This window comes from Streptomyces sp. PA03-5A, from assembly GCF_033792725.1.
Lineage (GTDB): Bacteria > Actinomycetota > Actinomycetes > Streptomycetales > Streptomycetaceae > Actinacidiphila.
On record NZ_JARAVL010000020.1, the window covers coordinates 57,672 to 103,150 of the forward strand.

Below are 45,479 nucleotides of genomic sequence, written 5' to 3' on the forward strand. Positions count from 1 at the left end.
AGTGTCCCCGCCCTGGCAATGACGTGACTCGGTACTGATGACAGCAGTGATCACCGAGCCCGGCGCAGCGTGGATGCCGGGTCGGCCTTCGTGGTCTGCTTGGGGGGCTCCTGCGGGCCGCAGCCGCCAGCGTGCACCGGCTTTCCCTTCGCCCCGCGTTGGCTGCGCGAGACGCGTCCTTCGATCGGGTAGCCGCAGAACGCGCAGATCAGCGGGCCCCGGTGGCGTGATGGCGCGCCGGCTGCCTTCGGGGCCCGGGCCGCAACGGTGTCGGTGGTGCCGTCATTCCGATTCACGGTGACGTCGAAGGCTGGCGCGACGTCGTACATCCGCAGCGTCGGCGTTGCGCGGTGGCTCTCTCCCCGGCGACCGCCGCGGCGAGGGATGCCTGACTTCTAGGCCATGGCTGGCACCTTAGCGATCGGCGGTGGGAGCTGGAGCCGGCGTGTGGCCAGGCGTCACCGGCGCTGACGGTCGCGGGAGCGAGCAGCCGCTCGGGCAGGTCTCTTCGTCCTGGTCGAGGACGTACAAGCAGTCCGAGCACACGCTCACGAACGTGTCGTGACAGCCCTCGGGGCAGTCCCAGTCGGTGCATGTCTCCCACCCGGGACAGGTCGACGGCTCCGGGCCGGTGGTGGGTTCGACATAGTGGTGGCGGAGGCGGCGCGGCAGCTGCGTGAACCAGGCGCGGTAGTCGTCGCGTTCGGTGGTCGGGCAGGCTTCCGGGCATTCACCCCAGGGACCGTGGCCCGGCACCTCTCCCGCGAGTGTGCAGATGGGCCGCAGCAGCATCTGTCGGTCACGGCTGAGGGCGTTCGCGGCCTCGGTGAAAGACTCTCCGGTCTCCGCCTGACGGCGCCGGACGGCAGCTTTGCGGGAGTGGTGGGAAGGCACGGCAACTCCAAGGGCATTCAGCACAGAAATCTGAATGCGCGGTGCCCGGCACCTTCGACAGCGCGGGGGCAGGCCCCTCACGCGGGCCTGCGCAGCGGCCCGATCCGTTGATCGCGACGAGCGTAGCAGCCCATCGGCTGTGAGGCAGGTTGCGTGCCCATCTCTTGCCGGTGCGGGGGTTGATCGCCGTCGGCGGCCAGTCGACGCTGTCTCTGTGCGGGGAGCGCCGTATCGCAACCCCGCACGCCACGGCAGGCCGTGACCCATTCCTTCCTGGTGCCGCCGCGCCTTTGGTCATCATTGAGTGGTGGCCCCACCGCAACGCTTGTTATTAGCCCGAATTTCCGGTCGGCGCCCGCATCGCCGTCGGCGTCCCAGGCCCGCCCAGGCCTAACCGCTTCCCGCCCCCTGCCAGTGCGACAAGGCCGGGAGGGCCGGAGGAACGTGTCGACCGGATGGGTCTCACGGGCAAGGCCGGTCTTGCGGATGAGGGCGTTCACCCCCCTGCTTCCTCAATCTGCCTACTCGTCTGCAGCCACAGCTTGCGCCACCCCTGCGACGGATCCGCACCGCATGCCTTAACGAAGGCTTCGGTGGATTCCCAGCTCGGGAATCGTCGACCGTTCAAGATCGCCGCGACCGTGCTGCGCCCGTACCCCATCCTGCGGGCAAGCGCCTCCTCGGTTGGCGCCTTCCGGGGGGTCCGTTGGAGTTTACGCAGCTCGGCTGCGAAGGCCATTCGAGGATCCGGCGCAGGCGAGGCCTGCACAGGTGGGGACTGCTCGCTGGCGGTCGTCGCAGGCGGTGCTACCGGGGGTGGTGATGTCTCGACCGACTCCGAGTGCCCTGCTTCGAGGCCGGGCTCGTGCACTTCATCCCAGAGTGCCTTGAATCGATCAATTTCGGCTTCGGGGTCGAGCCTCGGGCGGGCTCGCTTCGCCAGCTGTTCCACCACTAGTTCGACCACTCCCCAGGTGGGAAGTGTGGCCCTGGTGAAGGCGTGGTGGATCTTTGTGTGGCTGACCGCCTGGTCAACTGCCAGGTGGAGTTCACGAGCCGAGGGGTAGCCGGCCTTTCTGTGCAGGGCATGGAGCTCGCAGTTGAGAGCTCGCAGCGGCCCGTGCGGTAGGTCGGGCATCCGCCATCGCGCCATCAGGCAAGCCCCCAGCTGTAAAGAAACGTCAGAATATGTAAAACAGGGTCCCACCAGACGTCCGGGATTGTCAGCAACCGTGGAACTTAGTAAGTGACCGTCTGTGGCCGTCAGTGCCCTCAAATCGGCATCGACGCTGGTCAGGAACCTTTTATCCGACGATAGAGAGGAATCCTGATGGACCAGATCAGCGTCCGCACGGTGGTGCTGCTACTCGTAGGAGGACTCACGGCATTCGCTGTCTTTTGCCACCCGGGGCTAGGGACAGCGATCGCTGTCGCCGCTACCGTGGTTGTGCTCCTTCATGAGCTCATGGGTCGGGAGTGAAGCGGCACACTTTGGGATGCAATCCTTGAAGTGCTACGCCGAGATGAGCCCATGAGCCGCCACATCCTGAAGGAGCTGTTCAGCGCGGGTTGTACCGACTGGGCGGGGAGTCCACGCGCCCCCCCCAGCGCAAGGCCTGCCGAGAGTAGAGGGCCGTCACCAAGCGGGGTCGAGCAGCAGAAGTCGCGACCCGTTGGCCTCGCGGTTCCAGACGTGTGCCAGCTGTCGGGGACCACGCTGGTCTCGGCCTTGAGCTGGTCCAGCGCGCTGGGGTCAGTTGGCCCTTGTCGTAAAGCGGGTCGGCCCGGTTGCCAAGCAGAGCCATGCGGCGAGTCCTCACGGCGTGGAACCGGGCGATCGCCGCCAGGCTGATGAACGACAGCGCCGAGGCGAAGGACCACTCCACCCCAGACAGCAGGGTGCTCTCCACGGCGATGCCGGCGCCTGTCAGCCCTCGGGATCGAAAGCGTCCAGAAGATCAGGCCCTCTGCTCCGAACGCTGTTGACCGCCAAGAACACGGGTCGGACCGACAGCTGACGGTCGCCGGGCGCGGTCAGTAACGCGCTCAGTTCGCCGGGGTCCTGGTGCTGGGGGTCGAGCCAGGCGTCGTAGTCGGCGGCCGCGATGGTCAGCGGCATCCGGGGGTGGACGCGGCCGGCGGCGTCGGTGGCCTCGGTGGTGATGATCGTGCACGTGGCCAGCCAGGCGCCCGGGTCGTCGTCACCGGCGACCTCCCTTGTTCCGCCACCACTCGTACAGGCCCGCGAAGGCCAACCAGTGCCGCGATGACCTCACCGGCTTCCTCGCCAACCTTGGTCACCCTGCCCCATAGCAGTGCCTCCGGATCGCGGTCCCGGTTGTCGGGGTGGGCGTCGATCCACCGCGACACCGCGACGCCGGCGTTGATCCGGCCTGGATGTTCGGCCGCCCCGGTGGCTGTCACCGGATGTCCACGCTGATGTGCGGCGACACCATGGGAGCGGCGACGGCCAGAACGTGTTCGGAGGTGCCGAGGACGCTGGGCTGGTCCTCCAGACGCCGCAGAGCGTCGAGGACCTGGGCACGGCGGCCCGGGTTCTGCAGGCGCTCGGCGAGATCAGGCAGCAGCTTGGGCGGGACCTACGGCCCCAACCGGGGCCTACGCGGCCCCGGACCCCACGCCAGCGCCTAGGGCGCGCTGGACCGCCCTTTCCTGCCGCCTGCCCTGCGCTCCGCGCACCCCTCGGGCGCTGGGCGCCCTCGGTGGGCAGTTGCCCTTGGTAGGCCGCCCCCCTCCGCTGCAAGCGAGGCCGGCAGACGGTCGAGCGCAATGGTTTCGCCACAAGGGGGCTTACGGCGGGGCAAAGGAGCCGGGGTACTTCCGGAAGCGACCTGCAGACATTTGGCACAGCGAATCCGCGCGTTCCGTCGACCGCCAGGCACCGGACCCGAACCCTGGTCGGGTCCCACTAACCAGACAGGGCTCGGGCGCTAGCCCTGCACCAACCTTCATGGTCACTTCCGGGCCGTAGTTCCGCAGTACCCAAAAGGTTATCCCCGTAGTCACAACATCCTCCGCCCAGTTGCAGCACCACAGGCCAGAGCGACACGGAGCCGGGTATCAAGCGCCCCTGCAGCACACCACACCAGGTCAGACGGCAGACCAGAGCTACATATATGTAACTCAGATACCCAAGGTCAGCGCATCGGGCATGTCGTAACTAGAGAGAAAGTCGACACCTGCGCCACCACACCCCGGGCAGCCTGGCCCGGCACGCCGACTACCTCCATCAGCGCACCGGCGGAGTCATGGGAAGCCTGTCCCACCTCATCCGTGAAGCGGCCCTGACCGCGCTTCTCGACGGCAGCGAGAAGATCACCAAACGGCTCCTGGCCGGCATCCAGCTCGACATCCGCGCAGAACAGCAGTCCCGCCCGCCCCGCAGACGCACCCCGCGCACCCGCAGCGCCGTGTCCTGAGGGCGGCGCAGGTGAAGGGGAGGGAGGCGGGCGTGGTGGTGGAGGCGAGGGTGAAAAAGACCGTGCGGACTCAGGGAGCGCATACGGCCGGGGATGAGCGCACGTGGCCGCCGACACGGGACCGGTCCCGGTGCTCGCCTCGCGGTCTGCCGTTGGGCGCGGTGCGGGTAGCGCCCTTGAGCGGCGAGGTAACGCTGTCATTCGTCGGCCGCGTCGCCTCCCGCTACCGGCTCACCGCCAAAGAGCTCGTCGGCGCGCTCATCGACGCCAAGCGCCGCCCCAACCTGTACACAGTGCGACCCGACAGCGAAGTGATCTTCAACACCGAGGCCCGAGCAGTACTCGCCGCGTTCTGCCGCGTGCCCGAAGAACACCTACGCCACGCCCTGCCGACCTGGGACACCGATCTGCCCACAGGCAAGCCCGGGAGTGGGCCGGCCGCCTGGATCCGCACCGCCGACACGATCGCGCCGACCGGCCCCGGATGCCCGACCTGCACCGCGACCGCCACAAAAGGAGCAGGGACAGCGCGCCGCTACCTCCTCCCGCACGGCCGGGTCTGCACCACGCACCGATGCTGGATGTTGGAAACACCCGTCGTTGACGAAGCGACAGCGGTGCCCGGGCAGCTGGACCTGCGGAATGTGCCGCAGATCGTGGCAGCTCAGCGACGTCACGTGCGGCTGCTGCGCCGCTACCCGCACACCGCCGAGGCCTTCACCACGGCGCAAGCGGTCCTGGCGTCGTGGTGGGACAAGCCCTGGCCTGAGGAAACCGCCTGGCCCGAGCGGCTGCGGCAGATAACCCACGGCGACGCCGCATGGCGCGGTGCGGCGCGGGACGCGGTGACCTACCCCGAAGCCGTCACCCTGACCGCACTCCTGGCCGACCCGGGCGTGCAGGCGCATCTGCTCGCTGACGCCGGAACTCACCAGCCGCACGCGCTGGCCGACGTCCCCGGCTTCCCCAGTGAACTGGCCCAGCGCCTTCAGCGGCCATGGCTCGCCGATCGCCTCGGTGCCCTCACCACAGGCCCGCTCAACGCCTGGGTACGCGCCTGTATCCGTACCCAGGCCGGACAAAAGCCGAAGACACGCAGCATGTGGCACGTCTCCACGCCCCACCGGCCCGCACCGGTCTCCCGGCTCCTGACCGAAAGCCGGCCCGGGAACCAACCGACGCCGAAGCCGCAACCACTGTCGGCAGCGGATACCGAGGCTGCCGCCGAAGGGTTCGCGCGCGGCCTGCGCCACGCCCGCACCTACGCCGCCGAGCACGGCCACCTCTGCGTCCCCTCCAAGCACGAAAAGGACGGGTTCCTCCTTGGCCTGTGGCTGGGCAACCAGCGCGCCGCGGGCCCCCAGCTCTCCCCCGAACGCAGCCAGGCTCTGTCCGACCTCGACCCGTGGTGGAACCCGCCGTGGAGCACCCTGTGGCAGCGCATCTACCTGCGCGCACGACAGCTGCTGGGCTCAGGGACCACCCTCCGACCCGAGCAGGGCTTCCCCGGCACCAGCGAGAATCTCGGCACCTGGCTGTACCGGCAGTGCCAGGCCTACGACAGCCTCCACCCCCAGCAGCGCAAGCTGCTGGCCCAGATCGGCCTCACCACCGAAACCGCCCGCCACGCACGGCCGCGCCACCGCAACCTCGCCGAAGCCCGTGACCAGGGCCTCGACCACGCACGCGCCTACTGGAAGCAGCAAGGGCACCTGTGCGCCAGCGCTGCCGATACACACACCGGCTTCCCGATCGGCCAATGGCTGGCCAACCTCCGCGTACGGGCCAGACGCGGCATTCTTGACCTCGCTGTCGCGCAGCAACTCGAGGCGATGGACCCGTGGTGGGCACCACCCTGGCCCTCCGACTGGCAACGGGCCTGCTACAGGGTCCGCGGCCTCGTCCGATCTGGTCACACCCTCGACCCCGAAAACGCCTTCACCTCCTTCGACGACGAACTCGGTCAATGGCTCTACACCCAATGTGTCGGCTACCGGGGCCTGGCCGTGGAACAGCGCAAACAGCTCGCGGCCCTCGGTCTGACCTTGCAGACCGCCGCTACCGCACGCCCCAACCCCGCCGCCCAGAAGCCGTCCCTGGAAACCGGGCTCCACTACGCCCGCTCCTATGCCGCCCAGCACGGCGACCTCAACGCATCACCCTCCGACCGGCAGGACGGTTTCCCCGTCGGAGGCTGGCTGGCCCGCCAGCGGCACCAGGCCAACCTCCACGCCGACAAGTTCACCGCGCCCTACCCGGCCGACCCGCTCCTGGCTGCCATCGACCCCTGGTGGAACCCACCGTGGAACGGGGACTGGCAGATCAACCACCGCGCCGCCCGCACACTCGCCGAAAACGGCCTCACCCTCCTCCCCGAGCAAGGATTCCCCGGCACCCCCGACTGGACCGGGCAATGGCTCTACATCCAGTGCACCGCCTACCAACGCCTCCACCCCGGACAGCAGCACAGGCTCACGCAACTCGGCATCACCGCCGAAACCGCCCGCACCGCACGACCCCGCCGCGTCACCCAGCAAGCGCAATTCGACACCGGCCTGGATCACGCCCGCTCCTACGCCGCCCAGCACGGACACCTCGCCGTACCCAAGACCGAGAGCCACCACGGCTACCGGCTGGGGACATGGCTCGCCGACAAACGCCAACGAGCCGCTAACGGCACACTCCCCCACAGCCGTGCCGAAGCACTCAACGCCCTCGACCCCTGCTGGAACCCTCCCTGGGGTCTGCCATGGCAGACCACCTACCACGCCGTCAGAACCGAGACGCGCGGGCACGCTCTGAACGCGCAATCAGGCTTCCCCGGACTCCCCCCAGACGCCACCCGGTGGCTGCTCACCCAGTGCATCAACTACGACGACCTCCACCCGGGCCAGCGTGAGCTCCTCACCGGCCTCGGTATCACCGCCCAGGACGCCCGCGCCGCCCGCCCGCAGCAGGAAACACGCACCCGCCCCCGGGCCGGCGCCAGCCGCCCACGCCCCACCACCGTCTCGTCATCCATCGACGGCGGCCTGCCCTACGCCCGCGACTACGCACAAACGCATGACGGCCTCGGCACCGCCCACTACGACACCGAACACGACGGGTTCCCCCTGGGCTGGTGGCTGTACGAACAACGCAAACGCGCCAACGCCCACACCCGCCGCACCGGCCGCCCCTGGCCCCACGCACACGCACTCGCAGCACTCGACCCCTGGTGGAACCCACCCTGGAGAATCAGCTGGCAGCACATGTACACCGGGCTCCTTTCCACCCTCGCCGAACACCAGCGCCCGTCAGCAAGTCAACGCCACTGGCTGACCACCCAGCACACAAACTGGCCCATGCTCCACCCCGACCAACGCACACTCCTGACCACCAGCGGCCTCAACCCCACGAACAAGCACCTACCAGCGACCCAGCCAAGATGAGCAACAACCAAAAAACCTGAACGGCCATCACACACAACAAAAAAACACCACGTCAGAACCCCCGGCACCCGTCTACAACCACAAGCGGCCACCGATGACAGACCCACCAGCACCAACCAGCTATCTGATCAACCCAGCTCAGACGCCCACCACATGCGCATGATCACTGGGCGGGGACAGGAGATGGAGTAGCCGAGCAGCAGGTGGAGGAAGTCCGCGGTGCGCCGGCCTTCGGTGTCGGTGCCAAAGGTGTCGTCGAGGAACCTTTGCCAGCGGGGAGTGGGCATCGCCCGTGGGGCGACCGTGGTGGAGCGAGAGTGGTGCTGGGTAGCTGGGTCCGGCGGGGTCAGCGCGCCGCTCCTCAAGTCGACAACACCTTCGGGGGTGCACAGCGCGTACGGATCAGCGTCAAGGAGGCTGGCGTTCATGACCATGCCAGGGGACGCTTTGGCCTGCATCAGCAGGGCGTTCATGCCGGAGGTGGACAGAGCGCGGCGGCGGTGTCGGCGCAGGTCGGTGCTGGTGTAGGTACCGGTGGGGTCGTTGGTGGCGATGGCTTCGGCCATCTCTCCGACTGCCCAGAGCACGGTGTCTTCTTCGTCGAGCTGCCAGCGGTGTCCGGCCCAGCGGTACCAGCCCAGGCCCGGGACGTGCCGGTAGTCGCGGCCGTACAGGTGCACGAAGAGTTTGGCGTTGCCGCGGTCACTGAGGGAGTCCGGTAGCAGGCCGTGAGCGGTGGCTGGTTGCGGTGTGGTGGGCGCGGGTGTGGCCTGTGCTGGGAAGCCGGGAATGGCCAGTGCTTCCTGGACGGGGCCGGCGAGGATCTGCTGGGCCGCGGCCGCCGCATCGAATCCGCCTGTCCCTGGCTCGGTCGGCGTCATGAGGGTCGTCCTTCGATGTGGAGCGGTCGCCGGGCGCCGGCATCGAGTCCACTGCGGATGATCTGGGAGCAGCGTCGTTCCTGGCCGGGGCGGGCGTACAACGCGGCGTCCATGAGTATCCGCTCGGCGTCGGGGGCGTGGATGTAGCCGCTGGCTGCCAGTCCTCCGGCGGTGAAGGCGGCGCGGTTGAGCTTGTCGGAGAACCCTGCGCCTTCGGCGACCTGGGCGCAGGCCGTTACATCGGCAAGGACGGTCTCGAGGACCTGGCTGGCGCGGCCGCGGCCGCCGCCGGCTGCGATGACAGCCTGGCGGGCCCGCTGGGGGACGCCCTGGGGCGTCTGGGGGCGGCGAGGGACCGGGATGTCGAGGTGTCCCGTGCGGGCCAACTCGGTGGCTAGCCATTCGGGGAGTCCCGCCGGGGCTCGAGTTGGGCCGATGGGCGTGTAGGTGCCGGCAGCTGTGGTGGTGCCGGGGGCGACGATGTAACCGCCGGTGGAGCGAACGTCGACCTGCCAGGCAAGGGCCCGCCCCGCGCTGGATCCGGTAGAGCACAGGAAGCGGCGTGCGTTGGTGGTGCGGTACCAGATGTGGAGGCCCCCGGAGGGGGTCCTGACGCGCAGGGTGGTTTCGTCGGTGGCAGGGTCGGGCTGGCCTCGCAGGGCGGCGAGCAGCGCCAGAGTGTGGAAACCGTGCGCCAGGCCAGTCAGGTCGACCTGGTCGTGGATGGGGATGCCAGGCAGGAGGCGGTCTCGGTCCGGGACGGGCTGGGGGTGGGCGTCGATGTCGAGCACCACGAGGTTGGCGGGCCCGCAGGCGACTGCCACACCGAATCGCGGATTGGTGGACCACCAGGCGTGGATGCGGTCCGTGTTCGTGGTCGCGGCGTGAAAGCCGTGGCACCAGCGGCCGGCGGCGATACAGGGGCAGTCGGCGGAGCTGTGCTGGCGGGCCTGGCAGGGGGCGCAGTTAGCTGGCGGGGTCTTGCGGCCGGGAGCCAGGGGGAGCACTGGCCAGCCTTGGTTAGCGCACCAGAGGGCGTGGGTCAGCGGGCCCGAGCGCTGCTCGTGGCGGCTGTCCTCAGCCAGGCTTGGTGGCACAACGTCCTTCCAGTTCTTCGGTCGCTTGCGGCGGGCTCGCTGTCCAGCCCACCGGAGAAGGAAAGCTCCTGGTCAGCTGGCTCGTGTGAGGTTCGGAGCGACCGAAGCGACTCAACATCCAAACAGGGTCAACATAGATTAGCGAAGGACGGATTTGCGATGTGCCACACCGGTTCAGGTCGCAGGTTGTCCGCCGTCTAATCCGGGGCAGAGCGACTGACGGTCGCTTCAGTCGCTGGGTCCACGTCCCGAGAAAAAGCCAGCTCAGTGGACGTGCTGGGGTTCGCAAGCGACCGAAGCGACCGATGCCCCGGTATATGACGCGCACACGCACACGCAGGAACGTCGCCATAATCCCAACCTTGAGTCGCTTCAGTCGCTGAAGCGCGTCCCGAGGCCACCCTGACCAGCGACTTCTTCAGCGACCGAACAGCAGCGACCAAGCAGCGACTTAACCCCGGGCTCATCCCAAGAAGGGTCAAGCGACTGACGCGACTCGTGCGCCGCGTGCCTCTTCAGTCGCTGCTGCAGGCGCTTATCTGCAGGTGGGACGGCCTGCGCCGAACAACCCAGGCGCCCCAAGCGACCGAAGCGACCCAAGACAGGGAACACGCTAACTCTTTGCTTGCAGGTCGGAAGCCACCCGATGGTTCAGTCGCTTTGGTCGCTGCGCCCGCGCCTCCGTCGAGATTCTGAGGACGAAGCACAGCACCTTCGAAGACCGGTCACGTCGCTCGAATGGGCAGTGTGCTGGTCCCCAGCCGACGCTCTCAGATACCCTCCAATGACGAATGGTCTTTCCACTCGGAGGACAGCATGAGCGCCCAGCCCGCGGACACCGGCCCTGCCCCCCAGGCCGCGCCCACAATCCGCAGCGTGCGCGCAGCCCTCCCCCCGGAACACCGGTCTGGCTTCAACGAGCAGATCGACAACACTGAGCTTCACATGATCGGCAAGGTCCTGGCCGACTGGGATGCTCGTGCTCGGGCCCTCGCGAGCCCGGCCATGCTCGCCATGGCGCGACGTATCGCCGACGAACGGGCCGGCCGGGCCGAAGCTTCCACCACGGCGTCCGATGCCGAAGTTCGGGCCATCGCCCCGTCCCTACGCCCGTAGTCTGGCTCCGTGCCGTACGAGATCGACCTCAGCTCCGAGGTCGTCGCCGACTTCCAGCTTCTCCAGCGCTGGGCCCGCCGTTCCCTCGAGGCGGCCCTCCTGGTGGCCTCTGGCGACCCGCATCGGCTTCCTGCCATCCCTCAGCAGTCTGAGCACGCCCGTATCTTGAGCTTCGCCGACGGCCGCGGGCTGTGCATGGTGGAGATCGACGACGAAGGTAAGCGCTTGGTTGTCCGGCTTATCGAACCGCCCCGCTGACCGGCAACGGTCTCGACAGCAAGGGGAGAGCTCATGGCACCGTCGCCGGACGGCTTCACCGACTGGAAGTGGAAGCTGGCCACACTGCTGCGCCCCCGGCGCAGCGAGTTCTGGCTCTACTACCGGTGCGATGCCGATGCCGGACACCAGATGGTGAAGGTCTGCGAGCGCTCTGGCTACGACTTCGCTGTGCTGCACTTCAGGATCTGCCACGAGTGCCGGCACGGCCTCGTGGCGAAGATCCGCGTCACCGAGGAATGGACCCGTCAGGGGTACGCCACGCGGATGGTGCAGCGGGCGATACGCGGGTGCGAGACCTACTCCTGGTCGACCACCAACCGGTCTGAGGACGGCGAGCTGTTCTTCCCGACCCTTCAGGCAGCGCTCGGAACTGCCTTCACCCGTCGCGAGCGGGTGTGCGAGCACATCAAGGATTGCCGCCGCGGGCATGCCCGACCCCGCATGGAACGTCCGCCGACCAGCCCCCAGCGCGCCATGGAGCGCCGATCTGCCGCCTAGCTAGAGCTGGGTAGTCCGGCGCTGGTCGTAGAGCGTCCACGCGCGCCCGGTGATGAGGACGACCCAGAGCTCGCCATCACCCAGGTAGTGATTGCAGCAGCGAGCGGTTCACCGGCCGGAGGGGCTGCGCCAACGGCCGGTGACGTCCATGGTGCGCCAGTCGCCGACCTGGTCGATCCACACCCACCAGGTGCGACGCACGGCCTCGACCTCGTCGGCGGGTGGCGCCTGGGGCAGCAGTTCGGGGACGGCCATCACTCGACAGCTGCACCTTGGCCATCCGGATGGCCTGCTCGGATCGGTTGTTGTCGAAGGGGACCCGCCAGTCGAAGGCGAACCTGAGCACTTGGTCGCGCTCGGTGTCGAGGCGGTCGAGGAGATTCGCGGCCTTCGACCGCCTGCGGCGCGGCTCGCCCGGTGCGCGGGCCGGATGCAGCGCCCGACCGGCGGCGACGATCTCCTCGTAGCGCGCCGCGATGCACTCGAGCGCGTCCACGGTGAAGCCGGTCGCGTGCTCGTGCACGGCCCGGATGGCCTTGATCTGGTCCCAGACCTCGACCAGCAGGACAGCGAGATCCTCGGCCCACCCCTGCGGCGCATCGGCGGGTGCGTTCTCGGCCACGCCCGCGAGTTCGCGCAGGTGGTGGGCGTTGCACAGGGCGTGGACGGCGCCGGTGTAGGTCTTGTACGGCTTCCAGCCGTCGTGGACCGCTATCCCGCCGAATTGCGGCAGGACGCCCATCGCCTTGAACGCCTCCACCCCGCGCTTGGTGTGGACCTGGTAGAACGTGAGGGTGCGGGTGTGGAGTGCGGGGTCGACTCACGCCGACACCGCGCATGTCCGTTTCGGGTCGAAATGACCAAGTCCCGTGATGCATGATGATTTCGGTTGACCCGCCGTCGCCCCAGGACGTAGAGGAGATACCCGATGTCTTCGACTGCAATGTCCAGCCGGTCGACCGCGCGTCGGTGTCGATCCCGCAGTTGGACGGGCCCGGCCCGGACGCGTGCGTCAGCGACGGCGACCCGAGCAGCGCGCCGTGCTGGTGCGCGATTGTCCTCGACCGCGCGGACGACGAGGACGACGATGACGGGGTCTTGGACATGACCGTCACCGTGTCCGCCGAGCCACCCGGGCAGCTGTAGGTGACCGGGGACCGCTGCGACGCGGGCCTATTGCGCGAGCTGGAGAGCTGGCGGCACGACGGGAAGCCAGAGCGGAGCGTCGACGTCTTCGTGACGTTCGCGGGGGATCCGGCCGTGCTCACCGCCGCCGGGCTGGAGGTCGGCCACCACGACGGCGAGGTGGCGACCGGCACCGTGCGGCTCGCCAACGTGGCCGCGCTGGAGGCGGTGCCGGGCGTGCGGTGGCTGGCCGCCTCGGCGCGTACGCATCTGCTGATCGACCGCAGCATGCCGGAGATCAAGGCCACCGCCGTGCGCCCCCAGGCCCCGCCGTACTCGGTCGGCGGGACGCCCGGGGTGACCGGCAAGGGCGTGCTGGTCGGCATCCTCGACAACCGGCTCACGGTCACGCATCCGACGTTCACGGTGCCCGGGGTCGTGCCGCCGAAGAGCCGCGTGATCGGCTACTGGGACCAGGTATCCCCCGCGGTCGGCCAGGGGCCGCCCGGCTTCCCGTACGGGGTCTGGTGGGACCAGGCCGCCGTCGCCGACGTGGTCGCGAACAACCTGATGAACGCGATCTGGACCAGTTCGCAGTCCGACCACGGCTCGCACGTGGCAGGCATCGCCGCGGGCAGCGGCGCGGGTGGGGACGCGGGGCTGCCGCCGTTCCGGCTCGTCGGCGTCGCGCCGGAGGCCGACATCGTCTTCGCGAACTCGGCGATGGTGCTGTCCGCCAGGGCCGCCTCCGACGGGCTGCAGTTCGTGTTCGAGCTCGCGGCGCAGCGCGGCCAGCCGTGCGTGGTGAACATGAGCTTCGGCACGCACGAGGGCGCCCGGGACGGCAGCTCGGCGCTGGAGCTCGCGATCGACCGCCTGCTGCACGACGGCGCCGGCAACCCGCTGCCCGGCCGGGCGGTCGTGGTCGCGGCCGGCAACGAGGCCGACATTCGGCGGCACGGCCGTAAGGACATTCCCGCCTTCGGTACCGCCACGTTCCGTCTCGACGTCGAGCCGATCGTGTTCCCGAACGGCTTCGCGCTGCCGGCCGACAACGCAGACGACAACCTCTACCTCTGGTACGACGGCGCCGCGAAGCTGGAGGCGCGAATCTCGCCGCCGCGGTTCAACCCGAGCGCGTGGAACCCGCCGGGCATGACCAGCACGGTGTCGATCGCCGGCACGAAGGTCGCGGTCATCGCCGCGAACGCGGGGCCCGAGCCGAACGGCAAGCGGAAGATCGACTTCTCGCTGCCGGGACCCGTACGGCAGGGGCAGTGGGTGCTGGAACTGCGCGAGACCGCGGGCCACGCGGCGACCGTCGACCTCTGGGTCGAGCGCAGCGACATCGACGGCTATCCGCAGCTGGCGTACGGCGACAGCGTCAAGGAGAACACGATAACCTGCCCGAACTCGGCGCGCGGGGTGATCTCGGTCGGCAACTACACGGCCGAGCCGGGCGACCCGCGGCTCGGCGAGCACTACGGCGAGATCTACTGCTCGTCGAGCTGGGGCATCGACGGCACCTGGGGCGCGACGCCGGACCAGGTCCGCCCGCACGTGGTCGCTCCGGGCCGCAGGATCGTCTCGGCCAGCGTCGGCGCCCCGGTGCACGAGGACTATGTCCGCGGCCGGTTCGCCGGGATCACGCTGCGCCGGCACGTCGTCGAGACCGGCACCAGCCAGGCGGCGCCGCACGTCACCGGCGCGGTGGCGCTGATGTTCCAGAAGAACCCGACGCTGACCTACCGCCAGGTGCGCGACATCCTCGCCGCCACCGCGCGCAAAGACCAGATTCCACCCGAGCTCGTGCTGCCCAACGCGGTGTGGGGCGCCGGCAAGCTGGACGTGGCGGCCGCTCTCGCGGCGACGCCGGCCCCGTGACCGGCCCGGGCTCGCTGGAGCGGGTCGCGTCGCTGCTCGGCAACGCGCTCGGCGCGCTGGGCGGCGCGTTGGCCGACCCCGGCGCCGTGCTGTCCCGGCTCGGCGTCGCGCTCGACGACGAGGTGCTCGCGCCGGCCGGCCCGGCCGCGGCGTCCGTGGTCGCCGCCGCCGTGGACCTCGTCGACGCGGTCGCGGCGCTGGACGTGTCAATCGGCGGCGACGACACGTTCGGCATCACCACCAACGGCGCCGTCGTCGTCGACCGGATCGCCACCGTCCTGTCCGGACTGTCCACCTGGGAGGCCGCGGTCACCGGCGCGCTCGGCTCGCTGGACCCGGCTCGGCGGGCACGCGCCGGCGGCCTACTGTCCGGGCTGCCCGGCCGGGTTCTGTCGCTGGTCGTCGTCGACGGCCTGCGTGCCCGGATGCCGACGCTCTCGGCGGTCCTCACGCTCACCGGCCTGATCGAGGCGCGAGACGTGCCCGGCGACCCGGCGGATCCGGCCTTCCCCTCGTTCGTCTCGTGGACCGTCCACTGGGGACGGATTGGTCGGCTGCTCACCGACCCGCTGTCGCTGCCGCGCGACGCGTACGGGTTCGGGGCGGCCAGCTTCGACGGGACGGTGCTGCTCGGGATGCTCGCCCGGCTCGTCGACGACGGCGACGAGCGCAGCGCCCGGCCGTACGTGACCACCGGCACCGGCGGGATCGGCGCCGTGCTGCAGGCGCCAGGGTTCGTCGTCGCGGTCGAGGGCTCAGACCTGCTGTTCCCGCAGCGGTTCGGGATCCAGGCCGCCTCGACCCGGGACGAGCAGCTCGGCGAGCGGGTCACCGCGACGCTCGGCGTGGCCGGAACGGTGCCTGCCGACGCGATGCTGCGGCTCTCGCCGGACCTCACCGTGTCCGTCACGCCGGCCTCGACGCTGACCGCGAGCGTCACGGTCACCGCCGGCAAGGCGGGCGAGCGCGTGACCGTGCTCGGGCTGACCGGTGTCGCCGGCCTCTCGGTGGAGACCGTGGCCGTCACGATCTCGGTCACCGCGGGCAAGGGCGTCACGGTCGGCGTCACGGCCGCCAGCGCGCGCCTCGACCTCGACCTCGGCGGCGCGGGCGGGCTGCTCAAGGCCCTGCTGCCGAAAGACCTGGCCGCCGGGTTCGACCTGGGCCTCGACCTGTCCGGCGGCGCCGTGCGGGTGCGCGGCGGTGCCGGCCTCGCCGCCTCGTTCCCAGTCCGGCTCTCGCTCGGGGCGGTCGAGGTGACCGCGGTGACCGTTGGCCTCGCGGCGGGCGGCTCCGGCGTACCGGTCGAGCTGTCCGCGAGCCTGCGCACGAGCCTCGGCCCGCTGACGATTCTCGTCGAGCGGATCGGCGTGATCGCGACCCTGGACGCCCCCGCCGGCGGCGGCAACCTCGGTCCGCTGCAGATCGAGGCCGGCTTCCGGCCGCCGAACGGGCTCGGGATCGCGATGGACGCCGGGCCGATCAGCGGCGGCGGGTTCCTCGCGGTCGACGGCAACCGGTACGCCGGGGTGCTGCAGGTCAAGCTGAGCTTCCTGGCGATCACGGCGTACGGGCTGTACGAGCAGACGAACGACGGCTCGCCGTCGTTCGTGGCGGTACTCGGGATCCGGTTCTGGCCGGGGATCCAGCTCGGGTTCGGGTTCGCTATCACCGGCGTCGGCGGCCTCGTCGGCCTGAACCGGCGTGCGGACGTGGACCTGCTCCGGCAGCGGCTCGCGTCCGGCGCCGCGGGCAACGTGCTGTTCTGCGACGACCCGGTCAAGAACGCGCCCACGCTGCTGGGCGACCTCGCCGCGTTCTTCCCCGCGCAGCGCGGGTCGTTCGTGGTCGGGCCGACCTTCCAGCTCAGCTGGGTCGCGCCGATCGTGCGGGTCGACGTGGCGATCCTCATCGAGCTGCCCGGGCCGTCCCGGATCGTGATCCTCGGCTCGGTCAAGGTCATGATCGGGATCGACGAGACGTTCGCGCTGCTCTACCTGCGAATGGACTTCCTCGGCGTCCTGGACTTCGAGCAGAAGTTGATCTCGCTCGACGCGTACCTGGTGAACTCCCACGCGCTCGGTGTCTTCCGGCTCACCGGCGGGATGGCGTTCCGGCTCTCGTACGGCGCGAACCCGTATATTTTGCTGTCCGTCGGGGGCTTCCACCCGCGCTTCGACCCGGGACCGCTGAACCTGCCGGTCATCGCGCGTGTCGGCGCCGTGCTGGACGTGAACGTGGTGGCGCGGATCTACCTGCGCCTGGAGATGTACGTCGCGTTCACCTCGAACACCCTGCAGCTCGGCGCGAAGGTCGAGGCCGGGCTGGAGCTCGGGCCGATCAGCGCGCACGGCTACCTGTCGTTCGACGCGCTGATCCAGTTCCGCCCGTTCGCGTTCGACTTCGCGTTCGCGGCGGGCTTCTCGATCGAGGTCTTCGATGTCTCGCTGTGCAGCGTGGACGTCTCCGGCCGGCTGACCGGTCCCGGGCCGCTGGTCGTGCACGCCGAGGCGAGCGTGCGGCTGCTGTTCGTCAAGGTGTCCGGCAGCGCGACGGTCTCGCTCGGCGGCAACGACGCCGACCGGCCGGCGCCGGTCCCGAGCATCGTGCAGGCGCTGAAGCCCGAGCTGTCCCGGCGGGAGAACCTGCGGGCCGAGGGGGAGGACGTCGACGTCGTACTCAAGCCGGGGATCGCCGTCGACGGCGTGCTGGTCTCGCCGGTGGGCGCGCTGATCTGGGAGCAGAAGCGGGCGCCGCTGGAGACGCTCGTCGACCGCTTCGAGGGCGCGCCGCTGACCGGGAAGGCGCAACTCGCGCTGACCGGGCCGGCCGGCTGGGCGGTCACCGACGAGAGCGACTGGTTCAGCCCCGGCACGTTCACCTCGCTCGACCTCGCGGCCGCGCAGACGATGAACAACGCGACGTTCCAGGTGCTGCGCTCGGGCATCCGGATCGCGAGTGGCGGCGACGCGAAGGCGCCGACGGCCGTGCCGTACTCGCCGAAGATCTCGCTCGTGAAGCGGCCGTCGCCGACCCGGTTCGCGGCGACCGTCGGCTCCTATCTGACGCCGGCGCTGGCGGCGGCACTGTCCGAACGTGACACGACGCCGCGGGTCGAGGCCGGGCTGCCGAAGGTGGCGGTCGTGGCGGAGACGTACGACGTGCACTCCGCCGGCGGCACGACGGTCGCCAGTGGAGAGACGCCGTTCCAGGCGTTCCAGCTGTCCCGGCTGGGACCGGGGCTGGTCGCGACGCCGAGCGCCGACGTGGTGGTGACGCTGTGACCGACCTGACGTTCACCAGCTGGCAGCGCTCGTCGCTCTTCGACCTGGTGCCCGATCCCGCGCCGCACGACGGCCGGCTGGTCGGCTCGCTCGACCTCCGGCTGGACGACCGGCAGCAGCCGGACACCGCGGGCGGCGCGGTGCCGTTCGCGCTCGTCGCGCCGCGGGACGTCGCCGCGCTGAAGCCCGGGGTCGTCGCACGGACCGCGCCCCGGGCGGACGCGCCGGACGCGGAGACCACGAAGCTCGTGCACGTCGACTTCGCCGACCCGGACCTGCCGTGGCGGTACACGCCGCGCAAGGCCGCCGGCGACGTGCTGCCGCCGTGGCTGGTCGTGCTCGTCGGCACGACCGAGGAGCTGCGGGTGGATTCCGGCACGGTCGCGATCCTGCGGCGGTCGGTGCTGGAGAAGCACGATCTGGCCACGTCCGCGTTGTGGGCGCACGTGCAGGACGACGGGCGTACGCGAGCCTCCCGGCTCCTCTCGCCGCGCAGGCTGGACCCGCAGACCGAGTACCGGGCGGTCGTCGTCCCCGCGTTCGACGACGCGGGCGCGCCGGCCTGGGACCTCGCCGGCGGCCGGCAGCCAGCCACGCTGCCGGTCCTGCACTGGTGGCGGTTCTGGACCGCCGAGGAGGGCGACTTCGAGACGCTCGCGTTCGCGATCACCGCGCGGTCGTCCGCGGGGCTGGGGCGGGCGCCGCTGGCGTACCGGAGGGGGCCGGTCGACCTCGGACTGGAGGTCCGCGGCGCGATCACGAACCTCGGCGGCGACCCGGACGGCGCCGACGAGGCAGCCGCGCGGGCGGACCTCGCGGCGTTCGTGGCCGCGGCGCGGGCGCTCGCCGATCCGCTCGGGCGCGGGGTGGTGAGCCTGCCGGACTACGGGCGGCCGTGGGTCACCGGCTCGTCGGCGTGGGCGGACAGGCTGAGCGCCGACCCGCGCTTCCGCGGCACGGCCGGCCTCGGGCTGTGGATGGGCCTGGAGTGGCAGGATGAGCTCGTCGCCGCGGCGGCCGACCAGCTCGGCGCGCTGCCGCTCGCCGGGCACCTCATCGCCCAGCTCGCGCTGGGCCTGCACGCGGCGGGATCGCTGTGGGAGCGGCGGATCCCCGACGACCCCGTACGCCGGATCGACCTGTTCGCGCCGTTGATGCGCCGGCTACGGACGCCGACCGGGACTGCGCTCGACGCGCTGACCGGGCCGGCGAGCCCGCTCGAGGCCGCCCTGTTCTCGTCGGCCGCGCGCCGGATGCTGCGCCGCGGCGCCGCCTGGACGCGGCACACCGCGACCGGCTTCGTGTCCCGGCCCGACCTGATCGCGGCGGCGAACGCCTGCCCGCTGCCGCTTCCGGTGCCGTCCGGGCTGCCGCACGTCGACGAGATCGCCCGCCGGCTCGGGCTGCCGACGCTCGGCGAGCTGCCGCTCGAGCCGCGCCGCGATCCGCCGCCGGTCGGCGAGCACCGGCTGAACGTGGTGGACCTACGCCGGTTCCTCGACCCGCTGCTGCCGCGCGGCAAGATGCCGGAGTGCGCGCCGCCGAACCTCGACGGCGCGGCCGGGGTGGTGAGCGCGGCGATCGACCCGCGCGGTCCGGACGCGCCCCCGGTCCGGCGCGTCCGGTCCCGGGTCAAGGGCCTGCCGCTGCTGACGCTGGAGCCGCCGGAGCTACCGGTGGGCATCGACCTGCCGACGTGGACGCTGCTGCGCGACCGAGCCAAGGAGTGGCTGCTGCCCGGGATCGGCACGCTGCAGAAGCACTCGGTCGTCGCGATGCGGACGAACCCGGCCTTCATCGACGCGTACCTGGTCGGCCTCAACACCCAGTTGCACTGCGAGATGCACTGGCGGAACATGCCGGTCGACCGGCGCTGCACGCCGCTGCGGATGTTCTGGGGGCACGTCGACTTCGAGACCGGGAAGCGGGAGGCGGACATCGTCCCGGTCGAGTCGTGGCCACTCGCCTCGGACCTCGGCGATCTCGGGCACCAGGTCACGCAGCCCGGCGACACGACCGGCAAGCAGGACCTGGTGATCGTGTTCCGGACGGACCTGTTCCGGCGCTACCCGCGCACCCTCGTCTACCTCGTCCGCCCCACGCCGACCGCGGACGCCGCGCTGCTGGCGACGCCGGACTTCTCGTACGCCGCGGCGAACAAGGCCGACCGGCGGTTCCTCGGGCCGATCTTCCAGGGCGCGCTGGCGCCGGACGTCGTGTTCTTCGCGTTCGACGTCGATCCGTCCACACTGGACCAGTTCTGGCTGGTGCTGGACGAGCCGCCGTCGGAGCTGCGGTTCCGGTCGGTGGACGCGGCGGAGAACCCGGTCGGCGGTGGCGCCACGACCGGAGCGACGTTCGCGGCCGCGACCATCGACACGCCGACCCGGGTCGGGTTCGACGGCGACTTCCTCGAGCGGCTGGGGTTGGCATGACGTACGTATCGCGCCGGGACGCCCTGCTGCAGGGCGCCACCGGGACCGCCGCGGACCGGATCGCCGACATCTCGATCCAGCTGGCCGGGGACCTCACGCCCGACTCGCGGGCGGAACTGGAGCAGCGGCTGACGGCCGTCCAGGCCCTCGCCGCCGCGATCGACGCCGAGCGCACGCTGCTGGCGGGCGCGCCGGCCGGCGAGCTCACCGACGAGGCGGCGGAGCGGGCGGTGCTGGCCTGGCTGTGGGGACCGCCGAAGGCGCGCACCGGCGACATCCTCGGCGCGTTCGGCGCCGACGCGGTGCGCGTGCTCGCCGGGACCGCGCCGCCGATGCCCGCACAGGTGAACGCCGCGCTGGCGGTGGTCCGGCAGGAGCGGCCGGGGCCGGAGATCGTGCCGAGCCTGCGGGCGAGGCTCGGCGCCGACGCTTTCGACACGCTGGTGGCGTCCGCCGTACGGACCCGGCTCGAGCTGCCCGCCGCCGAGCGGCCCGTGCTCGTCCGGGACGTGTGCGTGCTGCTGCCCGTACGGCTCGAGACGCTGTTCCGGCAGGACGGTCCGCGGTGGACGATGCTGCTACGGGTCGTGCCGGACGAGGCGTCGATACGCCGGGACGACCCGGTCCCCACCCCGGCCGAGGTCGCGATGCTGACCCAGATGTGGCAGGACACCTGGAACGCACTCACCCCGGCGCAGCGCGCGCTCCCGCCGTCGGACTGGCTGTCGCGCGACCTGTGCCCGCCGGCGTGGGAGCGGTTCTGCCGCCAGGTCGCGCCACCGCGGGCCGCGTGGCTTGTGGGGGCGTACCCGCCCGTGGTCGGCGCCGGCGGCGTGACCGTCGCGGCGCCGGACGCGGCCGAGCACACCACGCCGCCGAACCGGGTCGGCGGCTTCCCCCCGTCGCTGGAGGTGTGGTGCTCGTTCGGCGCCGGCGACCCCGTGCTGGTCGGATCGTCCCCTGTGGACACCTCGGCGCTGGTCTTCGACGTGGTCGGCGCCCGCGCGGAGGCCGACGGCACGGTCGTCGAGCAGGCCGACCGCTGGTGGGTGTCCTGGCAGGCCGCCAAGGACGTCGGCCTCGGCCTGGAGATCGCACTGCCGGACGGGCGCGGGCCGGACGACATCGGCGTGCTCTACGTGGTCGGGGTCGGCGACGAGGAGCCGGCCGGGCACCTGCGGGCGCAGGCCGACGCCGGCGAGCTGGCGCTGCTGCCGCTCGGCGCGCCCACCAACGCCGTGGACGGCCAGCAGGCCGCGAGCCTCGGCACCGACCCGGGGGAGTGGCGGGACACCGCGGCGTTCCGGGTCGAGGGCATCCGGGTCAACCCGCTCGCGCGGCCGCTGACCGGTGCGCCCGACTCGCTCCCGGCGGTGCCCGGCTCGGCGGGGACCCTCGACCAGCTGCTCGTTCGGGCGCTGTGGCCGGCGCTGTGGGGGCACCAGTTGCGCGAGGTGTGGGGGATGCGCGAGGACGCCGACCGGCTCGGCGCCTGGGCCGCGGACCACCTGCGGCCGGAGGGGCCGCTGCCGCCCGTACGGATCGCCGAGCAGCCGTACGGGCTGTTGCCCGCCTCGGTGATGACCGGCTGGCGGATCTCGGCGGAGGAGGGCGAGCTCGCGGCGTGCGAGGAGCGGATGCTCGCACCGCTGCTCGTCCTACGCGACGCACTCGCCGCCGGCGCGCGCGGGCACGGCACCGCGGTCGGCGCGGACACCGCCGGGCTGCTCGAGATCTTGGGCCGGGACGCGGTCTCCGCCGGATACGCGCACCGGCTGTTGCTCCCGGCCACGCTCTGGGCCGCGCTGTGGAACGCGACGACCGGCGTCGAGGCCGACCGGTTCGCCGAGGAGGTGCGGGCCGCCTTCGAGCCCGCCGTGAACCTGCTCGGGCGGGAGCCGGCGCGGGAGTACCTCGCTGCGACCGAGGCCGACCGGCTCACGCTGCCGCTGGTCGCGCCGACCCGGTGGCCGTCGTGGTTCTACGAGCCCGGCCGGGTCGACGAGAACGGCAACTCGGTGCCGGCGATGACCGTCGAGGACGGCCTCGCGCGGCTGGTCAAGACGCTGCTCGACGAGCGGCCCGGCCCGTGGGACCGGGCCATCGAGGCGTGGCGCGAGCTGCTGCCCGACAGCCTGCTCGTCCGGCTGCTGCTGCACTCGGTGATGCTGGCGGTCGCCGCGGTGGCCCGCGTGAACGCCGGCTCGGGCGACCCGCTGCTGGAGCCGGAGATCGGCTCGACCGGCAACCCGACGCTGCTGCGCTCGCTCGGCCAGGCCTGGTCGCCCGGCGACCCGGACGACCACGCGGCCGGCTTCGTGCTGCGGGTGCACCGCGACGGCCTGGCCCGGCTGTACGAGCTGCTCCGCGAGCCGCCGCCGGACCTGCTGTCCGACGTGGAGCGTGCGCTGCGGTCCACTCTGGACACCGCGACCCACCGCGCCGACCCGTGGCTCACCGGGATGGCGGCGCGCCGGCTCGACCTGCTCGCCGCGAAGCCGGACACCCGGTACCGGCTCGGCGTGTACGGCTGGGTGGACGGGCCGATGCTCGGCACGCCAGGCCCGACCGAGGGCGGGCTGCTGCACGCACCGTCGCACGCGCAGGCGCTGACTGCGGTCGTGCTGCGGGACAAGCAGGTCACCGACCGGCTCACCGATCCCGCCAGCCGCGACCTGTGGTCGATGCAGCTGGAGTCCGATCGGATCCGGCTCGCTGAGGAGATGGCCGAGGAGGTCCGGATCGGGGCGCACCTGCACGAGGCGCTCGGCCGGCAGGTGGAGCGGATCGTCGGTACCCGCGCCGGTGTGGACGCGCTGCGCTCGCAGTTCCCGATGCGCGGTGGGCAGGCGGAACCCGGCCGGGTCTGCTCAGGGCTCGCCGCGCTGACCGCCCTGCTGTCCGCCGCGCCGCCACTGCCGGTCTCCCCGGCGCAGAAGGAGCTGCTGGAGGGGCTGCGGGACGCGCTCGACGCGTACGGGGACCTGCTGGTCGCGGAGGCCGTGCACCAGGTCGTGACCGGCCGGGCGGACCTCGCCGGCGCGGCGATGGACGCCGCCGCGGGGCTTGGCGCGCCGCCGACGCTCGCGTTCACCGAGACCCCGCTGGCCGCCGACGGGCTCACGTCCGCGGTGGTGGCCGCGGTGCCCTACGTGGCGCCGCTCGCCGGTGACGGAGTCGCGCCCGCTCTCATCGCGGACGCCTCGGTGGCCGCGGCGGTCGCGGCGGCGACGGGCCCCGCCTCGGCGTGGACCTGGGGCACGGTCACGCTCTCCGACCTCGGGCTCGCGCCGGAGGACACGCTCGTGCTGTCGCCGGACCTGCTTTCGGCGATGGCGGCGTACCGGCTGGGTGCCCCGCCGGACGGCGGCACCGGACCGGGCTGGCAGCGGCGCGCCCGCGACCTCGTGCACGCGCTCGGCAGCCAGCCGGCGCTCGCGAGCGACGTCGCGAATACCGAGGACTCCGCCGGCGTCGCCGCCCTCGACGCCGCGATCCTCGCCGACCTGCGCACCCGGTACGCCGAGCTGCGCGACGAGGCGCAGCGGACGGTGGACGCGCTGGCCGCGGCGGCCGACACGCCGTCCCGGGTGGCGGCGCTGCGCCGGGCGCTGCGGTGGGGGGTCACGCCGATGGTCGGCGAGACCGAGCAGTCGGCGTTCCTGGCCGCGCTGCTCGACGGCGTCGAGCCGGCCGACGCGGGGCTGCTGCCGTCGCTCGCCGGCCGCGCCCACGACGCGCTCGCCGCCCGACTGCAGGCCGCACCGCCGATCGGCGCGCGGGAGCCGGTCGGCCGCGCGATCGCCGAGCTCGCCGCGCGCGAGGGCCAGTTGGCCGTGCTGTCCGTGGTGCCGCTCGGCACGCTGCGCGAGCTCAGCGGGCTTACCGCTGCCGCTGACCCGGGGCTCGACGAGGAGTGGCTGCCGGTCGTCGCGGCGGTCCGGCCGCACGTCGCCCGGCTGGAGGCCGTGCAACTCGCCGCGCTCGTCGGGGATGCACCGTCCCTGGCGCCGACCTCGAGCGCGCCAGGCGACCACTGGCGTACGACGGCGCTGGCCGGCTTGCGGGCCGCGCGGACCGCGCCGGGCGGGAACCCGCGCGCGGCGCTGCCGCGGTTCGTCGCCGGCTACGGGCTCGGGGACGTGTGGTCGGCACAGCCCGACGCGCTGGTGGCGACCGGGCTCGTGGACAGCTGGAGCGAGTCGGTGCCGCGGTCCCGGCAAACCACGACGGCCGCGTTCGGGTTCAACGCGCCGGCCGCTAGGCCGCCGCAGGCGATCCTGCTGGCGGTGCCGCCCGATCTCTCGGCGTCGTACGGGGTGGGAGCCACGACCGAGGGGCTCGTCGCGGTGCTCGTGGACACCCGGCGGCTCGCACACGCGCGGGCCGGGCGGGCCGAGCACCTCGGCGGGCTGCAGGCCGCCGTGCCGACCGTGCTGCTGGAGGGCACCGGACAGACCGGGTTCAAGGTCGAAGGGACGTCGTTCTGATGGCCGACCGCTATGACGTCCACCGCCGGATCGAACCCGACCCGACCCGGCGGTCGCTGGCCGCTGGCTTCGCCGCGGGCGTGCACGACCCGGTGTGGTTCCTGTCCCGGCAGTGGCAGATGGGCGAGCATCAGGGCGAGAACGCGACCACGCCGGTGCTCGTGACGTTCTCGGCGTCGTCGTCGCCGGTGCAGCCCGCGCCGGACGACCCGGCCGGCGATCCGGCGGTGGTGCCGGCCGAGGCGCTCGTCGAGTCCGAAATGGACAGCTGGTGGACGCTGGGACGGCGAGTGCGGGTGGGTGCCGCGCTGGGCCTCGATCCGTCTGCTGTCAACCCTGCGTACTTGCTGGTCGATCCGCCGCCGCCGTACGAGGGGCTGGCCGGTGCGCTCGACGGGCTCGCCGCCTGGCGGGACCCCGAGCCGCTGGGGCTCACCGCGGCGGACTTCGCCGGGATCCCCGGTGTGCCGCCGTTCCGGTGGGACCCGGCGGAGCTGGTCTACACGGCCGAGTTCCCGGTGGGGGACACGACGCTCGCGCTGCCGCGGCACCGGGGCGGGCGGGTCGACTGGTTCTCCGGGTCCGCCGCGGGGCCGGTGTCGCTCGCCGCGGCGGCCGAACGGCGTGCGTACCCGGTAGCGCTGCACTACCCCGGCGCGCCGAACAGCCGGTTCTGGGAGATCGAGGACGCGGCGGTCGACATCGGCGGCTACCCGCCGGACAGCAGCCACGTCGCGACCACGCTGCTGCTGGAGCTGATCTCGACGCACGGCGACGACTGGTTCGTGTTCCCCGTCGACGCGGCCGCCGGGTCCGTGCTCACGCTGCCGTCGGTCCTCGTGACCGACTCCTTCGGTGACTCGTACGCGGTGGCGCCGCCGCCGGACTGGTACCTCTTCCGGACCTCCGGGCTCTCGCCGTCCTCACTCGTCGTGTGGCTGCGGGCGGTCACGCCCGTCGAGGGAGAGCCGGTCGAGGAGGTGCTGCTGGGCCTGGACGAGTACGCGAACCTGATGTGGGCGGTCGAGCGGCGGCTCGACGGCCACGCGGTGCCGGCGCAGCCGCCGGCGCCCGTGCCGCAGCACGTGGAGCCCCCGTCCTACGTGTACGCCGCCGGGCAGGACGCGGCCGCGCACTGGCACCCGTACGAGGTCGACGACCGGCGCCGCTTCGTGCAGCGTCGGCTGGCCGACCTGTCTGGTCCCGACCCGGTCCTCCTGCCGGCGGCCGCCGCCGAGGTGCTGCGCGTCCGCGGTCCCGGCGGCGAGACCGTCCACGAGATCGAGCCGGCCACGATCCCGTCGATCGGCGTCACGTTGACCCGCCGCCACCGCTTGGCGCGCGACACCTCCGGCGCCCCGATCCTCTGGTCCCAGCGACAGCGCACCCCGTTCCTCCGCCCACCCACGAGAGCGACCCGCTTCGATGTCCTGAGCGAGGACCGCCCCCAGGGATAGGGCCGCTCAGGGGCGGGGCGGCCGAGCCCAGGGTCAGCTCGACGGCGTGCTTCCACTGGGAGTACTCGGCTTCGCGGACCGCCGGTCCACGGCGGCTGATGCGGCCAGGCCGACCTCGGTGATCGTGGCGGTGTTGCGGCCCCACAGGCGGCCGTCAGCGTCCTTTGTGAGGTCATCCGTCCGGAGCTGGAGGTAGCGGGTGTAGGGATGTCCGTGGACGTGGCCGCTGCCTATCCGCCACAAGTACATGGCGTACTCCTGCTCCGGCGTGCCGGCCAGAGCCGCTGACGCAGCCTTTTTGATCACGTCGGTGGCCACCAGCGAGAGCTTGCGAGCCCTGGCCGGGTCACAGCCGATCGACTCGGCAGCCGCCGCGACCTCGTCCAGCCGGTTCGACAGCCTGTCGCGGAGTGCGCTGAGCTCAGTTGCCTGTTCCGGGGTGGTCGGCGAGAGTGCGCCGATCGCCTTCCGCTGCTCGGCGTAGTTCGCCGCGGCGGCAGCGAGGGCGCGCGTCTGCCGTTCCGTCCGCCTACGCGGGTCCAAGACCCAGACAGCCTGGGCGGCGCCCAGCAGACCAGCTCGCAGGGTCGTGAAGTAGGCCGCCGGATAGAGGGTCTGTGTCTTGGCCATGGCGGTCAGAGCAAAGTCCAAGTGCTCCACCGCAGTGATCAGTCCGTGCCAGGCCACACTGGACACCGGATGATCCGGAAACAACTTGTCGTCGCCGGACAGACTGCTACCCGGCTCCACCCGTGCTGGCCCGCTGTCGTCCCCGCTCGTACGTTTCGCCCACAGCTCGACGGCGCTCTTCATCCGGCCCAGTCGGGCTTCCCACGATGCATGTTCCGACATGGCCGGAGGTTAGCGATCCGCAGGTTCGAGGGGCCAGGCAATTCTGCACGCGACGGACGGAGGCGCTCCTTCAGGCAAGAGTCTCGGCGTCCAGGAGGTAGGGCCCGTTGTTCCGGACGCTGTTGACGGTCGTGCCTACGGGCCGGAACGACAGCTGACCATCCGCGGGCGCGGTCAGCAGGGCGCGGAGTTCGTCGGGGTCCTGGTGCTCGGGGTCGAGCCAGGCGTCGTAGTCGGCGGCATCGGTGGTGATGATCGTGCAGGTGGCCAGCCAGGCGCCCGGGTCGTCGTCACCGGCGACCTCCTTGTTCCGCCACCACTCGTACAGGCCCGCGAAGGCCATGCGTGGAAGCGTCGTAGTGTCCAGGCATGAGTATTTACGTGAGGACGCGACGGCGGTACGACAGGTGGGCGTGACCTCCCTCCTGGCTATCGCATTTCCCGTGCCCAGCCGACCTGCGAGGCCGATCCCCCGGTACATCACCGACGCTCTCGCTCTCGCGGCAGCCAGTCATCACCCTCCAGCCGCCCCGATGGGCGCGGACTATCAGCGACGCCCGATCGGTGGGCCGTCACAGTGCCAGGACGCCGGCCGCTACTGGGGCCCGTTCCATACCCGGCCGCCACGCGCACCTAGGCGTCCCTGGCAAGGGCCCCTGACCGAGAGCTGGCCGCACCCGGGCCGGGTTCCCCACTGGTACGTGTGGTGGCGTCTGTTCGGCGACCAGGACGGCCGTTGCGCTACTTGCCCCGGCCCTGCAGAGGTCGTCGACCACGATCACCGCACGGGCTTGGTGCGTGGGCTGCTGTGCTACGACTGCAATCACACTGAGGCCGTTCACAGTCGCGAGGTCGCCCTCGGCCTTCACCGCTTTGACCGATGCTGGTTCCAGACGTACTGGGACACCCCGCCCGGCCAGTCGTTCGGCTGGTACTGGCCGCACGAGTCCCGTTCCACAACCGACTACTTCCTCCCCCGCCCTCCATCCTGGGCAGATCGACCGCAGAGCCCGAGAAGGTGCCGCCGCCGCTGCCCTGAGCTGACGCGAGCGCTCCTCGGCGACGGAGCGTTCGGCGGATGACGCGCGCTCGTTGTGCGCCTCGCCGTCGTCGATGTGATTGTGGCCGCCGCCGCGGCCCAGCCTGGCCGCGGGCTGAAGGGCTGAGCGGCGCCGAACCCCTACACGCAGGCCGCAACTACTCGGTGCCGGCCTTCCTACGGGTTAGTTAGGCATCTACGGCATCTTCGAAGCGTGGGAGCGTCCCCCCGACGCTTTCGTCACCGTCGAGCCTGAACCGTTCCCGACCCCAGGGGCGTCCATACGGGCACCCTGAAACCTGGAGCCGCTGCACCATGAGCACATCCGAACCACCACCCTGGCCGCACTGCGCACACGGTGCCGACCCTGCTGCCAACCCCGTTGGGTGCTACGGCATCCACGTCCCCGGCCACACCGCATGCCTCGCCCATCTTGCCGACGCGGACCGTGACGCCTACCTAGCCGCCCTGACTCCAGGCTCCGACATCGACCACCGCGGCACCAACTTCACCGCATCCCTCCTCAACGCCTTACTCAACGCCCTCCGTGACCCCGCAACCGGTAACGCCCGCATAGGCACGAGCATGTTCGGGGCGGCGACCTTCGAGGGCGGTGCCGGGTTCGGGGCGGCGACCTTCGAGGGCGACGCCTCGTTCGAGTCGGCGACCTTCGAGGGCGACGCCTGGTTCAGGTCGGTAATCTTCGAGGGCGGCGCCTGGTTCTTGTCGGCGACCTTCAAGGGCGACGCCTCGTTCGAGTCGGCGACCTTCAAGGGCGACACCAGGTTCAGGTCGGCGACCTTCAAGGGCCTCGCCGGGTTCGAGTCGGCGACCTTCAAGGGCGACACCAGGTTCGAGTCGGCGACCTTCAAGGGCGGTGCCGGGTTCGAGTCGGCGACCTTCAAGGGCGACACCAGGTTCGAGTCGGCGACCTTCAAGGGCGGTGCCGGGTTCGAGTCGGCGACCTTCAAGGGCCTCGCCTGGTTCGGGTCGGCGACCTTCGAGGGCGGTGCCGGGTTCGAGTCGGCGACCTTCAAGGGCCTCGCCTGGTTCGGGTCGGCGACCTTCGAGGGCGACGCCTGGTTCGGGTTGGCGACCTTCAAGGGCGACGCCTGGTTCGAGTCGGCGGTGTTTGTGGAGGCTGACAGCCTGGGGCCGGTGGCCTGTGCTGGGCGGGTTGTGCTGTCCGGCGCGAAGTTCGTCAGTCCGGTGACTCTTTCGTTTGCTACCCGCCGTCTGGAGTGTCGTCGTACTCGCTGGTCATCGACAGCGGAGATCCGCCTGCGTTATGCCACGGTGGATGTCGCTCATGCAGTGTTCGAGTACCCCGTCACGATCGCTGCAGAAGCCGAACCGTTCGTCCTTGCCGACGGCGAACAACTGGCGTGCGATCCCTTTCCGGGCGAGCCTGACGCCGGGGTGCGGTTGGCGTCGCTGCGTGGGGTGGATGCGGCCCATCTGGTACTGGCCGACGTCGATCTGTCGGGGTGCCTGTTCGCCGGCACGGTCCACCTGGACCAACTTCGTCTGGAGGGGGCCTGCACGTTCGACACGGCTCCGCGCGCCGTGCACCGGCGGCGCTGGCCGCCCGTGCACTTCACCGCGCGGCGAGTCCTGGCTGAGGAACACCACTGGCGCGCCAGCCAGCCGGGGGCGGTACGGGGGTGGAACGTGGCAGTCCTCGGCGCCGGGCGCACTGGACCGTTGCAGCTGGCTCCTGTGTACCGGGCTTTGCGTAAAGCCTTCGAGGACGGCAAGCACGAGCCGGGAGCTGCGGACTTCTACTACGGGGAGATGGAGATGCGCCGCCACGCCGACGACATCCCCCGCAGTGAGCGAGGGCTGCTGACCGGCTACTGGGCGCTGTCAGGCTACGGTCTGCGCGCCTTCAGGGCCCTGGCGTGGCTCGGGGCGGCCATGCTCCTCACCATTGTCATGCTGATGGCCGTCGGTCTCGCCCAGGAAACCCCGAAGCAGACGGCGACCGGCACCGTCCCGGCTGGCGGGGGCAAGGTCACCTTCGAGATCGACAAGGACGATCCCCAGAACCCCACCGGCAAGCGGTTCACCGGCAAGCGCTTTGAGAAATCCCTGAATGTCACCCTCAACTCGGTGGTGTTCCGCTCTTCCGGCCAGGACCTGACCACCACCGGCACCTACATCGAGATGGTCTCCCGCCTGACCGAGCCCGTCCTGCTGGGCCTGGCCGTCCTCGCCGTCCGCAACCGCGTCAAACGCTGACCACCCTGCGCCGGCCGTGCGGAACCCCGCGAACGCTTCCGACCGAACTGACCGCGTGCCTCACTTGCCTGCGCCTGGCACCAGTCACTGAACTGGAAAAAGGCGCCCAGAACCGCAGATAAGCACCGTTGCCCGTCCGACCGCCAGGCGTGTTGTCCCGCGAATTCGTGCGGGGCAGCGCACGGGCCTGAAAGAATCACCAAGGACCGCTGGCGTCACCGCCGGACACGGCTTGCTCGCCTTCCGGGGACTGATCGGCCGGTTCTCCCGTCGGCACGAGCCGATCCGTGTCCGAGAGTTCCAGGGCTCGGTGGATGCTGTTGATGGGCGGGGGGTCGTTGTCGGTGACGATGATCTGCAGGCAGTCGATGTGTTCGGTGGCGCTCGCCAGCAAGGTGGCGTACATCTTGCGCAGCCGCTCCAGGTCGATCCCTTCGTGACCGACGTTGCTGCTGATGCCGTCGATGATCAAAAGGTTGGGCAGGAGCATGGCGTCGTCGTGGAGTGCGACGTGCTGGTGTGCGAGGACGTGGGCCACGTTGACGAGGACCTCGACGCCCTGTGACTGCAGGTCGGCGAACGAGCGCCCGTCGACGACAGGCATGTAGGTTTCCCGGTTGATTCGGGAGCCGGGCCGGTTGTCGAAGCGGGGGGCGTCGAAACTGCGGAGGGCATTTTCGAAGGCTTCGTCAAGCTCGTCCAGGCGGGCGTGGACATGAGGGTTGCTGTGCCGGGAGGCGGCGATACGGTTGTTGAGCTCTTCTTGTTCCCGCTCCAGCTCCGCAATTCGTTCGCTCTGTCCCTGCAGGCGGTCGTGCAGAGACAGAGCGTCGTCGATGCGGGCCAGGTGTTCTTCCAGCCGGGCCTGTTCAGCGGCAATGGCGCGGATGCGGTCAGTGTGGTCGGTGACGTAGGTGGCGGTGGCGCGGTCGAGCTTCTCCCCGAGTTCGGCGCGGAGGCGCCCTTGAGCAGAACGGGCGGCCTCGAGTTCGTCGAGGCGGCGTTTGCTCCGTTCGATGAGGTCTTCGGTCTCGGTGACCTGTTCGATGACGCGGTCCTGCTCGGCGGCGAGCGTGGACGGGGCTGCATTTCGTGGTGGGTTCTGCAGGCAGAGCCTGCAGGTGTCTTCATCGCCCCGTTCGGGAACGCCGGCGCCGCAGCGCGGGCAGGTGTGGAATTCGAAGTCGTTCAGCAGCCGCTCGGCGACCAGCGCGCGAGTGAGGCGGCGGCTTTGGGCGATGAGTTGGTCGCGTAGTTCTTCGAGCCGGGATACGGAGACGGCTTCGGACGCGGCTGCGTCCGAGATCCGGGCGAGTTCGGCCTCCGTTTCCCCGATCTGCTCGCGCAGGGCGACGGTGGCGGGGTGGGTGAGGCGGCGGGACAAAACCTGGTCGGCCTGACGTGCCTGGACCAGTTGCTGCTCGGTTTCCTGCCGCTGGACTTCGAGATGCGCCCGAGAGGCGAATGCGGTGGTCTCCAGGATGCGTTCCAGGGTGGTCGCGTCTGCCGTGAGGGCGTTGAGCTCGGTGGTCACGGCGCGGAGACGCTCGCGCAGTCCTGCGGCTTCGGGGTCGTAGAGGCCGTAGAGGATCTCGAAGACGTACTTGCGTTTGATGTTCTTCTGAGTGTTGTCCGGCGTGCCGAAGACGGAGGTGTCGATCTCTTTCTGCCTGAGGACGCAGTACATCAGGTAGTCGCTGATGGTGACCGGGATGAGAGGGCTGGTCTCGTCCGTGGGGGCGCGGGGGACGCGGATGCGGGGCAGGCCGAGCATGGTCAGCCACCAGTCGCGGAAGGTCTGGTCGTAGCCCGCCTGCAGCTGGCTGGCGGGCAGGCGCCACACCTCCTGCTCGCCGCCGATCTCGGCGATGTCGACCTTGGCGGTGGAGGTGCTGACGAGTTGGCGCACAATGCGGAAGCGGCGATCGCCAATGAGTACGGTTCCGGAGATGGACCGGCCCCGCAGCTCGGGCACGACGCTCACTTCGGCGCCCAGTAGGGCCCGCAGGCAGCTCACGGTGGCGGTCTTACCGCCGCTCATGGAGCCCACGATGGCGTTCATGCCGGGCTCAAAGCGTACGGTGCGGGTGGTGCCCACCAAGGTCACTTCTTCGATGCGCAGTCTCACAGGTAGGTCCCCCAGTCCGCCTCGACGATGTCGGGGAACGTCTCGTAGATGAGATCCTTCAGCGTGGTGCCGCTCAGGTTGAAGTGGCGGCGCAGCAGTAGGGCCCGCTCTCGTACTGGACGCCAGCTCTCGGTCTCGGCAAGGGCATGCGCGACGGTGTGCCCGGCTCGGGTAGCGCAGTAGGTGGCGACCGCGTCCTCGTGCTTGGGCTCGATCAGGCCCTTGCCCGTGAGGGCCCCAAGCAAGGTGTAGTAGGTGGGATCCCACGGCCCGTAGCGGTACCGGATCATGCTCTGTTCGATCGCGCCGGTCAGCCAGGGGTCCTCGCCGATGTCCGTACCGGGTCGCCGGGCGGACATGAGCTTGCGAAAGTGACCGGGGTAGCGCAGCAGGAAGTCCAGCTTGGCGAGCTTCATCCGGCCCTCGATGCCCTTGCTTCCCTTCGTTTCAGAGAAGACATCGATGAGTAGCAGCAGGCGTGCTTGAGCATCGACGGAGGGCGGCTGGCCATCAGCAGGCCGGTCCACCGGCGTGGATGTGGCAGTGTCAGGAGGCGTCACGAGCGTTCCCCCAGTCGAAACGGCATTCGTCCGACACAGCGCACGCCCGGCCCACAAGCAGAAAACCGTCTTGTGCGTACAGCGGCACGCGGTCGTAGGCGCCGGGGTTGTTCTGCAGTTCGACCTGCAAAGCGTCAAAGATGGCGTTCGCTGGCCGGGGATTGTCTTCGTGAGCGCGACCGACGCGGCGAGCCAGGAACAGCAGCCGCTGGTCGAGGTCCGCCTCCACGGCCGGGTCGTCGGGCCAGGTGCCGAGCGCCGCTTCCCGGAGCCGGTGATGGTCTGCGTTGGCTCGCATCATCTGCGCTTCCTGGATGACGCCTTGGGACGCGGCTCCCTGCCGCAGTTTGCGAACGAGGCTGGTCTCCGAGTTGCTCAGTTGCAGAGAGAGGTCCTGGAGCAGGACGTGGTCCGGACGCGTGAGTCGCTGCCGTACATCGGCGATGACCGCAGCCGAGACGCGCTTGTTCAGCACGGCAGCCGGCGGATTGTCTACGGCAAGCAGCTCGGTCCACCGGGCCACGGGACGCCCCTGCATGGCTTCCCGCGTCCGACGCAGCAACTCCGTGTAGAGGGCGTCGATCGTGGCCATCGGAAGCCCGGGCCCCAGGTCGGCAAGTACACGGGTGTTGTGGGCTTCGACGCTCTCGCGGCGTACGAAGGACCGCACCCGGACGAGCCCCAGGAACTCGCTCAGCTGGTCGTCATCGGCGACCTTCAGGTGGGCGCCGACACGCCGGCGGCACGCCTCCAGGTCACCACCCCGTCCCCGCGACAACGCGATCACGAGCGCGTCAGCGGGGTCGAGGTGCCCCTCCACGCCAGCGGTCAGCTGATACACCTGCCCGGAACCCCGAACAGCCGTGTGTGTGCGCCATAGGCTCTTCAACGGCTTCTTCGAGATCACATCCGCCAGCGTCCACGGCTCCACCGCGTCGCGAGTCTTGATCTGCTGGTAGTCCCAGAACAGATCCCCGTCGGCGCATCGGGAGTCGCCCTTACGCGCGACGACGATGTCCTCGATGTGCTCACACGTGACGTGCTCAACTGCGCCGCCCGCCAGCATCTCCAAGACCGCCTGCACGGCGACATGGACCTGGTACTCGTACCTCCGCAGAGTCGGCGAACCCGTGTCGTCTGGTGCTTCGATCTCGATCGGATCGGCCATTCGCCCCCCATTTCGTCACTCCCCGAGCACGCAGCGTAAAGCGTTTGCGATCTTTCGTCGATGGTGCCGACCAGCAGGGTGAGGAAGTCCGTACCAGGCGTAACCCTTCCGAGTCCCCGACGTACTACCTATCGGCGGGCTGCAGCCCGTCCGTTCCTTCGAGTCCGGAGAGCCGCATGTTCGACACCTTCGAGACGGGTGCCACCGTCCGCTACGAGATCACCGCCGGGGAGGTTCTCGAACTGCTGGCCGATCGTCAGGGCGCTGCCGCGGATCCGTCCGTAACGATCCCCAGCGTGCGGGTGGCCGCCGGTCTGACGCACGACCTCGCCAGCCTGCTGAGCGACAAGTGGGCGCTGAACACGGGCGAGCAAGCGGCGGAGGTCCTGACGCAGTTGCTGGCAACCGTTGACGGAGTAGCGAAGGCGCTCGACCGGATCAGCCAGTGGGTGGAGCAGAACGAGCACGACCCATCCCTGGCCAGCCAGCTGTGGTCGCTCGGCGCTGGGTTGGCCACCGAGACGTCAGCCCGCGCAGAGGGCCTCTCTGCGCAGCTGGCAGCGCTGCCCGGCCGGGTCGGGGAGCCGAAGTCCCTGGGCGAGGCCGTCGACGGCATCGAGGCGTACCTGGTGAAGCTGGGGTTCACGGTCGCGCAGAGGGAGTACGACCCGAAGCCCCCGTCCGGCCACGTCTACGGGCAGGTCACGGCCTCGCTTGCCGACGGCCGCCGCCTGGATCTGGTGTACGACGGCGGCTCCTTCACCTGGGCCGCCATCCTCGGAGAGCAGGACATCGAGCTGCCCATGAGCGCGTGGGAGTACCACCCCGAGCACGTCGTCGAAGAGGCATTCGCGAAGCTGGACCTGCCCCTGCCCGCAAGGGCCTGAACCGCGGCCGCCGGCTCCTGTCGGCCGCCACCCGTACCGTAAACGACCTCTTCCCGCCCCCCGACCGCGACACCGTCGACGTCGTCCTCACCGGCCCCGTCGACCAGGTCGCCCGCGTCCGCGCCTGGATCGAGGCCCGCGCCGGCGACGGGAGCAGCATGCTCACCGACCAGCCCGACGGCCTCGCCCGCTGCCGCATGCGCATCGTCGCGCCGACGGAAATGGACGCGACCTGAGGAACACCAACACGAGGGTTTCGGTGATTCGCGGGCGGTAATACGACCTCGCAGAGCCGCAGTGCACCTGCCCTACAGCGGCTCCCCGAAGGGCCTCCGCCCCTCGGCGCCCTTGTAGATCGGGGTCCCCTCCCCTCTGGGCCCCGATCGGCGAGGAGGACCTGATGGACGAGACAATCCGCATGCATCGCCCGGGCGAGAAGGTCCCGGTCAGCGGCATCTATGAGTGCACGTGCGGCGAAGGGCACCGCTTCACCATCACGAGCACCAACGTGCAGGGCCACACCTTCCCGCCAGTTCCGGAAAACTGCCCCGGCATCGGCTGGAACCTCATGATCCCCGCCCGCGTTGAGCACAGCCCGTAGAGCCCCCCAGCAGCCCGCCCGGCTGCGCGGGGTCTGGTGCTGCGGCCGGGCGGGCCCAAAACGCGGCCCCGCTGGCGCGTCCTTCCCTCCTCGGCGGGGCCGCCCTACTGCCCGGGACCCTCCACCGACGCCACGCGCCCGCGCCCCGCCAACTTCACGCCCTCGCCCCACAGCTGCATCTGCTTCTGGAGGCACGAGTCCCACAGCGGATTGCCCCCGACGCCGTAACGGACACAGGGCTCGAAGCACTTCCGGCAACTGCCGTTCGCGATCCTCGGAGGGGTAGGAGTGGCCATGTCCCGCACAGTAACCCCAGCCACTGGCAAACACGGCTCCCGCAAATTCACCTGTTCGGCCGAAAGGAGTCGCCGCCCCGGCGTCGCCGCCGTTTCATTGCCCTGACCGCATCCGCGTTCGAGTGGGAGGTGGCCGATGTACCACATGCGCCCCGAACACATAGCAACCGAGATCGGAACCTGGCAGCTGTGGCACGCCGTCGACGACAACGGCAACGCTCTGTGCGGACAGACCCTGAGCGACAAGACGCCTCACACGCCAGGCGTCACCCGCGAGGACTACTGCACCACCTGCATGCACGCCGTCGGCGCCGCACTAGCCAGCCGCACACGCAAGACCCAAGCCACCTCCCCCGCCGGAGGCGTCCTCGATGCGCTCTGAAACCTCGCGACAGCGCGGACGCCGACCGAGGCTGGTCGACCGATGGCGCCAATCAGCAAACCAGCACCTCACCCCCACCAAGAAAGCGCTCGTCGTCACGTGGCTGTCCTTCACCACCACCTGGGGCACCGTCCGAGTGATCACCCACGGCATCCGCGGCGGATGGCTGCCCTGGGGAAACATCTCCGCTGGCGGCCAACACCTGCACCACTACAACATCGGCATCGCCACGCTCGCAGGCATCGGACTCATCGCAGTCCGCGGCGACCAACGCGCCATCGGACACCCCGCCATCGCAGCCGCCTACGGCGCAGGCACCGCACTCATCACCGACGAGTTCGCCCTGCTCCTGGACCTCAGCGACGTCTACTGGTCCAAACAAGGACGCCTCAGCATCGACGTCTCCCTGGGCTTCCTCTCCACACTCGGCGCCTACCTCACCGCCAAGCCCTTCTGGGACGAGGTCGCCCGCGTCACACGCCACCACATCGCCCACGCCGCAAAGCAAGGCATCTCCGCCACAACCTGAACCACATCACGAGTGGTCCCTGCCAGCCCAGGCCGGCAGGGACCACTACAAGAGGGCGTCGAGAAGAGGCGTGGCGACAAGCCCTCCCGTAAACAACACTGACTACTCCAGCTCCACCCCCGCACCCCCAACGCACCCACCCGGGGGACCAAGCCTTGCAAATTGCGCACCCGCAGCCCGGCGTCTCATCCACCCCCCAATGGCCACGACCTCGCCCATTCGCCACAGCGGCCCCCGCCAGACACCCGGCGGGGGCCGCACCCGTTCAGACCTGCATCAAAACTGCAAAAGCCGCAATCCTGTACGATCCCGCCACGGTTGAGGGCCACCCCGGGGCCGGGCGGCAGAGGCCACTGCCGACCGGCCGCCCCTCATCCGGCGGAGCGCAGCCGTTCCATCCATGCGGGGAACAGTCAGGTGCAGGAAGTCGGCCATAGTCGCCTGACTCAACCGAACGGCCTCGCGGGACGGGAGCCCGCACTCCCGGGCGTCCTGAGCTGGGTTGTCCCGGATTTTGGGCGCGTCTCAGAGGAAACAACACAGGCTCCACTTGCTGGTGGCCGTGAAGTACGCACCGCCGTAATCGGGGGTAGGGTGAGCGGTCGCGCGAAAATCGCGGGATCCGGAATTAGGTAGCTTGCTATATGGAAGTACATCCTGGCCTGTGAGGCCGCTCTCGAAGCGGTTGCAAGTACCTGAGTAAATCTTGTAGACAGTCCGTATCTCGGGTCCGCGGTCAGAGGTCTTGCGAACCGTGATTTGGACATGGCTCACAGTGTCACCTCCTGCACATGTCTGGAAATAGTAGTTTTGCGTACTATTCTTTCCCCCTCTCACGCGGAAGGTGTGTGAGAACTTAGCGTCGTGCAGGTAGTTAGTTCCAATATAGACACCGCTGAATGCCCGTAGAGTTCCCGCAACGGTGATTTTCCAGCCGGGGCCGACATCTGGGAATGTGTCAGCCTGCGCTACGCCAGCGAACGGGATGGGGGCGAGCAGGGCTGCGATTGCCAGGGCACGACCAAGCATTTCAGAACCTCGCGAATCCAGAAGGAGCACGGTTGGAATTGCCGCGGCTTCTTTAAGTGGTCCCGCGCGCTTGTCAACGCAGGTGGTGCGTCACGGGCAACGCCTGAGGCGTAAAAGCATCCGTGATTCCAGGCTGCACCCTCTGGCCAATGGTTGCCACTCGCCGGAGAGGGAAACGATCTGGGCGCGCTGGACACCGCCCTGGTCGCCCTCCAGGCCATCCGCGAACGCCTCGCCAGCACCTACTGAGAATTAATGCGTGATGTCGCCGGGGCTCATGGCGAGGCCGGTGCCGATGAGGCAGCCGGTGATGATGGTGGGTCGGTACTGGATCTGGCGTAGGCCCCGTCGGACTGCGGTGAGCACGGATCCCCCGGGTCTGCTGGCAGACCGCCACTGTTCCCGGATACCCTCCGAAGCACGAGTGGTGATGGCAGTCGGAGGACAGCATGAGCGCCCAACCCGCGGACACTGGCCCTGCACCTCAGGCCGAGCCCACGATCCGCAGCGTGCGCGCCGCTCTCCCCGCTGAGTACCGGTCTGCCTTCAACGACGAAATCGACAGCACCGAGCTCCACCGCATCAGCCAGGTCTTGGCTGACTGGGACGCCCGTGCGCGGGCTCTCGCCGACCCCGCCATGATCGCCATGGTCCGGCGCATCGCGAGCGAGCGGGCCGGCCATGCCGAGCGGCCGCCGGTACTGTCCGATGCCGCAGTTCGGGCCCTCGCGCCGTCCCTGCGGCCGTAGCCTGACGTCGTGCCCTTCGAGATCGACATCAGCGCCGAGGCCGCCGACGACCTGCAGCAGCTACAGCCGTGGGCCCGGCGCTCCCTGGATGCGGCTCTCCTGGTGGCTGCCGCCGACCCGTCGCGACTCCCCGCCCTTCCGCAGGAGTCACTGGCTGCCCGAATCATCTCCTTCGCGGACGGCCGCGGGCTGTGCATGGTGGAGGTCGATGAGGACAACAAGCGACTGGTGCTGCGCCTCATTCAGCCTCCCCGCTGAGCCCTCGTTCAGCCCGTAGCCGAGGCGCGCCAGCTGCTCCGCATCTCGCTGAACTCCTTCAGACGCGCCTGCAAGAGGTCTTCGGGCTTCTGGAGGTGGCAGTCCAGGACGTGCACACCTTCCCGGAACGGCTCGAATCCGATCTTGGCCCACACGGCGGCCAGCTTCACGCGGGCCTGCGCCAGATCGGCGTCACTCTGTTCCCGCTGGCCCTCGGCTGATCCCGGCTCGCAGACCACAGCCGCGCAGCCCGCGGACAGGCGCCGGATCGCGGCGCCGGCCAGCACCGGTCCGAGGCCGAAGCCGCGCCAGGACGGTTCCAGAATCACTCGGTCCATGATCAGCAGGTCACCGATGGGGTGGGCCAGCGCGGCCTCGAAATCCGGGTCCCACTGGCCGGAGGCGACATCGAGTACCACTTCCCCGATGCCGGCCGTGTCGCCGGTGTAGGAGTCCATGGCCTCCCAGGGATGGTCCGGTCCGTACATGCGTACGCGAACGAACTGCATGCGCCCGACGACCACCTCCTGCACGCTGTCCAGTTCCTCATCCTGGATCTCGCCTCCGAAGGCGAGGTCCTCGGCCAGGATGTCGGGATCGATCCGTGCCGTGACCGTCCACACCTCCAGGGTGTCCTCGAACTCGTACGGGATGATCGGATGCTCGTGGGTGTAGGCGAGGCTGATCAGTGAGGGGTTCGCGGGCATCCGCCGCGCCGGTGCCGGAGTAAGAGTCGTCACGCACCGGACGCTATCTGGGACCACCGGCCTGCAGGTCCGCTTCCACCGAAGATGCACTGATCAGGTGTGCTGCGCTCCTTCCCCGCCTCGCCGGGGAGGTGTCACCCGGACGGTGGATCTGGGGCGTGTGCCCTCGCAAGCTAAATCGAACAGCTATACGATTGATGTGGAGGTGGTGACCATGGACAGCGGATCGCTGGGTGCTGAGCTGGGCGCGCATGTCTTGCACGTCCGGGCGATGGAGCTGGGCGTGACCGACGGCGCCTACCGCGAGCTGCTGGCGCTGCTTGGTGACGTCACCCCCGTGGTGCAGCCGCTGCCGCCGGGCGCTGCGCTGGCCGATGTCGCCGGAGCCGTCCATTACTGGAGTCGCACGCCCTACGAGCTCGCTCAGCGCATCAGGGTGCGCGCCCTCGGCGCCCTGGGACTGCCCGTATCCGTGGGCGTGGCGGCCACCTGGGCCGTGGCGGCCATGGCCTCTGCGCACCCTGGGCGGGGCGGCATCCGTGTCATCCCCGACGACCACCGTGCGGTGCGTCGGTTCCTCGATCCGCTGCCGGTGGACAAGTTGTACGGGGTCGGCCCAGCGCAGGCCGCGACGCTGACCCGCTACGGGCTGCGGACGATCGGACAGGTGGCACGCCTGCCCGAGGAGACGCTGCAGCGCGTCCTGGAGGGCCGGGTCCAGGCCCGGCTGGTCCACGAGCGAGCACGCGGAATCGACCCGCGCCCCGTAAACCCCAGCGTCCTGCCGCAGAGCATCAGCCAGCAGCGAGCCCTCGATGTCGACACCCTGAACCCTCACCTGGTACGGCGGGAGATTCTGGACGCTGTCGTGGACATCGCGCAGCAGCTTCGCGAGCGGGGCCAGGCAGCCCGGGTCATCAGCCTGGGCGTGTCCTTCGCCGGCGGCAGCAGCGTGACGCGCTCCAGGACGATGCCCGCGCCAAGCGCCTACACCGACGATCTGCGTGCGGTAGCCGAGGACCTCTTCCAGCGCATGGCCTTGGAGCGCGCCCGGGTGCATGGTGTCTCGGTGCGCGCCGAGCAGCTGGTCGACACCGACGATGCCCCTCTCCAGCTGAGTCTCGATCCGCAGCGGGAGGCCGGGCACCGCCTGGACCCCATCGTCGACGCTGTGAACGCCAGGTTCGGTCCAGGCACCGTCACCTGGGCGCCGCTCGCCCACCGCCGCCGCAGTGCCTGACCCCGGCGGGTGACGTGCACGACGACCTTCCCAGCGACCCAGGCGACCTCCGCATCCTCGAGGGATACCTGCTCCGCCAGGTCGCGCGGATCCGAGAACAGCAGGATGCGTCGGGACCAGTTCATCCCGACCTCCCGGCCGACCCCGGCACGCTGCAAGTCATCGAGGCCCACACGGCAGAGCAGCTCCGGCGCGCCAGCGAGCAGCTGTACTGGGTGGAGACCGGCGATCGCCCGTGGGTCTCCGGACCCGATCCCGGGTGGCGGCTACAAGCTCTGCCCACCGCGGTCCATCACCCGTCTCGCTTCGTGATGCACAGGGCGGACTGTTGGATCGACAGCGGGGAGACTCTCACCGCGGCGGAAGCCGCCGCCTGCGCGGGCCGCCCGCACGTGGAGCGGTGCAGCCTCTGCCGGCCCAGCCCACCGCCCAGCCGATTACCGCGGCGGCGTATCCGTCCCGGCGGGTGGGCCGCCGTGCACAATGCGACGGAATTCGCGTGAATTAACTTCGAGGAATTTTAGAAATGTTAGCTGCGGAAATTCAGGCGGTCAGGGCGCCCCTCTGAAGGGGCGCTCCGAGGACACCATAGGGGTACGACCTCATCACTGGCGGACATCCGATCCCGGTCCCATCGCCAGCAAGTCCTAGCCAGACGAGGGCAGTTGTAGCGATGATCGTGGTGACGACGGCGCTCGTGCCGGTGCGCCTTCCGCGCGGTACATGCCGTGGAGAGGAGAGTCCATGCACCGTGCCCGGGAGGCGGACAGCGGACGCCACGTGGAGTTGCGGCACATCGGGCCGCCGCGCCAGATCACCGGCGACCTGATCTGCTGGCAGTGCAGCGCCCCATACGTGGCGGTACGTGGCTACACCCTCGGGAGCGGCACCGCTGTGCGGCCCGCTTTCCGTCTGGCGCCTGGCGCCGAGCACGACGAGAACTGCCCGCTCAACCCGGTCAGTGTCACCAACCACATCGCGCGAGGCTCCCGCGGCCTGGCCGAGGTCGACTCTCAGGGCGTCCTGAGGCTCGCCCTGCCTCAGGACCTGGCCGAGGTGCCGCCCGACGCGCCCGACGGCGAGATGCCGGACCCCCGTCCGGTTCGGCACCGGGTCGCCACGGTGCGGCCCCTGCTGCCGCTGGCCGTAAATAGTGCCGCGAAAATCGCGCAGGTCCTACAGACCCACGGCGACGGCCTCGCTGACCGGTTCACGGTCCAGCCGCACGGCGGCCACCCGATCCCGTGGGCGCGGTTCTGCTACGGGCCGAGCCACGATGCCTACGGGGACCTGTACCGGCGCTGCCGCCGCGGTGAGAGCCTCACGCATCCGATCGCTGTCACCGGGGCCGTCCAGCGCGTTAACCACGACCGCCAGGGCCGCCCCTACATCGCGCTCGCCCTCAACGTCCCGGCCGGACGGGAGGTCTTCCACGTAGCGGTCCGCTCCGCGCACCCCGGCCTGATGGAGCCCCTGACGGAAGGCACCGACGTGCTGGCCATCGGAAGCTGGACTGTCTTCTACGGCGGAACTCTGCCCCAGCTGCGGCTGTGGGCCGACGAGCACTGGCAGCTCGCCTATTGGACCACCGGTGACGACGGGCAGCAGACCTCCCCGCGATGCCCGGCGCCCGTCGCCGCGGGCACAAGCCAGCCCGCGGACCACAACCGTCGGGACGGCGCGCGACCACCAGCAACGGGCGCACGCACTGGTACCTCATCACGGTCGGCGGCCGTTGGCCCTCCCACGACCGGCGACAGCCCTTCGGTGGAACGGAGCAGTGCACCGTCGGAGGCAGTGATTCGCCCGATGTCGGCATTCCCGCACCCTGACGCGAGCGCAGGCGGCCGGCGGTCGGCGCTGGGGCGGTGGCTCCGACAGGTCCGTGGGGCCTGAGCAGCCTAGAAGGGCGGGTCCTGCCAGCATCCTCCGCTCGCCCCACCACCGTCGTCGGCCTCTGGTGGCCAGGTCCAGGTCGGCCGGGGTGGGCGCACGTCGGTGGGCCGCATCAGGTCCTCGTAGGGCCCGCCCCACGCCTTGAGCCCGTCGATCGCGTACCGCCGGTGGGGCGTTCACAGGTCGCCAGAAGGTCGCGGGCGTGCGTCGCCAGATCGCTACGGTGGTGGACGAGGTCAGGGTGTTCTCCGAGCGGAATGGCCGCGGGCTGCGTGACGTATGGCCGGCACGGCGCAGCCAGGAAGGGGGCGACCGCTGCGAACAGTAGAGGCCGTAGCGCCCGCACGGCCTCGATCTCCGGTGAGACGTCGCCCGACCCCCTGGTCCTTGAACAGTGCTGCGGGCAGCGTGGACGGGTAGACGCTGTTCTGGTGTCTCAGGGGCTGCTGCTCCAGGGCGTCCATCACACGTGGGTGGACAGCGGGGTCGAGGACGCGCAGGGCCGCCAGGAATGCGGGTACGTCGTTGCCCGGGCCACGGGCGTGCTCCAGAGCAGCCCAGTCGGTGCCTTGGAGAAGGTCGGGCAGAGAATGCGCCAATGCGACCGTTCTGTGGTCTGGTTCGCTCGTCTCTGGCACATGCTATGCAGGACCTGCAGCAGGCCAACCCGGGGTACTACGGAGGCGGATCGAACCCCTGCATGTGGATGGCCATCATTCTGATTCGGCAGGTGGATGCCGGTACTCTCCGGGTGCCATACAGGGCAGGCGTGTGTACTAGGGGAGTAGATGCGGGGACGTGCGTTCGCGGTATCTATGGTGGGGCTCTCCGTCTTCGGCTTCCTGCTGTCGGCCCTGTTGGCGCTTGCAGCCAACGCGGCAACCAACCAGAATCACTGGCCAGGTGTACTAGACGAGCTGCGCCAGCAGGCGTGGCCCTCGGTCGGGATCCTGGTGGGGCTCTCCCTTATCCCCATCATCCTGGTGACCTGGGCGCAAGTGCGTCCGCAGGCTGGCCATAACGACCCGCCACCGCCACGGCCCGAGAGCGTGCCGGAGTGGTTCGTGGCACGGGCCGAGACACGGCAGGCAGTCATCGCCGTGAGCTGGCGCTTCAGGGCTGTGGGGATCACCACCGGCTTCTCAGGAGCCGGCGGCTTCGGGAAGACCACCCTGGCCACCGCAGTGTGTGCCCACTGGTGGGTGCGATTCTTCTTCCGCCGCCGGATCTACTCCATCCCCATCGGCCGCGATATCCGAGGCCGAGCCGCCATCGCGGCCAAGGTCGCCGAAGTTACCCGGTTCATCACCGGAGACGCCGAAGAGTTCAGTGACCCCGTCCTCGCCGGGCAGCACCTAGGCCGACTTCTGGACCAACGCCCCCGCATGCTGCTCGTCTTGGACGACATCTGGGAAGAAGAACAGCTGGCCCCATTCCGGTACGGCGGCCGTCGTTGCACCCGCTTGATCACCACCCGAAACCCGAGTCTCCTCCCCACTGGCACCGTACGGATTCCGGTTGACCAGATGTCAGCCGATCAGGCGCAGGCGCTGCTGACCTGGCGCCTTCCACCCATCCCCGCGGATCTTGTCGACGGCTTGCTGAGGGCCACCGGCCGCTGGGCGCTGTTGCTGCGGCTGGCGAACCGGCTCATAGCCGAACAGATTGCTGCCGGGGCTACCCCGGCCGACGCACCGCGCACCGTGCTGCGACAACTGCGCACTCATGGTCCTGCGGCTGTCGATGACCCAGGCGCCATCTGGCGCTTGGACGATCAAGAGGAACGCAACAAGGCCGTCAGAGCCAGCATTGAAGCCGCGACGTTGCTTCTGCCGCCTGGCGGAGCCGACCGCTTCGCCGAGCTCGCCATCTTCGCCGAAGACGAAGCCATCCCCGTCTCTCTGGTCGCCCTGCTCTGGCATGCCACAACCGGACTCACCGAGCCCCAAGCCCAGTCTCTATGGCGAAAGCTGCGAGACCTGTCCCTGATTACCCTCATCCCCGACCACGGCGGCCGGATCGGCCTCCACGACGTCATTCGGGACTACCTGCGTGCCGCCCTCGGCACCGACGCCCTCACCACGCTTCATGGCCGGTTCACCGACGCCGTGGCCGCGACCCTGGATCCAGCCGCACCGCTCACCCCCACGGTTCCAGACCACGGCCACGCCTGGTGGGAAGTGACGGACAGATACCTGCTGGACCACCTCATCGAGCACCTCCGGGCGGCTGGTCGCAGCACGCAAGCCGAGGCTGTGGCCGGCGACATCCGGTGGGTGGAAGCCCGACTCGTTCAACGAGGGCCCACCGCCCCCTGGAGCGACCTCACGCAAATCGACACCCCCCACGCCCGTGCGATGGCACGATCGCTGGCACAGACTGCTCACCTACTCAACCCTGTTGAACCAGATCGCCTTCTAGCCAACGTGCTACACGTGCGCTTGCAGCATCACCCGCTCTGGCATGGGCAAATCGTCGCTCGCCAAAACGACTCCACCCGGCGGCCGCTGCTCGCCGCTCAATGGCCCCTGCCCGACCAGCCTGACCGCGCATTCCAACGCGCCCTTACCGGCCACACCGCCTGGGTGACCTCGGTGGCGATTTCC

32 protein-coding genes and 3 pseudogenes (1 of these 35 only partly in view) are annotated in these 45,479 nt (G+C 70.1%); 23 read left to right on the forward strand and 12 right to left on the reverse strand.

The window, feature by feature from the left end:
- Positions 1-22, forward strand: the final stretch of a protein-coding gene (locus PV410_RS24705) for a hypothetical protein (protein ID WP_500327765.1). Its footprint begins 1,796 nt before the window's first position; 22 of the gene's 1,818 nt are visible here — the last part of the coding sequence; its start codon lies off the left edge, out of view; the stop codon is at positions 20-22.
- A 28-nt stretch (positions 23-50) separates the two neighbouring features.
- Here PV410_RS24705 and PV410_RS24710 read toward each other — a convergent pair whose 3' ends face one another.
- The 3 genes and pseudogenes from PV410_RS24710 to PV410_RS24720 all read right to left on the reverse strand — a co-directional run.
- Entirely contained in the window at positions 51-329 is a 279-nt protein-coding gene (locus PV410_RS24710) for a hypothetical protein (protein WP_500327766.1), read from the reverse strand.
- Between the two features lie 1,061 nt (positions 330-1,390).
- The gene (locus PV410_RS24715) at positions 1,391-2,047 is read right to left on the reverse strand and encodes a helix-turn-helix domain-containing protein (protein WP_500327767.1); all 657 of its coding nucleotides are present in this window, start codon (positions 2,045-2,047) and stop codon (positions 1,391-1,393) included.
- Between the two features lie 774 nt (positions 2,048-2,821).
- A pseudogene (locus PV410_RS24720) lies at positions 2,822-3,149 on the reverse strand (SOS response-associated peptidase family protein); the annotation flags it as partial.
- A gap of 1,014 nt (positions 3,150-4,163) precedes the next feature.
- On the opposite strand from PV410_RS24720, the gene PV410_RS24725 reads away from it, so the two are divergent.
- The gene (locus tag PV410_RS24725; protein ID WP_500327769.1) at positions 4,164-4,334 is read left to right on the forward strand and encodes a hypothetical protein; all 171 of its coding nucleotides are present in this window, start codon (positions 4,164-4,166) and stop codon (positions 4,332-4,334) included.
- 32 nt (positions 4,335-4,366) lie between these two features.
- Entirely contained in the window at positions 4,367-7,765 is a 3,399-nt protein-coding gene (locus PV410_RS24730; RefSeq protein WP_500327770.1) for a helicase associated domain-containing protein, read from the forward strand.
- 128 nt (positions 7,766-7,893) lie between these two features.
- Here the strand turns inward: PV410_RS24730 and PV410_RS24735 are convergent, their stop codons facing one another.
- The gene (locus tag PV410_RS24735; protein ID WP_500327771.1) at positions 7,894-8,646 is read right to left on the reverse strand and encodes a hypothetical protein; all 753 of its coding nucleotides are present in this window, start codon (positions 8,644-8,646) and stop codon (positions 7,894-7,896) included.
- Positions 8,643-9,692, reverse strand: coding sequence for a bifunctional DNA primase/polymerase (locus PV410_RS24740; protein ID WP_500327885.1), 1,050 nt, complete (start codon positions 9,690-9,692; stop codon positions 8,643-8,645). The genes PV410_RS24735 and PV410_RS24740 overlap by 4 nt, the downstream gene beginning before the upstream one ends.
- A gap of 927 nt (positions 9,693-10,619) precedes the next feature.
- Here PV410_RS24740 and PV410_RS24745 point away from each other — a divergent pair.
- The 3 genes from PV410_RS24745 to PV410_RS24755 are packed head-to-tail and all read left to right on the forward strand — an operon-like array spanning position 10,620 to position 11,636.
- Positions 10,620-10,859, forward strand: coding sequence for a hypothetical protein (locus PV410_RS24745; protein ID WP_500327773.1), 240 nt, complete (start codon positions 10,620-10,622; stop codon positions 10,857-10,859).
- Between the two features lie 9 nt (positions 10,860-10,868).
- Positions 10,869-11,117: a hypothetical protein gene (locus PV410_RS24750; protein WP_500327774.1), complete on the forward strand. Its 249-nt coding sequence runs from the start codon at positions 10,869-10,871 to the stop codon at positions 11,115-11,117.
- A 33-nt stretch (positions 11,118-11,150) separates the two neighbouring features.
- Positions 11,151-11,636 (forward strand): hypothetical protein, encoded by a 486-nt coding sequence (locus PV410_RS24755; RefSeq protein WP_500327775.1) that lies wholly within the window; start codon positions 11,151-11,153, stop codon positions 11,634-11,636.
- Positions 11,637-11,712: 76 nt separating this feature from the next.
- Here the strand turns inward: PV410_RS24755 and PV410_RS24760 are convergent.
- Positions 11,713-12,423 (reverse strand): annotated as a pseudogene (locus tag PV410_RS24760) (IS66 family transposase); the annotation flags it as partial.
- Positions 12,424-12,512: 89 nt separating this feature from the next.
- On the opposite strand from PV410_RS24760, the gene PV410_RS24765 reads away from it, so the two are divergent.
- From PV410_RS24765 to PV410_RS24790, 6 genes are read left to right on the forward strand one after another with little or no spacing between them, the layout of a single operon-like run.
- Positions 12,513-12,782 (forward strand): hypothetical protein, encoded by a 270-nt coding sequence (locus tag PV410_RS24765; protein WP_500327777.1) that lies wholly within the window; start codon positions 12,513-12,515, stop codon positions 12,780-12,782.
- A complete protein-coding gene (locus PV410_RS24770; protein WP_500327778.1) occupies positions 12,783-14,645 on the forward strand; it encodes a S8 family serine peptidase in 1,863 nt (620 codons plus the stop codon).
- Positions 14,642-17,929, forward strand: a complete 3,288-nt coding sequence (locus PV410_RS24775) for a DUF6603 domain-containing protein (protein WP_500327779.1) — start codon at positions 14,642-14,644, stop codon at positions 17,927-17,929. Before PV410_RS24770 ends, PV410_RS24775 begins: the two co-directional genes overlap by 4 nt.
- Entirely contained in the window at positions 17,926-20,364 is a 2,439-nt protein-coding gene (locus PV410_RS24780; protein WP_500327780.1) for a hypothetical protein, read from the forward strand. Before PV410_RS24775 ends, PV410_RS24780 begins: the two co-directional genes overlap by 4 nt.
- Positions 20,361-24,854, forward strand: coding sequence for a hypothetical protein (locus tag PV410_RS24785; RefSeq protein WP_500327782.1), 4,494 nt, complete (start codon positions 20,361-20,363; stop codon positions 24,852-24,854). The genes PV410_RS24780 and PV410_RS24785 overlap by 4 nt, the downstream gene beginning before the upstream one ends.
- On the forward strand, positions 24,854-26,311 hold the full coding sequence (locus tag PV410_RS24790) for a hypothetical protein (RefSeq protein ID WP_500327783.1): 1,458 nt from the start codon (positions 24,854-24,856) through the stop codon (positions 26,309-26,311). Before PV410_RS24785 ends, PV410_RS24790 begins: the two co-directional genes overlap by 1 nt.
- Positions 26,312-26,344: 33 nt before the next feature.
- Here the strand turns inward: PV410_RS24790 and PV410_RS24795 are convergent, their stop codons facing one another.
- Positions 26,345-27,163: a hypothetical protein gene (locus PV410_RS24795; protein ID WP_500327784.1), complete on the reverse strand. Its 819-nt coding sequence runs from the start codon at positions 27,161-27,163 to the stop codon at positions 26,345-26,347.
- A gap of 70 nt (positions 27,164-27,233) precedes the next feature.
- Positions 27,234-27,506: pseudogene (locus PV410_RS24800) on the reverse strand (SOS response-associated peptidase); the annotation flags it as partial.
- A 190-nt stretch (positions 27,507-27,696) separates the two neighbouring features.
- On the opposite strand from PV410_RS24800, the gene PV410_RS24805 reads away from it, so the two are divergent.
- Both PV410_RS24805 and PV410_RS24810 read left to right on the forward strand, forming a co-directional pair.
- Positions 27,697-28,245 (forward strand): endonuclease domain-containing protein, encoded by a 549-nt coding sequence (locus tag PV410_RS24805; RefSeq protein WP_500327785.1) that lies wholly within the window; start codon positions 27,697-27,699, stop codon positions 28,243-28,245.
- A gap of 272 nt (positions 28,246-28,517) precedes the next feature.
- Positions 28,518-30,443: a pentapeptide repeat-containing protein gene (locus tag PV410_RS24810; protein ID WP_500327786.1), complete on the forward strand. Its 1,926-nt coding sequence runs from the start codon at positions 28,518-28,520 to the stop codon at positions 30,441-30,443.
- A 196-nt stretch (positions 30,444-30,639) separates the two neighbouring features.
- Here the strand turns inward: PV410_RS24810 and PV410_RS24815 are convergent, their stop codons facing one another.
- From PV410_RS24815 to PV410_RS24825, 3 genes are all read right to left on the reverse strand, one after another.
- The gene (locus PV410_RS24815) at positions 30,640-32,571 is read right to left on the reverse strand and encodes a hypothetical protein (protein ID WP_500327788.1); all 1,932 of its coding nucleotides are present in this window, start codon (positions 32,569-32,571) and stop codon (positions 30,640-30,642) included.
- Positions 32,568-32,987 carry a hypothetical protein gene (locus PV410_RS24820; protein WP_500327790.1) on the reverse strand — a complete coding sequence of 140 codons (420 nt, stop codon included), beginning with the start codon at positions 32,985-32,987 and terminating at the stop codon, positions 32,568-32,570. Before PV410_RS24820 ends, PV410_RS24815 begins: the two co-directional genes overlap by 4 nt.
- 130 nt (positions 32,988-33,117) lie before the next feature.
- On the reverse strand, positions 33,118-34,299 hold the full coding sequence (locus PV410_RS24825; RefSeq protein ID WP_500327792.1) for a dsDNA nuclease domain-containing protein: 1,182 nt from the start codon (positions 34,297-34,299) through the stop codon (positions 33,118-33,120).
- 176 nt (positions 34,300-34,475) lie between these two features.
- Between PV410_RS24825 and PV410_RS24830 the strand changes: the two genes are divergently transcribed.
- The 6 genes from PV410_RS24830 to PV410_RS24855 all read left to right on the forward strand — a co-directional run bounded on the left by PV410_RS24830 (position 34,476) and on the right by PV410_RS24855 (position 39,030).
- Positions 34,476-35,186, forward strand: a complete 711-nt coding sequence (locus tag PV410_RS24830) for a hypothetical protein (RefSeq protein WP_500327793.1) — start codon at positions 34,476-34,478, stop codon at positions 35,184-35,186.
- Positions 35,187-35,586: 400 nt separating this feature from the next.
- Positions 35,587-35,787 carry a hypothetical protein gene (locus PV410_RS24835; protein ID WP_500327794.1) on the forward strand — a complete coding sequence of 67 codons (201 nt, stop codon included), beginning with the start codon at positions 35,587-35,589 and terminating at the stop codon, positions 35,785-35,787.
- A gap of 432 nt (positions 35,788-36,219) precedes the next feature.
- Complete coding sequence (locus PV410_RS24840; protein WP_500327795.1) at positions 36,220-36,465, forward strand: hypothetical protein; 246 nt, start codon at positions 36,220-36,222, stop codon at positions 36,463-36,465.
- Entirely contained in the window at positions 36,455-36,994 is a 540-nt protein-coding gene (locus PV410_RS24845; RefSeq protein WP_500327797.1) for a hypothetical protein, read from the forward strand. Before PV410_RS24840 ends, PV410_RS24845 begins: the two co-directional genes overlap by 11 nt.
- Positions 36,995-38,532: 1,538 nt before the next feature.
- Complete coding sequence (locus PV410_RS24850) at positions 38,533-38,772, forward strand: hypothetical protein (RefSeq protein ID WP_500327798.1); 240 nt, start codon at positions 38,533-38,535, stop codon at positions 38,770-38,772.
- Between the two features lie 9 nt (positions 38,773-38,781).
- The gene (locus tag PV410_RS24855; protein WP_500327800.1) at positions 38,782-39,030 is read left to right on the forward strand and encodes a hypothetical protein; all 249 of its coding nucleotides are present in this window, start codon (positions 38,782-38,784) and stop codon (positions 39,028-39,030) included.
- Between the two features lie 8 nt (positions 39,031-39,038).
- On the opposite strand, the gene PV410_RS24860 is transcribed toward PV410_RS24855, so the two are convergent.
- Positions 39,039-39,770: a hypothetical protein gene (locus PV410_RS24860; RefSeq protein ID WP_500327801.1), complete on the reverse strand. Its 732-nt coding sequence runs from the start codon at positions 39,768-39,770 to the stop codon at positions 39,039-39,041.
- Between the two features lie 112 nt (positions 39,771-39,882).
- On the opposite strand from PV410_RS24860, the gene PV410_RS24865 reads away from it, so the two are divergent.
- The 3 genes from PV410_RS24865 to PV410_RS24875 form a co-directional block, all read left to right on the forward strand.
- Entirely contained in the window at positions 39,883-40,977 is a 1,095-nt protein-coding gene (locus tag PV410_RS24865) for a DNA polymerase Y family protein (RefSeq protein WP_500327802.1), read from the forward strand.
- A 744-nt stretch (positions 40,978-41,721) separates the two neighbouring features.
- Positions 41,722-42,873 carry a hypothetical protein gene (locus PV410_RS24870; RefSeq protein WP_500327803.1) on the forward strand — a complete coding sequence of 384 codons (1,152 nt, stop codon included), beginning with the start codon at positions 41,722-41,724 and terminating at the stop codon, positions 42,871-42,873.
- A gap of 815 nt (positions 42,874-43,688) precedes the next feature.
- The coding region (locus PV410_RS24875; RefSeq protein ID WP_500327804.1) for an NB-ARC domain-containing protein at positions 43,689-45,479 on the forward strand (1,791 nt) is incomplete at its 3' end.

Bases quoted from the DNA above. Each gene is read 5' to 3' on its own strand.
- PV410_RS24710 (WP_500327766.1), bottom strand. From the start codon at position 329: ATGTACGACGTCGCGCCAGCCTTCGACGTCACCGTGAATCGGAATGAC.
- PV410_RS24715 (WP_500327767.1), bottom strand. From the start codon at position 2,047: ATGGCGCGATGGCGGATGCCCGACCTACCGCACGGGCCGCTGCGAGCT.
- PV410_RS24725 (WP_500327769.1), top strand. From the start codon at position 4,164: ATGGGAAGCCTGTCCCACCTCATCCGTGAAGCGGCCCTGACCGCGCTT.
- PV410_RS24735 (WP_500327771.1), bottom strand. From the start codon at position 8,646: ATGACGCCGACCGAGCCAGGGACAGGCGGATTCGATGCGGCGGCCGCG.
- PV410_RS24755 (WP_500327775.1), top strand. From the start codon at position 11,151: ATGGCACCGTCGCCGGACGGCTTCACCGACTGGAAGTGGAAGCTGGCC.
- PV410_RS24765 (WP_500327777.1), top strand. From the start codon at position 12,513: ATGATGATTTCGGTTGACCCGCCGTCGCCCCAGGACGTAGAGGAGATA.
- PV410_RS24785 (WP_500327782.1), top strand. From the start codon at position 20,361: ATGACGTACGTATCGCGCCGGGACGCCCTGCTGCAGGGCGCCACCGGG.
- PV410_RS24790 (WP_500327783.1), top strand. From the start codon at position 24,854: ATGGCCGACCGCTATGACGTCCACCGCCGGATCGAACCCGACCCGACC.
- PV410_RS24795 (WP_500327784.1), bottom strand. From the start codon at position 27,163: ATGTCGGAACATGCATCGTGGGAAGCCCGACTGGGCCGGATGAAGAGC.
- PV410_RS24805 (WP_500327785.1), top strand. From the start codon at position 27,697: ATGGGCGCGGACTATCAGCGACGCCCGATCGGTGGGCCGTCACAGTGC.
- PV410_RS24810 (WP_500327786.1), top strand. From the start codon at position 28,518: ATGAGCACATCCGAACCACCACCCTGGCCGCACTGCGCACACGGTGCC.
- PV410_RS24820 (WP_500327790.1), bottom strand. From the start codon at position 32,987: ATGAAGCTCGCCAAGCTGGACTTCCTGCTGCGCTACCCCGGTCACTTT.
- PV410_RS24825 (WP_500327792.1), bottom strand. From the start codon at position 34,299: ATGGCCGATCCGATCGAGATCGAAGCACCAGACGACACGGGTTCGCCG.
- PV410_RS24830 (WP_500327793.1), top strand. From the start codon at position 34,476: ATGTTCGACACCTTCGAGACGGGTGCCACCGTCCGCTACGAGATCACC.
- PV410_RS24835 (WP_500327794.1), top strand. From the start codon at position 35,587: ATGGACGAGACAATCCGCATGCATCGCCCGGGCGAGAAGGTCCCGGTC.
- PV410_RS24840 (WP_500327795.1), top strand. From the start codon at position 36,220: ATGTACCACATGCGCCCCGAACACATAGCAACCGAGATCGGAACCTGG.
- PV410_RS24845 (WP_500327797.1), top strand. From the start codon at position 36,455: ATGCGCTCTGAAACCTCGCGACAGCGCGGACGCCGACCGAGGCTGGTC.
- PV410_RS24870 (WP_500327803.1), top strand. From the start codon at position 41,722: ATGCACCGTGCCCGGGAGGCGGACAGCGGACGCCACGTGGAGTTGCGG.